A 56871-nucleotide genomic window follows, 5' to 3' on the forward strand; every position below is an offset into this window, starting at 1 on the left:
GAGTTAGGAGTTAGGAGTTAGGAGTTAGGAGTTAGGAGTTAGGAGTTAGGAGTTAGGAGTTAGGAGTTAGGAGTTAGGAGTTAGGAGTTAGGAGTGCTGAGTAATGAAGAAGAGAGAAATTAGAGTTTTTATAGATGGATTGTGAAATGGATGTTACACCTACTTTCATTGAAAATTCAGCAATATTGTGGTGCTTTTGCGAGGACGGCAAATACGAGAATATAGGCTAACCCCAAAGCACCAACACATCTATATTATTAGGATGGTTTAAGGTGATAATCAAATTGAGAATGGTAAGCTGCATTGGTAAAGCCCGCTGAATGTATTGCATCCCAATTGATCACATCTTCTAACAAAGCCTGATAACCTAGTGTATTGGGATGAAGACCATCTTCACTCAAGCGTTTGAGCCGCCAACTTTCACCGCGTTCCATCCATTGCTCAAAAATATCTAAATAGGGAATCTGCCGTTTCGTGCAAGCAATTCGAGTTGCTTCTTTGTAGCGGAACTGGTCGGCATGATTATAGTAAAAGCAATCTAAAAATGGCATCTTGGCTTCATCCACTGGCACCATGCCCACAAATAATACAGGACATAGTTGCTGTGCTAAATCTAAAAGAGTTGCAATTTCCTTTTCAAACACGGTAAAATCTGTGTAACTTCGGCCATCGGGACGCGCTAACCGGGCTGAATCATTCACGCCTACTGATAAAATAATTAAGTCGGGAACACGATTCCGCAGTTCACCCCGGTGGCGAAATTCAACTTCTAGCCTTTGTGCTACTTGTTGCGTGCGATCGCCTCTTACCCCTAAATTATAAAGAATATGACCGGCACTATCCGGCAACATCCACCATCGCCGTAGTTGCTCAATCCAGCCTCCTTTTTCTGGGTCGCCGAATCCATAAATTAAGCTGTCCCCCAGTGCGACAATCTTCATTGGCTGAAAGTGATTTGGTGGTATAGACACCTGCATTGAGGAAGAAGCTAGAAATGTGTGCATTTAACAACTATATTTTATATTTTTACAAGATTCTATACATTTCTATACCATAGATGGCTATCTTTAGTGTGCAAGCATATATGGGGTTTCTACTTGTTGATATGGTTGCAAGATTAATTATTGCTGCATTTGAGCCTTTGAGGTCGAAGGTTGAGCCTCTGAGGGTGAATGTTGAGCCTCTGAGGGTGAAACTTGCGGTTTAAAAGCTCAAGTTTGGGGTTTGGTACTGAAAACGGCTATGCGATGTCTACGACGGGCTACGCCTACGCACCATGTTTCAGGTTATTTTAGGGATAAGGGAATTCCAAAAAATAAATTATCCAAATTTTTGAATTCAACACGACCTTTCTTCCCCCCTACTCCCTGCTCCCTGCTCCCCTGCCCTAAACACAATGGGATATTTTTTTAATTTGGAAGTCCCTTATCGCCCTATCTTCTCTAAATTTACCCATCTGATTTTTCTATAATCTCTAATAATTCCTCTTTGGTTTGCTTTTGGTCTTTTCTGTCAATGCGTAAGTCCTAACAATGCCGAACTTGAGGGTAAAAATCGTGCTGACAAATTTCTCAGAAATATCTGCACGCAACCCATTTATCAATACTCCCTTAATTACGCCTCCCTCCCTGGAAGCAATCGCACAAATCATTGATACTGATGAGTATGAAGTTGAGGAAGTGCTAGAAAATTGGCTAGAGTTCTTACAGCAACAAGGAATAGCTCCAGAAACCCATTACAGTCTCTATCATTCAAACTTTCGAGACTGGCTAGGTAGACAGCAAATAAAACCCTCTGAAAATTTTCCTAACCCTCTCTATTAATGCAGAGGGGGTAAGGTGTGAAGAATGGAGCTAAGCGGATTCGAACCGCTGACCCCCTCAATGCCATTGAGGTGCGCTACCAACTGCGCTATAACCCCTTAAAATCCATTATACATAATGGCTTCATTATTAGTGCTTTGTCAAGCTTTTTCTGGAAACTAAATTTTAAATATCTCCTCTAGCACTCAGCACTCACAACGACACTTGCAACAAATAGGTCATACAGTGCCCCATCAAAAAGTAAACTACTAACATGGCAGCAGCAGCCAGAGCAACCAATGTACCAGCCAACATTAGAGAAAATTCTTTACTCTCGTAAGCTCTTTCCATTAAGTGCAACGACCATGCCACCAAGGCTACATCAAAAAGTAAAATAGGAAGCAACATATTTTTAATATTTGTTAATACTTGTAAAATAATATTAACACCCTTTTAAGGAAGTGTGTCTAACCTAAGATAGATGTCATTAAATGCTAAATAGCTATTCAGCAGAATGTTCTTACTGGCACGTTGCGATCGCGCAAATAATTTTTGATTTCTGCTACACTTAATTGTCCGTAATGTAACAGAGATGCGAGTAATGCTGCTTCAGCTTTGCCTTCAGTTAGGGCTGTGTATATATGTTCACAACTACCTGCACCACCAGAAGCAATGACTGGAATTTCTACAGCATCGGCAATTGCCCGTGTAATCTCAATGTCATACCCGGCTTGGGTTCCATCAGCATCCATACTTGTGACTAGGAGTTCTCCGGCCCCCCGTTTTTCAACTTCTTGTGCCCACAATAGGGCATCTAAGCCTGTATTTTCCCTGCCACCCCGCACATACACATCCCAACCTGGATTCTCCGGGTTATTTCTGCGTCTGGCATCAATAGCAACAACTATGCACTGATTACCAAAGCGATCGCTTGCCCGATTGATCAAGTCTGGATCACGCACCGCCGCAGAATTAATACTAACCTTATCTGCGCCTGCTCGTAACAAAGCTTTAACATTTTCTAAGGATTGAATGCCACCACCCACAGTCAATGGAATAAAGACCTGTTCAGCGGTGCGGTAGACCACATCTAAAATAGTAGCTCGGTCTTCATGAGTAGCTGTAATATCCAGAAATACTAACTCATCAGCACCGGCTTCGTTGTAAACCTTGGCCAGTTCTACCGGATCGCCTGCATCTTGGAGATTGACAAAGTTAACTCCTTTTACAACCCGTCCCGCCTTCACATCTAAGCACGGTAAGATTCTTTTAGATAACATAATAACTTTTGTACTTCTGGGTAATTGACCGGAATTTAAATTTTAAATTGGCGCGGGTATTCTCAAACGAAAATTTTCACGGGAATAGGGAATGGGGCATTAGGCATTGGTTATTCTCCTTGTCCCCTCATCTCCCCACTCCCCACTCCCTAGTCCCTTAAAAGTAGATAGCTGAATTATGGCGATAATCTCCTCGAAAAAACAGCCTCCCGAACCCAACGGAGAACCAAAGCAGCATCGGGAGTCGGCAAAAGCACCATCCACAGACAATATTTTGCAGCCTGAAGCTGCTATTGATGAACAAGATCAGCAGGAAGAAGGTATTCGACCGCACCGATTTGCCGATTACATTGGGCAAAAAGATTTAAAGGATGTGCTAGATATTGCCATCAAAGCAGCCAAGTCTCGTGGTGAAGTGCTAGATCACCTGCTGCTGTATGGGCCGCCGGGATTAGGCAAAACTACAATGGCAATGATTTTAGCATCGGAAATGGGGGTAAATTACAAAATTACCAGTGCGCCAGCCCTAGAACGTCCACGGGATATTGTCGGGCTACTGGTGAACATGAAACCAGGGGATATTTTATTTGTGGATGAGATTCATCGCCTCTCGCGGATGACGGAGGAAATTCTTTATCCGGCGATGGAAGATTATCGCTTAGATATTACTATTGGTAAGGGTTCGAGCGCTCGGATCAGAAGTTTGCCGCTGTCAAAGTTTACCCTAGTGGGAGCTACAACGCGTGTGGGTGCTTTAACTTCACCACTGCGCGATCGCTTCGGTTTGATTCAAAAACTCCGATTTTACGAAGTTGACGAACTGACTAAAATTGTACTGCGAACCGCTCAATTACTCAAAACCCCCGTTACAGAAGATGGTGCCACAGAAATTGCCCGTCGTTCACGCGGAACGCCACGGATTGCTAATAGGTTACTTAAACGAGTCCGTGATTATGCGGAAGTAAAGTTGTCTGGTGAAATTAACGAAATAGTTGCATCGGAAGCATTGCAACTATTCCAAGTAGATCCCTGCGGTTTAGATTGGACAGACCGCCAAATGCTGAGTGTCATAATTGAACAATTTAACGGCGGGCCAGTGGGGTTGGAAACAATGGCAGCAGCGACGGGTGAAGATACTCAAACAATTGAAGAGGTGTATGAACCTTACCTGATGCAGATTGGGTATTTAACTAGAACTCATCGCGGAAGAATGGCGACAAAGGCAGCATACAAGCATTTGGGATTCACGCCGCCTAATGAACAGTTGTCATTATTGTAATTATGGGCATTGGGCAATTCAATTTTGGATTTTGGATTTTAAATTTTGGATTAAATTTCAATCTAAAATCCAAAATCTAAAATCTAAAATTCTTCCTCCCCCACTCCCCACTCGCCATTTTCAAGATAGACACAGGTAAACCTAGATGATTAAGTTGATTGGTATTTTTCTCAGTCTGTTATTTGTGTTTGGCTGGAGTACGCCAGTCATGGCACAATCTCAACCGCCCATTACTCAAGAACAGTTAAAACAAGGTGATGAGTGGGCAAATCAAGCGTTTACAGCAACGAATCAAGGTGATTTTGCCACGGCTGAAACTTACTGGACAAAGATTATTGAGCAATTTCCTACTAATGCTGGGGCGTGGAGTAACCGGGGAAATTCGCGGGTGAGTCAGAATAAATTGCCAGAGGCGCTGGCAGATTATAACAAAGCCATAGAACTAGCACCGAATGTCACCGATCCATATTTGAATCGGGGTGCGGCGTTGGAAGGGTTAGGAAAATGGGATGATGCGATCGCAGATTATAATCATGTCTTAGAACTCGATCCTAATGATGCGATGGCGTATAATAATCGCGGTAATGCGAAAACAGGTTTGGGGAAATGGGATGATGCGATCGCTGACTACAAAAAATCTAATGAGATAGCCCCAAATTTTGCCTTCGCCCGTGCCAATTATGCCCTTGCTCTGTATGAAACTGGTCAAAAAGAGCAAGCAATCCGTGAGATGCGAAATATCGTCCGTAAATATCCCAGGTTTGCTGATGTGCGTGCCGCCCTCACAGCTGCATATTGGGTAAATGGAGAACAAGGTGAAGCTGAAAGTAACTGGGTAGCAGCTTATGGACTAGATAGCCGTTATAAGGACATTAACTGGGTAACAAATATCCGCCGTTGGCCGCCCAGTATGGTAGTGGCTTTAGATAAATTTTTGAAACTCCAATAGGCACTTCTAACTCAGCAAAAATTCCTTTTCTTTGCCTATCTACCTGTTTTCTGGTATACATCATTGTAAATAAGCAGAAGCAAGAAATATGACTCATTTTGGACTGATTTGTCCAGCATCAACTGGTCATCTCAACACTATGCTTCCCTTGGGAAAAGAACTGCAAAATCGCGGTCATCAAGTTACCCTGTTCGGCTTTTCCGATGCTCAACCGCAGACACTAGCCGCAGGACTAGAATTTAGGGCGATTAGCGAATCTCAGTTTCCCCGTGGGGTTACAGCAGAATCTTTGGCTAAGTTAGGGAAATTGAGTGGACTTACTGCATTGCAATATACCATCAATCTCCTTAAAGATGGAGCAGATACTATGCTCAGGGATGCACCACCAGCAATTAAAGAAGCAGGTGTGGAGGCCCTTTTAGTAGACCAAGTTACGCCAGAGGGCGGAACTGTTGCAGAATTTTTAGGACTTCCCTTTATTACCGTTTGCAGTGCTGTAATACTTAATCGAGAAGAGAGTGTTCCCCCAATTATCACAAGCTGGAGCTATAACCGAGCTTGGTGGGCACAACTGCGTAACAGAGTAGGTTATGGGTTGTTGGATCGCATCGCCAAACCAATTAGAGAGGTAATAGCTGACTATCGCCGAGAGTGGAAGTTACCCCCACACTTCAGTGCGAATGAAGATTATTCCCCACTAGCTCAAATTAGTCAACAGCCTGCCCAATTGGAATTTCCCAGGCAGTATTTGCCCCAGTGGTTTCATTTTACAGGCCCTTATCATAGTCCAACTGGTCGGGAAATTCCTGATTTTCCTGATGAAAAATTGACCGGACAACCATTGATTTACGCTTCAATGGGAACTGTGCAAAATCGCCTATTGGGAGTTTTCAAATCTATTGCCGAAGCGTGTAATGATTTGGATGCCCAGCTAGTTATTTCGTTAGGTGGTTCTACAAGTCCAGAGTCTTTGGGAAGTTTGCCGGGAAATCCTCTTGTTGTTGGTTATGCGCCCCAACTTAAATTGCTGCAAAAAGCGACTCTCACCATTACCCATGCAGGCATGAATACCACTTTGGAGTCCTTAAATAATGGTGTGCCAATGGTTGCTATTCCCGTTGCTAATGATCAACCAGGAATAGCAGCGCGTGTAGCTTGGACAGGCGCTGGTGAGGCCATACCACTAAGTCGTGTGAATGTTCCTAAATTGCGATCTGCTATCCAAAAGGTGCTGACGGAAGATTCTTATAAAAAAAATGCAATTAGGTTACAAGAGGCGATTAAAAAAGCAGGGGGTGTGAGTCGAGCCATTGATATTGTGGAACAGGCTGTGTCTACAGGGAAGCCTGTTATCTCTTAGGAAATATCTAAAAGAACTTTTAAGAGATTTTCAGCATTTTGATGAAAAGTTAATCATTTCCCTTTTGACTAGTCGTTCCAATTTCCAGAACGGATTCTTTTGGCATCCTTGTAAAGGGCTGATTTAAATTCGTACCCAAGTAGCTGTTTAAGCTTTGGACTGGCACGATCTAAAACTTCTTGCTGCATATCATGCAACGGGTTTTCTAGCGGACGAACATACTTAGGAGCATAGTTACCAAGGATTGACACTCTTGGCTGGTCAGTAGAATTAACAGAGGTATCATGCCAACAAAGACCGTGGGAGATCACCACAGAACCAGCCTTGCCAGTTACTTTTTGACCCGTTTTTGAAAATTGCACTAAGTCAGGCGGACTGCAAAGCTTCTGACTACCTGGAGCAAAAACAGGGGCACCATTCTGCTGCGTGAAATCCTCAACCATCCAAATTACTTGAATCTCCATCACAGGATAAGCTGGAAATGGTGGCTTCATAGTCCAATAAGGATAGTCTACGTGTACCCCCATATTTGTTGCACCAGGGTTGATGATATGAGCCGAGAAACCACCGAGAGTCACATCTTCGCCCAAAATGGCTTCAATCACTGCGATCACCGTTGGGTGCTGCACCATCAACTCGAAAATTTCGCCCTTATAAACTAAGCCATACACTCGTTCTTTTTGTTCGTGAAGCAAAACTTTTCCTTGCAGTTTCTCTTTCTCGGCTAGTTGGAGAAGAAGCGATCGCGCTTCTTGTGCCTGTGTTGGATTTAACACTTCAGGAATCAGGACATAACCTTTTCCTGCAATAATTTCATCTACTAGACTTGTAACGTTTTTCATGGTAAATGCCTCCCTGGCGATCGCATTCAAAAACTCTTCACAATAAACTAGAACTAGTCTCCCGAACTGCCTGATTTTGCTGGTGTCTCCCTGTCACCACCATCTGCACACCATCTCCTGGGCTAAGGAGGAAACCCTTACGCACTGGCTGCACTGGTTTGCTATCAGCCAGTTCCATTTGCCAGCGAGACAGCACTGTTGCCAAAATCACCTTCATCTCAAACAGCGCAAACGCCATCCCAATACAGCGACGGTTCCCGCCACCAAAGGGCAAATACTCAGAAGGGGTAAACTGCCGTTCCAGAAAACGCTCTGGTTTAAATTGCTTCGACTGGGGATATAAATCTTCCCGATGATGGGTTAGATAAATGCAAGGAATCACCAGAGTTCCAGGATTCAACTGATAGCCCATGATTTCTAGGGGGGATTTTACCAAGCGATTTAATGCCAACATTACCACTGGATAAAGACGCTGAGTTTCCGAACAAACAGCACTCAAATAGGGCAATCGCAAAATAGCATTTGGATCGGGGTTTTCACCCAGGCTATCTAGTTCTTGCAGTAGTTTTTCACGCACCTGTGGCAAATGGTGAATCCAGTAGAAAGCCCATGCTAAGGAAGTCGCCGTAGTTTCGTGACCTGCCGCCAAGAGGGTAATTAACTCATCGCGTAACTCTACATCAGTCATCGACTGCCCCTCTTCATCACGAGCTGCCATCATCAAAGATAGGATATCAGTCCGAGATGGGTCAGGTTGCTCTTTGCGATCGCTAATCTCAGCATAAATAAGTTCGTCAATTTGCTGTCGTAAATTCAGGAATATTCCCCAAGGACTCCAAGAACCTAAATCTTTTTGCAGTGATGGGAAAACAAGCATCATTGCTGTAACGAAAGGTGGCTTTGGATTCAGGATTTTCAGCAGCACTTCCTTGAGTTTTTCATAACGTGGCCCATCTGCTAGACCAAATACAGCCTTTAAAATCACCTCTAAGGAGATTGCTTGCATAGATGGCAACACTGAAAAAGATTCCCCAACTTGCCATTTACTAATAACTTGCTCTGTGATGTCACGGGTTAACTGTCCATAAGCCAGCATTCTTTCTCCATGAAAAGGGGGTGTCAACAACTTTCGTTGGCGTTGGTGAGGCTTACCTTCTAGAGCTAGTAGTGATTGCCGTCCTAATAAAGGTGATTTAATCCCTGCTGACTCACCTGAGTCTAGCTGTTTTGGATCTGTGGTAAAAATCTGCTGAATTGCTTGGGGATTACTAAAGAATACTTGAGGAGTAAAAACTGGGCCAATCTGAAGAGTGAAGACATCACCATAGCGTTTAGCACAGGCTTCCATGTATTCTAAAGGATTAGTAAGCCACTGATACGTTTGTACCCAAGGGTGAGTTTGAGGTCCGTTAGGCTGTTTTAGTGCAGACATTTTTATTAATCTCCCAATTATTCGAGCAAGATTGTTATCAGTCAGTCATTCATGCACGCATAGCTTGATTAATCTTAGAACAAAGATCAGGCAGATGAACTGACCAAATCTTGAATCTGCCTTGGGGTCAATTCCTGGACATTACGCAAAACTACTGATGCTCCTGCTGCTATTAGTGTCTCAGCATAAGCATTACCACGGGCTGCTGTTTCCTGGACATGGGGCGGTAAAACGCCTACACCAAGCCAAGCGTGATCAGAATCTAAACCCCGCGCTTTATTGACGGTATACATATCTGCTACTGTATCTCCTACGTACACGATCGCTGATTTTTGCTCAATTCCATTTTCTAATTGGCGAACTGTGGCAAAAAGTCCAGTGGGGTCTGGTTTCCCTGGTGCATCTTCCATCGCAATCAACACCGGAGATTGTAAGCCCAGGCGTCTTTCTAATACATAGTTAGCGGAAGCACGAGTTGCACCGCTAAAAAATCCCCAAGCAATCCCAGCTTGGGTAAGTTGTTCTAAATAGCTAGGTTGTAACAACAAAGGTTCATTACAGATATACCCAGTAAAATTATTTGGGTCTGGGCCGCGGTAACGCGATTGAAAAAAAGCCACGATCGCACTGTAATCTAATTGCAGTTGCTCACGGCTCTGTCCTTGGGTTTCAAAGTAGCGGTAAATTAATTCCTGTGATGCTTCCCAATCATTATTCCACACGCCTTCAGACTTGAGTTGGTCAATATCTAGTGGGGTTGGTCGATATGCTTGGGTAGTAAAATATTCTACCGTATCTGCGATCGCCCGACGATAGGAACCGCTAACATCGCGGACAACGCCATCAATATCGAAAACAACGATCGCTTTTGCAGAAGTTTGTTGAGTCATAGAGTAGCAAGCAAAAGAGTTTTACATCATCATAAAACGTGAGATCATGACTCAGGTAAAAAATCGGGGTCGAGGGCTTGCTCAGGTGTGAAAGGAGATTGTTCGGGGAAGGTAGCAATCGCTAATCCAGTTTCAATTACAGCCAGTCGTCTAGCTGTTTGATAGCTTTCGTTGAAAACCTGATCAAAGTGAGGCTTTAAACTTGGACTTTCCTTAAGTGCCTTTTGGACTCGCCTACGGTGTTCCAAAATTGTGTACTGCCAACTTTTTGAGCGCCTTTCAGTTTGAATTTGGTATTTGAGCAGATGCATCAGCAACACTTCCAGATTGCTCTCCAATGCCCGCTTTTCACTTCTGCCCATCGTTTCAATTTCTTCAATCAGATTATCTAAGTCCAGTTCTGTGAGCCGACCTTGCTTAAGCAGTTCTGCCGTGGTTTGAATCCACAGGTAAAAATCTTGCTCATACAAATCTGAACTAGATGTTGTTTGAGATTGGGGCAGTTGGGCAGTCACGTCGCTTCGCTCCGAATTCAAATGTGATATATGGCTCAGGTAAAAAATCGGGGTCGAGGGCTTGCTCTGGCGTGAAGGGAGATTGTTCCGGGAAGATAGCCACATCCAATTCAGTTTCATCGGCAGCCAAGAGTCTCGCATCGTCATAACACAGCCCAAAAACCTCATAAAAATAGGGTTTGAGGCTAGGACTCTCTTCTAGAGCTTGTCTGATGCGTTTACGATGCTCCCGAATTGTTGCTCGCCAACTACCAGAGCGCTTCTCGGCTTGATAGTTATACTTCAATAGATGCATCAGCACCATTTCCAAATTGCTTCTTAGTGCTTTCTGTTCACTCCTACCCATTGTTTCAATTTCATCAATCAAATTCTCTAAATCCAGTTCCGTGAGCCGACCTTGCTTGAGAAGTTCTGCTGTGGTTTGAATCCACAGGTAAAAGTCTTGCTCATACAAATCTGAACTAGATGTTGTTTGAGATTGGGGCAGTTGGGCAGTCATAAGCATCTGTAGTTAGCGCCGACTAAACCTTATGCTAGCCCATTCTCAATCACCAAAACAGTGCTGGGTAAGATTCCCCACTCCAAACTCCTAACTCCCCACTCCTAACTCCAAACTCCTAACTCCCCACTCCTAACTCCCCACTCCTAACTCCTAACTCCTAACTCCCCACTCCCCACTCCCCACTCCCCACTCCCCACTCCTGAATGTTTGGTCATTTGATAGAGTATTGCGTTAAAATAAGCGATCGCTATCCTAGTTAAGTAATGCCCGGAAATTCCCGGAGGTGTGATTGACCAAGTTTATTTTGAAAATTCTGTGGTTAGACGAAAACGTTGCTCTAGCAGTCGATCAAATTGTCGGCAAAGGCACCAGTCCTTTGACGAAGTACTTTTTTTGGCCCAGAAATGATGCCTGGGAAGAGTTAAAAAAGGAATTAGAGTCCAAACATTGGATTACTGACCTGGATCGTGTCGAGTTGCTTAATAAAGCGACAGAAGTGATTAACTACTGGCAAGAGGAAGGCAGAAACCGTCCAATGGCAGAAGCTCAGTTGAAATTTCCAGAAGTTGCCTTCACAGGTAGCGCCTGATATTACAATATTAGCGCTCGTGCTGTTCTACAAGCTGCCACAGTTTGATAGTTTTGTCCCTGCTACCACTTGCAATTAATTGTGTAACTTTGCTCACAGCAACAGCAGATACTGAGTCTACATGACCAGAGAGAGTAACAATCTCTTCTGCTGTGCTTACCCTCCAAAGTTTAACTGTTTTGTCGCAACTTGCACTTAGGAGCGTTTCGCCATCGGCAGTAAAAGCCACAGCCACCACAGACCAAGAATGGCCTACAAGTGTGCAAATTAGCTGACCAGTGTTTACCTCCCACAATTTAATAGTGTTATCATCACTACCCGTCGCCAAAATTTTCCCATCGGGACTAAAAGCGACTGTCAAAACCGCCCATGCATGACCCGAAAGGGTGCTTAACAAGCTATAGCATGGGCGGTTTTTAAATTCTCTCTGGAAACTTTCTAATGCAGGTATCTGCCACAGGCGAATTGTTCTGTCATAACTAGCGCTGGCTAAAAGCTGTCCTTGGGGACTAAATGCTACTGAATTTACTTGTAATTGGTGTCCAGTTATGGTGCAAATTTCAGTGCCAGTATTTACATCCCAGAGTTTGATTGTCTTATCCCAGCTACCACTAGCGAGAATCTGCCCATCTGGACTGAAAGCAACTGATTTTACAATATGTGAGTGTCCCAATAGGGTGCAGATTTCCTCTAATGTCTCAACCTGCCACAATTTGATAGTTTTATCATCGCTAGCAGTTGCCAGAATTTGACCATCAGGACTGAAGGCGACTGATTTTACAGCTTGGGAATGTCCTGATAAGCTAGCTAGGACTTTTTTGGTATTTAAATCCCACAATTTGACGATTCTATCATCACTACCACTGGCTAAAGTGTAACCGTCAGGACTGATGGCAAGGGCATTCACACTACTTAATGTCCCAGAATGTCCAGTTAGAGTATGTAAGCACTGCCAAGGAGGATTTTGGATTTTGAGATTTTGGATTTTAGATTCCATACCCATTGCTTGCATAACTTCATCAGCTGATTGAAAGCGACAGTTAACAGCATTTTGCAGTAGCTTGTCGAGGATTTGTGCCAAGCGTAGACGCAAAGCGTCTTGTCGCCAGACATCGCTTACTTTAGTAGTAAGATAATCTCGCCAAACCCAACAATCGTTAGCAATATCAAATAAATCAAAGGGAGGAATCTGAGTAAGTAAGTAAATGCAAGTTACACCCAAGCTATATAAGTCACTAGCAAAAACCGCTTTTCCTCTCGCTTGTTCTGGTGCAGCGTATTCTGGACTGCCAATACTGGTTTCAGATGTTAGCCGATCAATTTCTGTGACGATTTTCGCAGTGCTAAAATCGACTATGACGAAATCCCCCTTCTTGGTAATTGGGGATCTACGGATGATATTGTGGGGTTTAATATCGCGGTGGATGACGTTGCGATCGCTAATAAACTGAAAAACAGGTAATAAATCTTTTAAAAGTTGCCAAATCTGAGTTTCATTAAAAGCACCTTCTTCTTCAACCACCTGAGCTAAATTAGTGCCTGCAATAAACTCCTGCACTAAATAAAAATGCCCGTTCTGCTGAAAATAAGCCAACAAAGCGGGAATTTGCGGATGCTTTCCTAATTCTTCTAGCTTTTGCGCCTTTTGCTGAAAAATATTAAATGTTTCGGATTCCAGCGCTAATTCTTGAACGACGCAAGGAACTGGAGGAAACTGACCCTCATCTACAGCGAGAAAGGTTTTGCAGAATCCCCCTTTACCAATCTGCTTCATTAAACGATAACGTTCTTGTAACAGCAAAATTTCTCCGTCAGAATTACAGCCAGCCAAGGCGAATAGAATTCGCGGCTACACAAACTTAGTCCGCCTCCGCGCAATATGGTTCGGTTAACATGTTTGTCTCTCGAAGATCCCCCAATCCCCCTTAAAAAGGGGGGCTTTTTCTGATCTTTACCCCCTTGTTAAGGGGATCTTATCCGAACCGTATTGCGCCTCTGCCGACTAAGGAAAAATTGAGGATTTGAAACCCACGGAGGTGGGTTTTACCTGTGTAGACGCGGTTTCTAACCGCCCTTTTAACGTTAAGTTGACTTATTATCTACAGGAAAATTCACAACTATAGGTGGAAGACCGTTTTCTGAGGTTGGTTGGACTTTGGTAACTATTGGTTGTGGATGCAAAGGTCTTGGTGTCAATTCACCTTTACCAGTTTGATTCCATAAAATCAGGGATAGTAGCCCATCCACTAAGCCGTTATTGCTGCCGTTACCGCTAACTAAGACATCTGGAATCAAGCGGACATTGCGATCGCCGATAATCTGCATTAGCTGCATTGCTGTATAACCTTGGGAACCCAAAGCTTCCACACCAGCTTGGTATGTCTCCGCTTTGGCGTTACCTGTGGCCCGAATGCCTTCAGCCTCAGCAATTGCCCGGAGTTTTGTTCCCTCAGCTTCACCGTTCGCCTCTTTGATTTGGGCTTGGGCTTTCAAGTCAGCAATATGTACACTCTGCTCCGATTTCACCATTTCTTGCTGGATATTAGCCAGTGCCGTTTCCCTGACAAGCTGCTGCCGTTGGGTTTGCGCCATCTGCTGCACTTCATAAGTCTTGCGTTCTTCTTCGGCAATTTTCCGGTCTGTCTGTGTCTGCATTAGTGATGCTGGTGGCTGAATATCACCAATGAGGGTGTCGATCGCTTGCACGTCATAAGCCCGCAATGCTGTTTTAATATACTCAGCAGCCTCAGTTTGTCGCTCACTCCGAGCAGTCAGAAAGTCTAGTACAGTACAGTTTTGGGCTGAGTTGCGGAAATAATTACCGATAGTCGGTTCTAATACATGGTCTACCAGATTTTGCATTGCACCGACGCGAGAAATTACCTTCGGGGCATCTAAAGCACCCACATGGATAATTTGTGCTACTTCCAAATCAAAGGCAAACCCATCACGCGATCGCACTGTCAAGGAAGCTAGTTGAGCATCATAGCTGTGGCGTTCAGTCCGACCTGACCAGTTTAAAACAATGTTGGTCGTTGGCACCAGTTCCATCTTCATAATTCGGGAATTAATCGGGTGCTTACCAGGATATAGCGGTTCGATCCACACACCCTTATGTCCCTGATTGACCAAGTTACCGTGGGTGAAAGCTGCACCACTGACATCTTGATGGGCCTTACCCACGAAAGAAATCACCACACCCACATACCCAATGGGAATTTCCGTCATCGGCACTTGCTCAACTTGAACAAACCAAGGATTCAAGTTCCAAGAACCAGAAAGCAAGGTTTGCTCTTGTAAGCCTCGCCGCCCACCACCATCAATAAATTTCTGACCATTTTGGAAGTTATTGTGTTCGTCAATTATTGGGCCTGCGAGCTCACCAGCAGAAATTGGTACACCATCTAAGGTGGTGACGATGCCAACTTTGTCAGCTGCCAGACTGTACACCCGCAACTGTTCTGGAGTCATGCCATGAGCGCTGGCATTTGCTGCCATGATGACTTTAAACAGGGCAGTATTCATCCGGTACGTACCAGCCGTGAGAAAACCCATTTGCCGCCCTTTTTCCCCACCTTGGGTAAGGAATTTTCGAGCATCTTGGAAGTTGTCACAAGTCACAATTTTACCCAAAATCCGCTCTGGTGGGTTGGATGCTCCATCTGCTGCCACAATCAAAGCGATTTCCCCTTGGGGAACGACAATTACCGACTCTTTCTTTACAGAATATTGCCAAGGCCAATAGCCCCAGTGCCAACCAGGAGCTAAAGTATCTGCCTGTAAGCCAGCCTCCCCCTTGAGGGCAATCAAACTTCCGGCGGGGAGTCCATGCCCGGAAAGGGTAAATTTCCTCACCACAATGCCGACTTCACGTTCGCCAATTACTACAAGTCCGCCAAAGAATAGGGGGACGAATATAACTAAACCGCCTACAAGTACGATGGGGATTAGTACAAAAGGATCAATTCCAGCAGCTTGATATTGAGTCCGGCTAATTTGTAACTGGGCAATATTTGGTTTGGTCTGATTTAGCTGGACAGTTGAGGCAATTTCTTTTGCAGTAGTTATTTTTACAGAAGTAGCATTGGCAGAGTTGACACTACCAGCGATCGCCAATGTTGCTACGACACATGCTGCAAAACGAGCTACTTTATTTTGTTTACGTGTACCAAGGGAAAATGAAAAGCTTTTCATAATTTGTGCCCATTTGGGCAACTAATTAGCTAAGTTAACACTTCAACAAGGCTTGCCTCGATTTCTTAAACTTGACGTAATTTTTTTTTAAAATTAATAAATATCTTGTAGGTTGGACATTGCCCAACCTACAAAGTTGAAATAGAAAGTTAAATTAGACCAAACCGCCAGCAGCTTGAAACCGAGCGCGGGCCCGTTTGAAGGCTTGATTTACCTGGATTTGGGCTTGGCGATCGTCTGCTGAGACTTGACTTAAACGCGCTTCTGCTTGGTTGTAAGCAGCACGAGCTTCTTCAAGGTTAATTTTGTCGCCACGTTCAGCGCCGTTAACCAGAATTGTCACTTCATTTTCTTCAACTTCGGCAAAGCCACCCAAAAGAGCGATCGCTTGCCAATTCTGATTTTTAGCGGCGCGGACTCGCATCACACCAGTATCCAGAGCGGTCAAAAGTGGTGCGTGTCCAGTTAGGATACCTAGTTGACCAGTAGTGCTAGGTAAAACTACTTCTTCAGCTGGGGCGTCCCAGACTGTTTTATCTGGGGAAATTACACGAACGGTTAATGTCATTTGTCTTTTGTCCTTTGTCCTTCGTCCTTTGTCCTTGGCCACTAGTCATTAGCACTTGAACTAATGACTAATGACTCTTGACTAATGACTAACCTTTGATTTTTTCAGCTTTAGCGATCGCTTCGTTAATATCGCCAACCAAGTAGAAAGCCTGTTCTGGCAGAGCATCCAACTCACCAGACAGAATCTTCTGGAACCCTTTGATGGTATCTTCCAACTTCACATACTTACCAGGAGAACCGGTGAATACTTCTGCCACAAAGAACGGCTGGGACAAGAAACGCTCAACTTTCCTGGCCCGCGCTACGATCAGACGGTCATCTTCAGATAATTCATCTAGACCAAGAATGGCGATAATGTCTTGGAGTTCTTTATAACGTTGCAGAGTTGATTGCACCGCCCGAGCCGTATTGTAGTGTTCATCACCAACAATGTTGGGCTGTAGCATGGTAGAAGTCGAATTAAGCGGGTCAACTGCGGGATAAATTCCCTTCGATGCCAAACCGCGAGACAGCACTGTTGTACCGTCCAAGTGGGCGAAGGTGGTAGCAGGTGCGGGGTCGGTGAGGTCATCCGCAGGTACGTATACTGCTTGAATGGAGGTAATGGAACCCTCTGTAGTCGAGGTAATCCGCTCTTGCAGTTCACCTACGTCGGTTCCCAATGTGGGCTGATATCCTACCGCAGATGGCATCCGACCTAGTAGCGCCGAAACTTCCGAACCCGCTTGTACGAACCGGAAGATGTTGTCAATAAACAACAGCACATCCTGCTTACTCACGTCGCGGAAGTATTCTGCCATTGTCAATCCCGAAAGACCAACCCGCATTCTGGCTCCAGGTGGCTCGTTCATCTGACCATACACAAGAGCAATCTTGGAATCATTGAGGCTCTCGTTATTGATTACCCCAGATTCAATCATTTCGTTGTAAAGGTCATTGCCTTCACGGGTACGCTCACCCACGCCAGCAAAAACGGATACTCCACCGTGCTGGGTAGCGATGTTGTTGATCAACTCCATCATGATCACGGTCTTACCAACACCAGCACCGCCGAATAGACCAATCTTACCGCCGCGTCGATAGGGAGTCAGAAGGTCAACAACTTTAATCCCAGTCTCAAACACCGAAGGTTTGGTTTCGAGGTCGGTGAATTTGGGAGCAGAGCGGTGGATGGGTAAAGTTGTCTCAGCATTTACAGGGCCCCTGTTGTCCACAGGTTCGCCAAGGACGTTGAAAATCCGACCCAAAGTGGCTTTCCCAACTGGTACCCTGATGGAAGCGCCTGTATCGGTGACTTCAAAACCGCGCACTAAGCCTTCGGTGGAACTCATTGCAACAGTCCGCACCTGGTTGTCGCCCAGCAGTTGCTGTACTTCAACGGTGATGTTGATTTCCTGTCCAGCTTCGTTGGTGCCAATGATTTTCAAAGCGTTGTAGATTTGTGGCAATTTCCCGCCGGGAAATTTAACGTCTACAACTGGGCCAATGATTTGGGTAATGTAACCAATGTTTGTTTTTTCTGCGGTTGTGACCATGCTGCGCCTAATGAGTGAAGCTATATTTCAGATAAGGTCGTAGAAGACATAAAATTAAGCAATGTCACCTTTCAGATTAGCACTGAACGCCCCCACCTTCGCCTTAAATTGATCCTTAAGACTGTTGTCTGAGAAGCCAAGGTAGTATTGCTTGTAAAACTGTTCAAGTCAGTCAAGCAATTTTGGATAATGGAATTGCCGATAGGTCGCGTAAAGCCAACTCTTAGAGAGGCTTGTCGTAGAGAGTGTCTTTTGGATTAAAAAAGACCATGAGGATACGGGTCATGAACCAAAAAAATCTAAAATTTAAAATTCTTAGTCAAAATAAAAAACTGCTCTGCCTGTTAATGTCAGGCACAGCAGGTATCAAAAATGAAGTGAGAAAAAATTTAGGCTTTCACGGCAGCTTTTTGTAGCTGTTTGCGCTTGCAAAGGGAAGTAGCGCTGAAAGCACCGAAGGCTAGGACACCGATTATGGAAGTAGGTTCAGGAACAGAGGTGGTCTTAGTCAATTTCACGTCATCCAGCAGTAGTCCAATATTATCTCCACCAAGCCCATCGAAAGCCAATTTGGCGGTTGTAGCTGAGGTGACTGTGATGTTGCGAGTAAAGGTTGTAAAGTTCTGGGTCGATGGCAGCGTAATTGTTTCGTTCAACAGGCTACCTAACGATACGACCACAGAGTTGGAACCGTTATTTCTTTGGTCGCCAGCCAGCTGGAAAGTTAGATTGAGGATATCACCTACATTAAACGCGAATGTTGTTTTAGATTCAAGTTTGCCAGCCAGAGATGATGTGCCATCTGTATCTACGTATAGTCCGTTGCTTGGGGAAAAGTCAGAAAACCCATTACCAATCAGGTCAACTGTTCCGTCTGTAACATTCCAATTGGCAAAATTATTATAGTTGAAATTCCCAGAGCCGCTATTTTCGCTGTCAAAATTGTCTTCTAGAAGAACTATGGATGCAGCCCTAGCAGAAGCCGATGTTGCAATTCCAATTACAGTAAAAGCTGCGATCGCTATGCTGATTTTGCTTAAATGTTTTAAAACGGTTGATGTCGTCATACAAATCACTCTATTTCCTTGCTCTGTACTTATTAAATAGCTTAGTAGTTAATTTATTTGCTTACGATAAACTATGCGTATAAATACGTAAACTTTAAACTATGAATTTAATTAAATAGGAGTAAAAACTGATTTAACGTCGGGCTTACATAAGTATTTTTAGCAAATACAATGTTAAAGTTAGGATGTTTTTTTATATCAGCTTTATACTAGCTCCTGTACCCATACGGTTTAATTCAAGCGAAAAATTAAAAGCTGCGTAAGTTTGGGAACTACTCCAACCAGACTTGGAGCGGCGTTCCTTCCACTACAAAATTGCGGTGTGGTGTCCGCAAATGATCATCAAAATAAAAAATTGCCGTGTCTTGCAGCGAACACGGCAGTTATAAACTTCAATCTTGGTGAATAATTTAGGCGTGAATTTCCTTAAAATAAAGGTTGACCCACTTCCGCTTCATCCTCACACTTCCACCGAGAATAGCTTATGAGTTTCTCCTCAGCGCGACAATATTTTTATCAGGAGATTCAGCAGTCTGACGAGGGCATTGATTTAGCAAAGGCAGCTTTGTATATTGCACAAGAAGAATATCCCAATCTAGACCCAGAGGAATATCTCAATGCTCTCGATACAATGGCATGGGAGCTTCAAGAACGCCTGCCTGATTCACGATATCCTCTGCGGATAGTTCAAAGTATTAATCAGTATCTCTACGATGATTTAAAGTTTTCTGGTAATAAAATTGACTATTACGACCCGCGTAACAGCTTTTTCAATGATGTAATTGAGCGACGCCTGGGGATTCCTATTAGCTTGGCGCTGGTTTACCTGGAGGTTGCTCGACGGATTGATTTTCCGATGGTGGGTGTAGGAATGCCAGGACATTTCCTAATCCGCCCGGATATTCCAGATATAGAGATTTTCGTCGATGCTTTCAATGGTGGTGAAATAATATTTGCTCAAGATTGCGAAGAACGCCTGTCTCAACTTTATCAGCAACCTGTGACGCTACAACCAGAATTTTTAGCCGTAGTCAGTCATCGGCAATTTTTGGCACGGATGCTGACAAATTTAAAATTTATTTACGTCAAACAACAAGAGTTAGAAAAAACGCTGGCAGCAGTTGAACGAATTTTGTTGCTGTTTCCTGGTTTAACTTTAGAATTGCGCGATCGCGGTCTGATTTACTATCAACTCGGTTACTACCCCCAAGCCATAGACGACTTACAAAATTATTTAGTAAAGGTTCCTGATGCCGAGGATGCATCAGTGATTCGGCGGCTACTTGCCGAATTGGGTAAAGAACGGTAGGGATTGGGGACTAACTCCAAACTCCAAACTCCTAACTCCTAACTCCAAACTCCTAACTCCTAACTAATTTCCACTTCTTCTGCAACTCGTTTGAGGCGGCGGAGTTGGGCTTGCATATCTTCTTTTGTCCAAGACGCAGCAAAGGTGTTGAAACCCCAACTCACTAAGGGGTTGGGGATATCGTACTCAAAACGGTTCAGTAGAAGCGTTCCTTTTTCTGTTGGCTGACATTCCCAGCGATCGCGCCCTTGAAAAAATCCCTGAAATTCCCAGACTACTAAACCCGGTTGTCGTTCTACAACTACGCTGTTCAACGTGGGTTTTAGTAGAGGAATTTGAATGATAAAACGACTTTGACTGCCGACATCGGTACTCCAAGCCTCGCCCACAGGTTCGCAACGCAGAAGGGGGTTGAGCCAACGGTGCATCAGAGCTAAATCGCTAATACAGCGCTCTACCACCGTAGCTGTAGCATTAATTTGAATCGATTGTGACAAAACTTGCGACATTCCACATCTTTGATGCTGTTGCTGCAATTAGAGTAACGCAAAATTCAGCACTGACAGTAGATTAAATCAAATATGAGTAACAAAGTCAAAAATTACTCTTGATATCAATGCGATAGATGTATGTTTTTACTGGTAAATTGATAGGCAAAACACTGACTCAGTGTTTGCGGCGAATACTTAAGCATAATTCCCGAAAACCATGAACACAACTTGGCAAGCAATAACCCAGGTGATGTCTACGACGGGCTACGCCTACGGAGTTGGTTTCTCCACGAGGGTGCAGCAATTTTTGGCACAATCGCCCAGCCTGCAACCGATACAACCAGCAGTGAATCAAGGAATCGCTGATGTACAAGGTGTTGTTCAACAGTTGATTCTGTTTATACCCCGTCTGCTGGGGGCAGTGGCAATTTTGGTAGTAGGTTGGCTAATTGCGTTGGGCGCAGCGGCGCTGACGCGAGGAATCCTCAATCGCACAAACATAGATAACCGCATAGCCGCAGGGATAACGGGTCGTCAAGATGTTCCCCAAGTGGAGAAATTAATCTCCCGCTTAGTCTTTTGGAGCATTATTCTGTTGACGGCAGTAGCTGTTTTACAGACATTGGATCTGGAGGTAGCGTCTCGACCCCTGAATAATTTTCTGAATCAACTTATTGGCTTTTTGCCAAAGTTGGTTGGTGCGGGAATCCTTTTGGTAACTGCCTGGTTTTTGGCGACCATTGTGAAGATTATCACTGTGCGTTCATTACAGGCATTTAACCTGGATGAGCGTTTGAATCCAGAACCAGAAGACAGGGCACCCAGCCTGAATCAGCTGTCTCTGAGTGAGACGATTGGCAACGCTCTGTATTGGTTTATATTTTTACTGTTTCTCGCCCCAGTTTTAGATACTCTCGAACTAAGGCAGGCTCTACAACCAGTACAAGCTCTCATTACAGAAGTTCTGCTAATTCTGCCGAATATTTTAGCAGCGATATTAATTGCTGTAGTTGGCTGGTTCATTGCTAATGTGGTGCGCCGAATTGTGACGAACTTGCTGGCGACAACTGGGATCGACCATTTAGGTAGTCGCTTAGGATTATCTTCGGCTGCGGGGGTGCAACCTCTATCGAGTATTATCGGCACAATTGTCTATGTTCTGATTTTGATTCCTGTAGCGATCGCAGCGCTGAATGCCTTGCGAATTGATGCGATATCAGTGCCGGCGATCGCCATGCTGCAACTGGTTCTCAACGCCCTACCTGCCATCTTTACAGCTGTAGCAATTTTGATTGTTGCCTATCTCGTCGGGCGGTTTATCGCGGATTTGGTTACAAGTATCCTCACTAATTTAGGCTTTAATAACATTTTCACTATTTTGGGTCTGACATCACCCAGCAGACGAATCGTAATTTCAACAGAATCAACAACCCCCCCGATTCCAACCCGCACGCCATCGGAAATTGTCGGCATTGTTGCCTTAGTAGGGATCATGCTGTTTGCAACGGTGGCGGCGGTAAATATCTTGAATATTCCAGCCCTGACAGCATTAGTGTCTGGGATTGTGATCATATTCGGGCGAATTTTGGCAGGATTGGTAATATTTGCAATTGGCTTATTCCTGGCAAATCTGGCTTTTAACATCATTACCAGTTCCGGCGAACGCCAAGCCCAGATTTTGGGTCAGGTGGCGCGGATTGCCATCATTGCCTTAGTCTCTGCAATGGCACTGCAACAGATTGGAGTTGCCAGTGATATTGTGAATTTAGCCTTTGGACTTTTACTAGGTGCGATCGCAGTTGCTATTGCCCTAGCTTTTGGTCTTGGGGGGCGCGATATTGCCCGCGAGCAAGTTCAAGAATGGCTAAACTCTTTCAAAGGTAGAAACTAAAAGTTGATGAAGGCGCAATTTCGTCTGTAAATCTGAGAAAGTGCAGCCGCAAGCATCAATAGTGGAGAAAATCTATCGGCAATTTTACCTAAAAGATTGAAAGTTAGAAGCTCAGAAGCTCGGAGTTTGAGTGTAGAACTTGACATTTCGAGTTCTGAAGCTCAAGTTCCGAGTTCTGAAGCTCAATTTAATCGTATTTTCCGAGTCACCTTTTTTAGTAGCGTAAGTGAGAAATCCCTTAGTTTGATCACAACAAGGCGGAGCGTAGCCCATCGCAACAACAATCGATTCTCCCAAAATTACCGAAAGCCTTGCTGATGTTGGTTATTTAAGTGATGAGTGCCGTGTTGGTGGGAAATCTTGTGTCAAGATTCGATTTGGCAGCTTTCGTGTTAGAAAAACCACTATTATGGGCAAACTTAAAACAACACTCTTTGTTGAAGACATTGGCTGTAATTCGTCAGCCAAACCCTACAAATTACAAGATTACACAACAGGAGTGGCAACGTGTGCATCAGTTGAGAGAATAGCTTGACATTCTAAATAACAATTATTATATAATAACACTTATGGATTTACTTATCAACATTATTAAACGTTTTTGGATAATTAATTGTTTCGGGATATTTGTTTTATCGGCTTGCACACCTGCATCATCCCAAGAAAAACTTTTAACATCCAAAGAAGGAAATTTTAGTATCTTAATGCCAGGGACTATTTTAGAAGAAGTTAATTCTCCAGCAAAAGGCATTAATAAGCGGAATTGGACAACTCTTAAGAGTGAATCTATATATTCAGTGACCCATTCAACTTTTCCGAAACAAATAGCCACGCAGAGAATTCCAAAAGTTTTACAGCTTCTAATTAAAACTGCTAATAAAACAAATTTTATTCAGGGGAAACAAGTATCTCAGTCTTCCGTTAATCAAAGTGGATATAACTGTCAAGACTTTACTTTAATGGGCAAACCTAGTACTTACTTGCAAGAAGAAATTAAGAAAAAAGGATTAAATATCAAGAATAAATTATTATATCAGAGAAGTCTGCTTTGTATGAAAAATAATTATGCTGTTGAGGCTGTAATAATAACCCCATCATCTGAAGAACTAAAAACGAATGGAGCATCTTTTATTAAATCGTTAAACCTCAAACCATGAGACTGTTTTTTAGTACTTGGTATTACCATTGCTGTTAGTATTTTTGCAACTTTCTGGCTTGGACTGCATAGACTTTATCGAGTGAATCTTTTTCTTGATGCGATCGCTCCCGTTGCCTCTGCGATGGGGTCAGACTAACTGATGCTGCCGTCTGCTAGCCAATGTCACAACTGATTTAGTAGGATTGCTATAGTCGGATAGTTCAGTTTTTTAAAGTAATATACACAACCAATATAAATTGATTACTATCTCTTTAACAATTTTGGAAGTAAATTCATCATTAATGCTGAGGTGGTTCTCCCTTTTAGAAAGAGAAACTGGAGCAAACACTCCACAGCAGAAATAAAAGGTTACTAAAACATGGATTTTATCAACCAAGCACAGAAATTGGCAGATACGGTTAGAGATAAAGCTCAAGAAGTAGCCAACAATGTCGTAAACGGGATGGATGAGGTAGTTGATGGAATCAAGAACGCTACTGCCGAGATGACTACTTCAAGTGTCCATGCAGTTAATGATTTACAAAGTTTGTCAACCATAGCAGCACAGTCAGGTTTTCAAACTGTTCAAAATGTTAGTAAAACATTTGAACAAACTGCTGTTGGAGTTGCCACATCTAGTATGGTTATGGCTGATGCTCTGCAAAATTTACCAAAGACAGCTGCCGAATTAGCCCTAGAGATGCCAAAGATTGCAAAGAGGCTGAGATATCGTGCTGGTGTTCGGGTGGGAGACTTACCTCGCTCTGATGCAGATGTCATGAAGCTTTTTGAGAAAATTCCTGGCACATCAAAGCTTGGAGGCAAAGAATATACAATTCGTCAATTTCTTAGGGATAAGCACGGTAGCCACATCAATCCCCGTTCCCAAGGAGGATCGAATGCTGCTGATAATATCCTTTGGGAAGTAGGTGTTGACAATCTCCGTCGAGGTGCCAAAGTAATGACCGTTGGCGAGCAGTTTTATATTCGGGTTTATAATGCGGTAGATTCTATTGTCAGCAATTCTGGAACAATCGCTAGACTTGGCATTACTGCAACAGGAACAGCTATTCTCACCCAAGTTGTAGTAACAGCGATTTCCTACTCTTTGGATCTTTATCGAGGCGAGATTACTGTTGAAGAGTATAAAAATCTAATTTTTGAAGCAGCAAAGGCAGCAGGTATTGCTACACCAATTGTTTTTTTAGTCTTAGTGGCTGTGTTAGCTTTATTTCCAGAATTTACAGTCATTTTGTCGGCACCAGTGGTTGTCGCAGGCTTCAATTCTTTATTTGGTATTAGTATTGCTATACCCATCATTCAATCGCTAGTTCGTCATGTCCAAGCTGGAGGTTTTGGGATAGAAGCTGCTGATGCTTATAAGACTGCATTTGATGGGTCTGCGCTCTGAAATAGTATTTTGATTAATGGGAGCGATCGCACTTAATACAGTTTTGTGTAAAATCGTAGCAAAGAAGCTTTTCGCTTCTTAAATCGTCAGTTAAATCGGCGATTTGGAGAAATTGATTCATTAATAGTTGAGAGAATTCGCGTCTTATCTACTGAACAATTGGAACAATTAGGAGAAGAATTTTTAGATTTTTCAAATGTATCTGATTTAGTCGCTTGGCTTGAGCAAAATACAAGCAGTTAAAATAATTCGTAATGACGCTCTCTACGAGACGCCGCGCGTAGCTTGCTTCTGCGTAGGAGTACGCGGACTCCTTCGCGCTACGCTAAGGTAATTACGAATTAGTTAAAGCAAGCTTACCCGCAGCGTCTCTGAACAGGAGAAGCAAGTGGCGTGGATTGGAGGGATCTTCTAGGGATGAACATGGCTAACCGAAGCGGATTAACTCCACATTTATGCATCACTTTCTGAGTTTTACCTTGTAGAGCAATTCATCTTTAATGCGGTTGAGAATTGAAGTTTCATCCAGGTTTGCCAAAATCCGATTAATTACAGCTTTCGGCCCATCAGGCCCCCAAGTCGCGCCATTGGCTAAATAAACTTTGGTAACTTGTCCAATACCGTAAGAAGAAACACCAGCTACCCCCGCTTGGGTGATTGCCACCGATATATAAGGGCCTAGCGCAATGCCAGCCGTAGCTGTTGCAGAGATACCAAGTAAAGTTTTTAATCCACTCAAGCCCAAATTTGCCAATAGTTCACTCGCACCGATACCGCCCATACTCAGGGCGATTTTTTGTAGCAATTGTACAGCCCCGGCTTCAGTCATGGAGAAGCCATAGAGTTTAGATAAACCCAAAATCAGAGCAATATCAATAACCACACTACTCAGAATATCTACCACAGTTATAGGATTAAGTGCGATCGCTAATGCCTTAGTCATCACAGCCTTCCAAATCAACTGATTGGCATTCTGTTCCCGAATCATCAGTTTTCGCTCTATCAATTGCTCATTTACAATATCTGCATAAAGCATGGTATTAAGAGCAACCAAAGCTTTGCCCTCACGATGCAGAATCTCCAAGATTTTCAGCTTCAGTTCCTCGACTTGGGCATTACCTATACGCAACTGTATACCCCTAGTACCATCAGGGCGACGAATCGCCGTCTTCACCAATGGCGATGCCGCAGCCATGACAATTTCTAAAGGTGTGAGTAATTCCCGCACCCTTTCATCCCGGATTTTGTGATAAATTGCCATCCGGTCTGCTTCTGGATACTGGTCTACTTTGTTAAACACCAAGATGATCGGTTTACCTGCTTCTCGCAACTGAGAAAGGGCCATGTATTCTAGCTTTGTCATGTCGCCAGATATCACAAACAGAATCAAATCCGCAAGTTTTGCAATCTGTTCAGCTAAAGCGGCCCGGGTTGCACCATCTACTTCGTCTAACCCAGGAGTATCAATTAATTCCACCCGCGATTGACCTACACCAGGGAGGGTGACTCGCAGAGCCAGTTCGGTTTCCCCAATTGCTTCCTCACTAATACTCCAATTAACTGTTTGTGCAGCACGGGTGACACCGTGCAGCGGCCCAGTTTCAAATACTGTTTGTCCAACCAAAGCATTGAGTAGCGAAGACTTACCACGTCCCACCATGCCAAAAGCCGCAATCTGCACCACCATGTGGTCTAACTTCCCCAGCATGGTTTCCAAATCAGCAATTTCCGCCTCCAATCCGGTTTTTTCTTGGGGAGTTAGGTCGAGATTGGCTACCAAGTTTCGCAGCGCCGTTTGTGCTTGTTTATAATTCAGTTCCGTCTGAATGTCTTCAAAACTGAAAATAGCACTATCCAGTTCTTCCTCCCAGCTGAGAGAATTTGCGTCAGTGTTAGCGGAATCGCTTTGATGAGGTTCAGGCAAGGGCAATGTCGAAGTCATATCAATTTGAGATTTGAAATTTGGGATTTTAAATTAGCCCTGTCTCTTATCCTAGTTATTTTTAACAGAGGTTTAGCGAGATGGGGGAGTAGAGGAAGCAAGAATTCAAAATTCCTAACTCCCAACTCCTAACTCCTAACTCCTAACTCCTAACTCCTAACTCCTAACTCCCAACTCCTAACTCCTAACTCCCAACTCCCAACTCCTAACTCCCAACTCCCAACTCCTAATTAGTGGACTAATGGCTAACAAAAAGTCATAAACTGAAAAATGCATCTAGTAGCGTTAGGATCTTGACTAAATTACCTGTGCGGAAAATCGTTATTGCCGGTAACTGGAAAATGTTCAAAACCCAGGCAGAAACCCAAGACTTTTTACGAGGATTTCTGCCCCACTTAGAGGAAACCCCCGAAGGGCGAGAAGTGATATTGTGCCCTCCTTTCACTGATTTAAGCCTTTTGTCCCAGAGTTTGCACGGTAGCCTCATCCACCTGGGGGCACAAAATGTCCATTGGGAAGAATATGCAGCCTATACAGGCGAGATTTCTGGCCCAATGCTGACAGAAATTGGTGTGCGCTTTGTAATTGTCGGTCATAGTGAACGAAGGCAATACTTTGGCGAAACTGACGCAACCGTTAATCTGCGCCTCCGAGCTGCTCAAAGGTTTGGTTTGACCCCAATTCTCTGTGTTGGCGAAACTAAACAACAACGAGATGCAGGAGAAACTGAATCAGTGATTACTCTCCAACTCGACAAAGGTTTGGTAGATATTGATCAGGAAAATTTGGTGATTGCCTACGAACCAATTTGGGCGATTGGTACTGGTGACACTTGTGAAGTAACGGAGGCGAATCGGATAATTGGCTTAATTCGGAGTAAGTTGAGTAATCCGAATGTATCAATTCAATACGGTGGCTCAGTCAAGCCAAATAATATTGATGAGATCATGGCTCAACCAGAAATTGATGGTGTTTTAGTGGGAGGAGCAAGTCTAGAACCTGAGAGTTTCGCTCAGATTGTGAATTTTCAGTCAGTGTGATGTGCCTTCTTCTCGTTCCCATGCTCTGCATGGGAATGCCTAATGTAGATTTATGCCAAGCAACTTGATAATTCGAGGACGCTGTTTCGAGTGGGGACAGCGGACTTATTTGATGGGCATTTTGAATGTGACGCCTGATAGCTTTAGTGATGGGGGTGAGTTTAACACTACCTCTGCCGCTTTAGTACAGGCGCAAGCACTGGTAGCTGCTGGTGTTGACATGATCGATGTGGGCGGTCAATCAACTCGACCAGGGGCAAAGCAAATAACTCTGGCGGAGGAACTTGACCGGGTACTATCAGTGTTACAGGTGCTAAGACCAGAAATTTCAGTCCCGATTTCTGTAGATACTACCCGTGCTGCTGTAGCCAGGGCATCTGTAGAAGCTGGAGCGGATATTATTAACGATATTTCTGGCGGCACTTTTGACTCAGAAATGTTGCCAACAGTGGCAGAGTTAAGTGTGCCGATTATTTTAATGCACATCCGGGGAACACCACAGACAATGCAACAACAGACTGATTATCAAGATTTGCTCAAAGAGATTTATAGTTTTTTGGCTCGGCAAATTGGGATAGCAACTACTGCGGGCATTGACCTGGATAAAATTATTATTGATCCTGGTATTGGCTTTGCTAAGAACTATGAGCAAAATTTAGAAATTTTTCGCCGCTTGCGATCGCTAACAACACTCAACTGTCCTATCTTGGTAGGAGCATCCCGTAAAAGTTTCATTGGTCGGATTTTAAATCAACCAGATCCCAAAGCACGAGTTTGGGGAACGGCAGCAGCTTGTTGTGCTGCTATTTTTAATGGCGCTGATATCCTCCGAGTTCACGATGTTCAAGAAATGCGCGATGTTTCATTAGTAGCCGATGCAATATTAAGACAAGCAACGCAGTTTGATTCTTAAGTATTGCCGTTTTCGGATTTTTTGCTGTGACCTTCTGTAATTGCTGATTCGGCAATCAACTCCTGAAACATTTCAGTTGAGTTGGCTGGGTCTACAAAGACAATTTTAGCATTATTGCTCTCACCAAGTTTTTGGCTGGCATCTACGTAATCTTGAGCTACAAGATACCGCAGAATGTCCCTACTATCTGGATTGGAACGTAGAGCTTGAGAAATGATTTGCACTGAAGCCATAGTTCCTTCTGCTTTTTTAATGGCAGCTTCCTTTTCCCCTTCTGCTTCGGTAATCAGCGCCCGTTTTTTGATTACAGCGGCTTGCTCCTCTTCCCTCGACTTTCGTACACTCTCAGGTAGTGTAATACTCTGAAGGTCTAACCGGAGAATATCAACTCCCCAATCTGTCGTTATATTATTCAACTGGTCTAAAAGAGCTACGTCCATCTCCGATCTGGAGACATTAGTCTGCTCTAGGGTGTTTTGGGCAATGATTTCCCGGAGCGTGGTTGTAGTTACCTGTGTCAATGCTCCTTGCAGATCCTCAATCGCATAAAAGCTTTTCTCAATATCTCTAATGCGCCAGTAAACAATAGCGTCCACTTCCACGTAAATATTATCTTGGGTGATCACATTCTGAGGTTTGATGTCTAAAAACTGCTCTCGTGTAGTATCTTCCATCACAACCTGATCTATCAAGGGAACAATAAAGTTCAGCCCTGGCTTAAGTTTCCGATGATATCGCCCCAGGCGTTCGACTAGGGCTTCATTACCTTGATTAATCAGTTTTGCAGAACCTAAGGCATAACCTATAAGGGCTAAAACTATAGCAATAATTGGCTCCATGTATACTCCTATTCAGCTTTTGGGAGAATTTAGTGTCAAGGATATGCTACTAGCTTGTCATATCTTTGAGTTTAATGTTTTGAGTCTGTAATTTTATGAACACCAGCAGCGATGTCTGATGTCCAGTCGCTGCGAGTCTTGTACATATTCTGTAAGTAAGACCGTTTTGCGGAATGCGATCGCTATTAAAGCACCTTGATAAAACGCTGGCAAGGACTACTTTATGTAATCAACATTACTTTTACTGATCTCTTCAGACAGCCAGGAGTCTTATTCAGTATATTTACTTAATATAATCTAAATTGATGTAAAAGTTATGATAATTTTCCAAACTCCACTATAATCGGATTTAAATTGGCTTCAGCCATTAAAAATGTAAAAATATTATGGGCAGGTTGTTAATCAAACTTATAGGTTTAATCCTACTTTTGATAGGCTTATACTTTTTTGGTCAAAACATCATATTTGTTAGCGGTTACTATTCATATTTTTACCGTAAATTACCTGCTACAGCTTCCGTTATCGCAACTATGATAGGTGTATTTGCATTAGTCTTCTTTCGTAGAGAAACTGGTAACTTGGGATGGATTTTTCTAGGCATTGGCATAGTGCTAGTTTTCTTAAGTGGTGGAGTTATTTTAAAGCCAACTAGCTTATGGGATTTCATAATTGCTTTTGCAGCATTAGCATCTGGATATAAATTATTAAATGAGGGCAGAATCAGCTTTTAAATAAATCTATTTGGTTTGGTATTGGCGTTGTTTGAGGTTATGATCTAAAACAGGCAACAGCGCGACACCGAATAGCCCGTCGTAGACATCGCTATTCTTTTTACAAAAATTACAGCAGAATTCAAGTATTTGAACCACGTCTGTCGTAGGGACACAGCAATACTGTGCCCTTACTGCGTGGTCTATTTACCTGAAAATAGCTGTAAGCAAATTATGCCGCACCCGTAATTAGCGCTCTTTTATGACTCTGATGAAAGAAAAAATGTAGGTTGGGTTGAACAAAGTGAAACCCAACAAAACCAAGGATAATTGTAGGTTGGGTTTCGTCCCTCAACCCAACCTACAATTATCCTTAAACCAAGCGTATTGGGCTTTATCTTGGTTGGATAGAGCAAGCTAAAATCGCTACCCATCAACCAAAATTAACGCCTTTAAACATCGGTTAGCTTCCTTCCTTCTAGCTGATAAGGTAGTATTCATCCAACCCTAAGACTCAGAATTATTAATGGTGCGGCTATTACAAAGATTCATCGCCTTTTCTACTCCCTGCTTAAGGCTTCGTTCAATACACTCAACCACGAACTGAAGTACAAGAGACATCTGCTGATTTTCGGCAGCGGAAAATCGCCCTAGTACATGGGAGATAGCATCGGAATCATCATTATTAGCTGCATCTTTGGGTTTACCAATACCGATTCGCAAACGGGGAAAGTTTTGGGTATTAAGATGTGCGATCGCACTTTTCATACCGTTATGTCCCCCAGCCGAACCAGATAAGCGCAAACGAGTTTTTCCCAAGGGCAAATCCATATCGTCATAAATCACCAGCACTGACTCAGGCGGCAATTTATACCAACTTGTCACCGCTTGTATTGCTTGTCCTGAGCGATTCATATAAGTTAATGGCTTTAGCAAGCGAATCTTACCTCCACCTGGGGCCATACCCTCGCCATACTCACCCTGAAACTTGCGGTTTTCTGCTAAGGGAATGCGCCAAGAACGGGAGAGAGTTTCCACAGCAGCAAAGCCGATATTATGGCGTGTTTGGTCGTACTTGCTTTCTGGATTCCCCAACCCGACAATTAGCTGGGGAATCACCAAAGCTGGTTGTGTAACAGCTTCTGTCATTTTGCCTACAGTCAATCAATTTTAGATTTTAGATTTGCAATTTTGGATTGAAAGAGACCGCAAGGGTATAGGGCTTGGTGATTTTAGATTGACGATTTTGATTTGTTCCGTCCACCAGAGACGTTGCTTTGAACTGCAAAACAATCTAAAATCCAAAATCGTTCGACTGAGCGACTTGCCTTGAGCGTTCGCGCAGCGTCTCGTAGAGAAGCCGAAAGGAGCCGAAGTCCAAAATCCAAAATTGGTATAGTGCACTCTCCTAACTAGGTTGGGAAGAACTAGCGGTATCTTGCTCAGATTTAGCAGGATGGATTTGCTTAGGTTCTAATTCAGCAGTAGTCTTTACAGCTTCTTCTAACTGTTCTGCTTCTTTTTGAAACTCGTTTTGAAAATCCTTGGAGGCTTCTTGAAAACTACGAATTGTTTTGCCCACGCTGCGACCAATCTCTGGCAGCTTCTTTGGGCCAAAGATTAACAGCGCCACCACCATAATTACAGCCATTTCCGGCAGACCGATACCAAATATATTCATTTTTTGTCTCCTGTAAATTATGGAACTACTACAGAAACTCACATATTATGTAGTCTACTCAATAGTTAGTATGCACTGACCATTCACAAAAAAACCCGGAAGAACCGGGTGTAACTTAACTTGTTATCCAAACGTTGATAGCTGTGTATCCGTTAGCGTCCTAAACTCCGCCAATCGACTAGTACATCCTGAACCAACAGTGATTTATTGTAAAGTTGCAGAATAATCAGTAGAAACACGAAAAATAGCAAAATAAAAACAGCCATCACAGGCGTAGTACCCCAACCTGGAGCCACTTTTCCATACTCAGAGTTCAGGGGTTTCAGGATATCTCCCAACCAAGTCCTTTGTGCCATAGTTCACCTAATATTACTTGCCAAAGCTTTTTTTAATCTTCTGTAATATTCTATAAGAATAGCACTCATCATCTATCCCTCAATTATGGAACCCGCAATAGTTCTTAGCATTTCTGTGGCTGCCGTGGTGGTTGTCATCACTGGACTGTCGATTTATACCTCCTTTGGCCCTCCTAGCAAGCAATTGAACGATCCGTTTGATGACCACGAAGATTAAAAGAGTTAGGAGTTAGGAGTTAGGAGTTAGGAGTTAGGAGTTAAGAGTTAGGAGTTAGGAGTTAGGAGTTAGGAGTTAAGAGTTAAGAGTTAAAAGTCAATGCTAGTAAAGCTTGGCAAAAATCCAGCTTCAGACAAGGGGCTTAAGCCCTTTGTTAAAGGTAGGCAAACTGACGCCAAACTTTACTAGTAAAATTTGGCGTCAGTTTACTACCGTTTTAAATGTCTAAAACCCTTACGTGACGCTAATTACGAATTATGCGATCGCGTAGTGTCTCGTAGACAAGCAGTAGTAGTGACTCATTCAAGCGTGGAATTAATTGCTGATCTTACCTTGAAACTGGCGATTTTCCAAGGCTGTATCGTCAAGATTTGTTGCCCAGATGAGAATTCAGTAGTAGAGGAACGCTCTAACAAATCTACTGTATCTCCTATATTCAACCCTAAATCACTTTGCAAAGATAACTCGGCTGTTTCTCCGTGACATTCATAACACCGCAGAATTAACTGCTGTGAGTCATCTTCAGATGGCTTCAACGCCATCAAGATTAAATTTTCAGCTGATAAATCTAGGAAACTCACCCCTTTAATAGTGCTGAGTTGTGTTAGCGGGGCGTTTAGCCCGTGCTGAGTCCTGAGTGGATTCAATATCACTTGTAATGGGATATTCAATTCATAGCCACGCCGTACTGTATGGGCTGATTCCCAGCTATCAGCATGAGGATACAAGGTATATGTAAACTCGTGAAAACCTCGGTCAGCCTGTGAGTCTGGCCAATTAGAACTGCGTAGTAGTGTCAGGCGGAGTTGATTTGGTTTGCTGTCGTAACCGTATTTACAATCATTCAGCAAGCTGACACCATAACAATTTTGGATTGCGGTATTTCTCTGTGTATCTTCTGCTGTTAAATCAGCCCAACGCAAAGCGGGGACTTCCCATTTTGCTTGTTCTGCGGGGGTTTTTGGTTTAGTAGGGCGGCGAATCGCGCCACAGGGAATTTCATAGGTAGCAAAATCTGCTTCGATATTCAGAGGAAAAGCAGCTTTCACCAATACATGATTTTCTTGCCAATTAACAGTAGTAGCTATCTTCAGCAGAGGTGAACCAGCTTGCAGAATATAGTCTTGGCAAAATTCCGATTCACCCAACTGACGCACCACGCGCACACGACTTTGCACTGGGCCTTGTTCTAACCACTGAAGAGATTGAAGATTTGTTGAGGGTAAGGGATGTTGGGCATAATTGGGGTCTATATTCCAAGCATCCCAATATTGACCACTGTCTTTAAAAGCTTGCAGTTGATTCCCCGCCGCACTCAAAACTTCTCGTTGATAAGTTTTGTCAAAAACACTTGATAAATCTCCAGTATCAGGATCTATAACAACTCGCAAAAATTCATTTTCTAAAATCAAGTCTGGAAGGAGTGAGGGGGATGAGGGAAATGAGGGAGATGAGGGGGAAAGCCAAAATATGCGGTAGCCAACGGGTGGAATTTCGGTGGCGAGAAATAGTAGCGTTGATGGTTCAGATAATTGGGAGACAAGCTGCTTTCCAGAAGCATCGTAAATCTGCCATTCCTCTGGTGTCGGTAAGGCTACAGAGACAACCTCAGAGCGTTGCCAATTGAGAGAATTGAAAACGAAAATAGGCAAACTATCGGGTTTTGGTGGTTCTGATAGGGTAATGTGAGATGCGATCGCTAAAAGTGATGACTGTAATATCTTCGTTCCCACTTGTTCCACTTGCTGCCACTGGGGCAACGCATCCGTGTAAACTTGGGTAATTGAAGAACCAGGTAAAAGATCATGAAACTGTTGAAATAACACCAGCTTCCAAGCTGCTTCAATTTCTGCTTTGGGATATGTCACACCACAGCTTACAGTTGCCAAGGTAGCAAATAGTTCAGCTTCATACAATAAATTTTCACAACGACGATTCCAGCGTTTTTGATCTGCGTGGGTAGTGTAGCAACCGCGATGGAATTCTAGGTATAGTTCATCATCCCAAGTAGGGAATGAAGGGGAAGCAGGGGAGGATGGGGGAGAATCATAACTACTGACAGACGCGATGAATCGCGTCTCTACGATTTGCTGTAAATACTTTTCAGCCGTGGTGAATTCTAAGTCTGGGAAGAAAGGTGACTTTTGCCAGCGTTGGGCGGTTTCTAACATATCACGGGTGGGGCCGCCGCCGTGGTCGCCGACACCGGGAAGCCAGAGAGATTCTGATAAACCAGTTTGCGATTGCCATTCAAGAGCCGAAGATGCCATTTTAACTGGGTCAATGCTTTCACCGATAGGTGCAGACATCAAACTAAAGACTTCACTACCGTCAGGCGATCGCCACCAAAAAGCCCCATAATCAAATTTAGTAGTATCATTCCACCGCAATTTCTGCGTGACAAAATACTCAATTCCGGCATTAGCGAAAAACTGCGGTAAAGTTGCACAGAAACCAAAAGAATCTGGAACCCAAACTATAGTTGAAAGCTGGCCAAATTTTTCCTGGATGTAGCGCTGACCATACAATAGCTGACGGACTATTGATTCACCAGCAATTAAGTTGAGTTCTGGTTCCACCCACATTCCGCCAACAACTTCCCAACGTCCAGCGGCCACCTGTGCTTGAATCGCCCTAAACAAATCCGGGCGATGTTCCTCAATCCAAGCATAAAGTGCGGGAGTCGAATGACAGAAAATTAACTCAGGAAAATCTTCTTGCAACTTCAGAACCGACTCAAAAGTTTTTTGCGCCGCATTCCAAGTTTCACTCACAGGCCATAACCATGCTAAATCTAAATGAGCATGACCCAACAGGAAAATTTTAGATTTTTGATCCCCCCAACCCCCGATCAATTGGGGGGCTAAGATGTCGGATTGAATTAGGTTTTGGCGTAGAGATAAAAACGACTTTACCAACTCTCCCTTCTCTTCCTCCGTGTCCTCTACGCCTCTGCGGTTCGTAACCTCCCCCACCATCGCCGCCAAAACATCCAGCTTCTCCGGTGCAAACCTTTCCAAATAAAGTTGCACCACAGCTAACTCATCAGCCACAAAACCCGGATCGGGATTATTATCAATAGTAGATTCATAAACTAGGAGCGATCGCACTAAAGCACCATCACAATGTCCCGGACTCACTAACCGCAAAGCCACAATAAACTCTTCCCCTGGCGTCACCCCCTGACCCAGAAGCACTCTAGGCGAAGAATCAAATAAATCACCCTCCAGCACTAACTCCCCATTCACATAAATCTCAGCAGAATCTGCCCACCAAACCAGCGCCAACCGCAAAGATAACCCAGCTAAAGGATAGCCCTGTAAATCTTGGGGAACCACCAATCTTTGCACTAGCCATAGCACTTTTTTCCCGCCTGTCCAAGCGATATGTTCTTTAGCATTCAACTGGACAGGTTGCCAATGAGACAAATCAGCAGTTACAACATCTGTAATAATCAGGTCAGATTCCTGGTATAGCCAGCTAGACTGAAGATTAACTTGACAAAAAGAGCGCAGTTGCTCAATTGCTTGTGAGATGAATTTGGTCTGGGATTGAGAGACAGTCGGGGTCATATATTCGCTAAAATGAGGTGTTGGTTGTTTTTATTGTTTGGCGGGAGTCTCACAACTTAACAAGACTTGAACTAAAAAATTACTACTATGTCTTCTGGTTCCTCTGGTCGTTATCAAAGCAGACTATTTAACTTTGTCCACCAGCAATCTCGGCGGGTGACACAACAGTGGGAACACACCTTTCGGCATTTGCAAGTTGCCACTAAGTGGGGTGTGGAGGTACTACTTTACCCAGTGTATCTACTGTTTCAGTCATCTGAATCATCTGGGAAAACGCTACAGACCAAAGAACCACAAACTAGACTAAAGTTACAACCAAATGATACCGATTTCCAGCCCGAAACTCTGCCAAATGTTGATAGCCCTATTCAACATGTACTAGAAACTGTCCATTATCTGTCAGATGATGAACCCGCCTCTCCTCTTGCAAAAACAGTTGAACTTTTCAATCCCTTGGCTTTCTTGGGAGTTTTTCGGCTGAAATTCGTTGATAATAACTCGACAAATAACGCTAATCTTACTCAATTATTAAATATTACAGAGAATGAAGCTGGAAGTCTCAACCCTTCACAGTTCGAGAATGCTCTCAAGCAGCATCTTCCAGTAGTACGGGGAATTGCCACAAATTTGATGAATCGGAATTTAGTACTTGTTACTGCCGATAATGAAATTCTAGATATTTTGACACCCCAACAGCAGGCAAAATTAGAAGATCGAATTATTAACGAAGTTGCTAATTACTGGCAGTATTGGCGGTTGATAGAAGCTAAGAAAGAAACGGAGTTACTACCACAAATTGACCGTTTATTAGCAAAACTCACTGACGGAAATACAGCCAATATTCCAGTTTTAGCTGAGGGGATACCAAAAGAGTTACTCAATACAGATAGATTATTAGCATTTTTAGATATAGCCGTTGCTAAATTAGAGTCAAATGCTTTAGTACCTGTGCAAGAACGTAGCCAGGAAATTGTCCAAGTTGCCCAAACTCAGTTAAACATATTTCTTTATGGTAAAGAGCAATTAGCTGGTAGGGGAGAAATTGCACCCAATGCTGATGATTTGGAGACTCATACACTAAATGTTCAGGCTTTGATTGAGGCGGCGCTTAATTACTTTTTTGGTGTTGGTACTAGAAAAACACTTGAATCAACAACTAGTGATGAGAGATTGCCAGGTAAAATATTAACATCACGCTTTAGAAAGGCCTTGTCTAAAAGCAGTCAGTTGGAGAACCAGGATTTAACAGATGATCCTTGGCTAAGATGGAATGATTTATTTGGGGACACCGAAACCGTTACTGAAAACACAGTTACACTTTCTCAAAGAAAAAATCCTGCTTTAGCCGCAAGTTTATCAGTAGGACATTTTCCACAAAAGAATTTAACTGTAAAACAACCTAAAATCGGATCTGGTTTGGTGCTAAGAAAACAACCAACTAGTAATCTTGCCTCAAGTCAAAAAACATCTGGAAAAATTGCCTCTGCAAAACAAACGCAAGCCCACATTTCCCAAACTAAAAGCAAGAGTCGTAAAGGGGAAATTTTGCAACAGCAATTTCATCAAAGCAGTAAAGTTGAGGCACAGCCAGACTGGATAGAAACCAAAGCAACTTCAACAGGCTATGAGAAGCACCCCTTAGAGCAACTTCTGGAATGGGTTGATTATGTTATGCTCTGGCTAGAAGAGAGATTTGTAAAGATTTTTCAGTCGTTACGGCAGATGTGGCAGGGGAAATAATACTAATTCGTAATGACGCTCGTGACGCTCGCGGACTCGCTACCGCCTTTGGCGTCTCCCCTTCTCCCAAAGGGAGGGGCTAGCGTCACCTTTAGGAGAAGGGCTGTAGGCAGAAGACTCGCTATCGCTACGCTAACGTAATTCGCCAAATCTTATTTTGGTTTACAACTTTACATCTGTAGCCTGATTTTGGAGAATTAGTATAAGTTGGTAGATATTTTTTAAGAACCTATTATATTTACAATTTTTCAATTCAAGGATAATTTTGATTATCTATAATGTTATTGGTGGTTATCTAAGTGAAAATTATTGTTTACTGTAAATACTTCAATTTCAAAAATCCACTAGATAAACCGAAAATTGAGACATTTGTGGTGAATGTGCCTCAAATACCTAAAATAGGTGAAACAATTGTAGTCGAAAGAATTTCACCCCAAAAGCAGTTTGTAATTATCTTTGAGTACATTGTGACAGCAGTGCAATTTAACGCTTCTAGGGAATCGGCTGATTCAGCAGATGCTCAGGTAAACGCATTTTTGAACCACTGTTGGGAGGGAACATCAAATTTCAAAGTTACAAACTTTTTAGGGCAATAATCTCTCACCACAACATGTGATTGAGAAAATAACGTAACAGCTTTAATCCTGTTGGTTCTTGATAGTCAGTTTGCAACAGAGCCAGCATCGCATCACAAAGCGACGCAGCCCAGAGTTGCCTCTAGGTTCGGGATGCTCTTACTAACTTATGGCGAATCTGAGGGAAACAGAAACAATTCTGGCTACAAATTAGCTCGTAATCTACTGGGTACATCTAATTTACTCACTAGACACCGAATCGCTTATCATCCCGAACCACGCCAACTATTTGACCGATATTGCGATCGCTGTACACCTACACTTGAATCAACTGAGGCAGATACAATTTGGCACAGTGCAAATAAAACAACAGCCTTTGCCAGTCGGGACTTTGGCTCAATTGTCATGAGCATTCGTAAATGGAAGTCACACTGCAAATCAAAAAAACAATGTGTAAGAAAACCAAAAAGATTAGTTAATGCGAGGTTGACAAAATCGATGTAATACCCTCCTAATTATTTACCCATAATCTACCGTGTACACATATCTTTGTACAGGATTAAAACGGTGTGGGACAACTCTAAAATACTTGTGTGTACACGGTATCCCTATTCTGGGGAGACTATATGACTATTAAAGATGAGTATTGAAAGTACTATCTCTAGTTTTACTTTGCCATTTTTGGTAAATAAGACTGACGATAATTGTTCTTAGCCATCAGCCTAGCCTCACGCTTTGTCCACTGTTTCTGCAAAGGAACATCAGCCAATGTTTGCAATAATATGAATACACTATCATCTCCAGTCAACCGAGCGATGATTTGAGCGATCGTCTTACAACAACTCCAAGGATGATGTACCACCTGAACTTCTGCAAATCTCACTACACCCCAATTGCGCTCTAACAAAAAACGGTTACGGATTTTATCGTCATCAACATCAATGCAGTGGTGAGGTTTACCTGTATCTCCAGCATAAGGTTCATCAATCTCAATATCGAGAGCTAACCCAGAAGATTGATGGTAAAGGATAAAATCAGCCGAGTAACGTCGAGACGAACCAGGAATTTCAAATTCCACCGCTTGACAGATAAGATTCTCTAGAAACGTACACAGTAAATGGCGAAAAAATTGCTTTTCACTGACACCTTGCTTGGCCGTACCATTTACACTTGGTAATTGAACGCATCCTTGAAACGAAGCTTTCAAATGCTCCCGTCCTTGATAAGCATTAAACCGTCTTGCTAGTGGTGGATAAAGGATAACCGGATAGTAGCTAGTAGACATTAGTAGTTATCGGGCTGATCGCGTTTAACACTTTTTATTCGCAAGTATCAACCTTAAGTGTAATCAAAAAAAATATTTAAGGCACTGACCAAGTACATAATAATATCATTCATCGTCACCTAAAACCCGCTAATCTCATCCGCCGTCAGCAATATGGTAAGCTGGGTTTGATTGATTTTGGTACGGTTAAGGAAATCAACACTCTTCTCATTCAGCAAACCAAACTCTTTAGTGGTACTTGGATTATTGGTAGACCAGAATATATGCCTGATGAACAAGCAAAAGGTCATGTCGCTGCGCTCCGAATTGAAAATTCAAACTTCTCGCATTAATAATACCCATAAATCAATAATGGGGCTTGTAATACTGACGTAGTATTTCTCACAATCTGCCTCTTAAAATACATTTTTTATGTTATCCATAAATTTAGTGGTTTGTTTACCTTTCGTTTTCGGTCATACAAAATTATCTTTTGATGTCTATCTTGTAGGAATGATTAGTATCCAATAACTGACAGTAATATACCTATATGATCTGCACTATTACACCAATATTATTGAAGTTATTTGTTATACTTTAGTACAAGTGAGTGATGGTTTAGTAACAGTTTTAGAGACAATGGTGCGTGTTCATTTTAACAAGCTTTATAATTTAGCTAAAGAAGCATGAGAGTCCGTGAAAAGTTTGATTAATCCTGTTCAAGTAACAATTAATCAATTTCATATTCAAACACTGTTTAAATTTATACCTTTACGACAAAAATCAATGAACCTTCCTTACTAAATTGCCGAATATTCCAGCATCTAACCCCAATCAACCTAACGATCAAAATCCTCTATTAATGGAGATACCCATGAAAGAATTAATGAAACAGCCTTCATCTTGGCTACCAAATGGAATAAAACTTAATCTTTCTGATCAGTTTCGTCCTTTTTCTTTTACTGAAGAATTACAAATACGTTTAGAGGAACTATTAAAAAAAAATAAAGAAAGCTTACTCAATCCAGATGAACAAGCAGAATTAGCTGGGTTATTAGAATTAGAAAAAATCTTCAGTTTTATCAACGCTAAACTTGCTTCTTAATTGTGGTTATCAACAATTTTGTTCGCTTAAACGTCCGTAAAAGGGCAAAATACTTGTGTGAATATTGTCACTCTCCAGAACGCTCAAATGCAACACCCTTTACCATTGATCACATTATTCCTCAATCTTTAAGAGGATCAGACGATCTCAATAATTTGGCTTTAGCTTGTCATCGTTGTAATCAAAGGCGGTATAATTTTACAACTGGGATTGATCCAGAAACACAAATAGAAGTTCCATTATTTAATCCGAGAAATCAAAATTGGTCAGAGCATTTTATCTGGACAAAAAATGGGTTAAATATCATTGGAACAACTCCTATAGGTCGTGCAACTTGCAGTCGCTTTGATTTTAATGATCAAGATCATGATGATGGGTTTATTCTAAATTCCCGTCAACTTTGGTTAACAGCAGGTTGGCATCCACCTATTGATGATCTACGTCAATAATAATAAAAGAATATCCATCTTAATAAACACTAATAAATTAAACTTTTTAGAGGATTTGTATGACAGTTTGGAATCCTAGCCATTGACAGATAAAGTCGCTGCGGTTGCTCTCCAGACGCGCTATCGCGCCACTGTTTCTGGCGTTAAGCAAGCAACATTTATGCAAACACTGACAACTTCACTTGACTCAACTAGTGCTGCTCATCAAAATCTTCAACCTAAACAAGAAATTGCTTCCAATTTATCTTTCAATACTAATTTAGATTCAGGCACTATAGCTATCTTAGAACAGATTGAAGCTGAATATGAATATTACCAAGCTTGTGAGGAGTGGTAATCATGAATTTAGCACTCGCTCAACAATCTTTAGCTGGACTTTCCCAAACTGCTGCTCATCTCTGGGAACAACTAACCAATTGCCAGACTCCTGAAGAAGAAGCTGAGATCATCACCGCTATTTGGGAAACTCAGGAAGTTCAGGAAGAAGTTGTTGATATCCAAGCAGAATTAGCATTGCAACTGGATGCTGAAATAGTGGCTATTAAGCAACGACTAGAACATCTAAAAGCTGTACATCAATCAGCACTGTTAAGACTAGAACGCTGGCGACAAAAATTAGATGAAACTATTTTAGAACAAACCGCCGCCGGAATTCTACCTGAGCAAATGATTGGTAATGCACTTTGCATCACAATTCAAGAAAATCCGCCAAGTTGTGAGGTGCTGATAGATGCAGAACAATTGTCTCCAAAATACCGCAGAGAAAAAACTGTTTATTCAGCAGACAAGAAAGCTATTATTGCTGCTTGGAAGAAAGGTATTCCTGTAGATGGCACTCACATCCAGCGTAAGCGCTGAGTTATTTATGCTTTGACAGCAACGGCAATTCACGACTTCAAAGACTCACTTTTAACTTAACAATAGTTTTAACTAATTTCTCAGCCAACAGCAGGAATCTTACTGTTTTGTTGGCTGCTACTTATACGTCAACCAAAAAATTTTTTATAAGTCAAGACAGCGGACATTTCAGGTAAATATAGAGAGGGAGCAAAACAACCTATTAGTTAGTATTTAAGGCGATACCCCAAGCTCAGAAGCAAGCGATGTTTGGCGACAAGCCTTATAAGCATCTACGCTCTTAAACCAATGGTGAATATTCCTGATTCACGATGGCTGAAACTCCTGTTTTTACGTTATCAAAAATTTTTGGAGAACTTGTTTTAGCTGTTTCTCTAACTGTTCATTTTTAGCCAATCAAACACAGTCGCAACAGTTAACTCCAAGTTTATCCCGGCTAACACTGGCAAACGCTCATTACCCTGCAAAAGTTCTGGTTGTTGATTTGGACGGAAGACCAAAATGGAACGATCTTCTGGGTCTATCAACCAACCTAATTGGCAACCATGATCTAAGCAATAGAGAATATTGCCTGTGACTCGATTTGAACTTTGTTCGGGAGAAAGAATTTCAATTGTCCAGTCTGGAGAAAGTAGAAAATCGTTGGGTGCTTCGCCATCAGCAGCAAAGGGAATACGCGACCAGTTGAAAACCGCTACATCAGGTACTATTGAGCGGATACCAAAACTACAGCGCAGTTCTGGAAAGGCATAAGCAATATGCAGGCTTTCGGCAACATCATTGATACTGTTGCACAGCCTTAACTGTAATCGGCTATGCTTCCCTTTTGGCATTGGCTTGGTGATAATTTCACCATTAATATAAACGCTTGCAGGCTTGGTTTCTGGTAGCTTGAGAAACTCCTCCAAGGTCAAAGATTGGGTAATGACCGTAGACATGGCTCAGTCGAGTAAAGCAAAGGGGATATGTTTTAGTCTAGCAGTACCCTACTCTCAAAAACAGTTTTTGCTTCTGGCTACCGCCACAACTGCTTGCACACCAGTTAACAAGGCCAAAAAAGCTATGACTACAAAATGGCTAACACCAGAACAGGCCATTGTCAAAGCCAATCTCACTGTTACATCTGAAACCTTAAAATCTTACATTTCAGAACCACAGAGAAAAACCACTGCTGAAGAACAATTCCAAGCTTTAGGATTGCTATTTGACAGGGAACGCTTGCGTGCAGGTAAAGCTAACTTCTTGCAACTTTTAGAACCCGTAAGTGATGAAAATAGCTACGCCGAAGATGAAATCGACTCTCATGAGTTAGACGACGATGAGATACAAACAAATGTTAGCATTTCTCCGTCAAGTTGTTGAACGCAAATATCGAGTTGTTGAAAGTATTTATATTCCATCGGGTTAGCACAAAAATATGCCTTGCTATAAGTAAACCTAATTAATCATCACCTCCGGTTTCACATAGTTCAGCAAAAAATGTATCTCTGTTTACAAAATCTTGGCGTTCATTCTCTTGGAAAAAACTTTGCGATTTACTGACTGTAATTACTCCATAGCTAGAAGCTATTTTTACTAGAATAGATGTTGACATTATTAGTAGCTTGCTGGGAAAATATCTAAAAAATTAACCTTATGATTGACCACAGCGATCGCGTAGTGTCTCGTAGAGAAGGCAGATTTCAGGGTGTTGGAGGACTAGACCTGTATTACCAAAGCTGGCATCCAGAGGGTAAAGTACGGGCAATATTAGCCATTGTGCATGGACTTGGAGGACACAGCGATCGCTACAATAATGTAATTCAGCATTTGATACCCAAACAATATGCTGTCTACAGCTTAGACTTGCGTGGTCATGGACGCTCACCAGGTCAGCAAGGCTACATCAACGCTTGGAGTGAGTTTCGCGAAGACTTGGGAGCTTTTTTAGAGTTAATTCAGACTCAGCAGCCAGGATGCCCAGTTTTTCTCTTGGGTCATAGTTTAGGCGCGGTGATTGTCTTAGATTACATTCTGCGCTATCCCCAACAAGCATCAGTATTGCAGGGTGCGATCGCTCTTGCGCCAACCTTGGGGAAAGTTGGGGTTTCACCGATTCGCGTACTTTTAGGAAAAATGCTCTCACGGGTGTGGCCGCGTTTTACCCTGAATACAGGCATTGACATCAGTGCTGCTTCACGAGATGAGCAGGTTTTAGCCGCCTATGCTCAGGATACGCTGCGACATACCCGTGGTACTGCCCGTCTGGCTACAGAATTCTTTGCAACAGTTGATTGGATTAATGCTCACGCAGCCGATTGGCAATTACCATTATTGATTCTTCACGGTAGCGCAGACCGAGTTGCTTTACCTGCGGGAAGCGACATCTTTTATCAACGGATAAACTGCACAGATAAATTGAGAATTGAGTATCCGGGAGCCTATCACGAAATTCAGAGTGACCTCAATTATCGCGAGGTAATGACTGATTTGGAGGATTGGTTGGAGCAACACCTACCACCTGAGGTGGTGCAGTTAGGACGGGGAAGTGGTGAGTTAGAGTTTCCTAATTCTTAGTATTCTGACTACAACCTTCTTTCTATCAACCGTCGAGTTAAATCTTCGATCGCATCTATACTCAGTTGATATCCATTAAAAATCGTAAACAAAGGGCTAACAGCCTGATTAACGTACTGTGCTAACGCCGAGCGAGGTGTTTCAAGCGGGAGATTAACGAACGCCAAAACTTCATCTTGATATGCTGAACCTTGTGAATAAATAGAACGCTCTTCATTTGCCCAAGAACTAAGTCTACGTCCCCGCAAGCCAGTCCATTTAAATGCAAAAGCTAATTGCGTTTTTTCTGGCTCACAACCCATTGCCTTTGCAAACTCAATACCAACTGCTATAGCTTCAGCTGTTCTAATTACAGGTAAAGCAAAATCAAGAACTGTCATGGGTGTGGGTGCGTAATTTTTGACTGACATATCATCTTCTAATGCTCGCCTCAAATAGAATTTACCCTTTAGATCGAACCGCATGAAGTCAATGTCCCTGCTCAAACCTGAATCCAGACTAACAACAAGCGCTTCCCAAGCTCCGTTATAAACATAAGGTCGGTTTTGGTCAACGAAACCTCGACTATCTAGCCACACAGGCCAACCAGTATAGTTAGGATTGCTAAAACTCAAGAGATTAAAGAATTGCTCATTTGCAGAGTGTAGAGGTACTTCTCCAATAATTATTAATGCTACCTGCCAAGTACCATGCTCCGGTAAAGTAATACTACGTTCTCTAATTACGGAATTAAATCTTTCTTCACTTTCTTGAAGATAACCTCGCAGTATATCTTCATTTGATTCCTCTTGTTGTACTCCTTGTGCAATTGTGGAGGCAAATTCACGAAGCAGAGAAGGCGTGACACTACCAAGATGGCGGCGTAAAAAACGACCAATATCTGCTTCACGATTCTCAAAGCATAAATTGATGATGCGTTCCCAGTCATTACAGCGAGGTTCTGAACTGCTAACAGTATTATTTGAATTCAGACTTCGCACGTAAACAGTATGAGCTTTAATTAGATCCTTACCTTGTTCATCCTTTAAGCCAGCCTTTGCTGCTACAGGTGTTATAAATCCAGAAGGAATCTCTAATGCTGGATACTCTTGACAATCTTTTTTAAGGTAGTGAATTTTTACTTCAAAAGATTGACTGCAAAATTTACTGGCAATAGACTGAATAACATCATGATGAAAACTTTCTCTTGGATTTTGATGCGCTCCCTGAATATCAGGAGAACCATCATTGTTGAAACCAATCAAAAATATACCTCCATCATTATTTCTGAGGGCAATGCAAGCCTTGGCTATCTTCGCCATACCCTCTTTAGATTCAGGATCTATCCATCTTTTAATTTCTACAGATAAACTTTCAGATGGATTCAAAACTAAATTATTAAAGAAATCTTGATTATAGATACTTCCCATTTTTAGCTTTAATTTCCTATCAACCAAGGTACATTAGCACCAGAGTAACGCACCTTTATCTATTTAAGTATTTTTGTACTATAAAATTTATTACGAAAGTCGATCTACAAAACGCAATAAAATGTTAGTGTCTATCAGGTATACCACTGCTAAGGATAATCCTCATAAATACTCTCACGAGTCACAGCATAATCTGACAGCACTGGTAAATTTGACCCAACACATAGCGCAAATTCGTCAGCTAACTTATCTGCAACTACTTCAAACTCTCTATCGTTTAGTTGACTCTGTGTCTGAAGCTTCGCCATCAACTGAGCGCGTTTTTCTTCTTGACCTTTGCGCTGTTGGTCTTGAAAGATTAGCTCTTGAAGATATTCACTGGCTGAACTATAACCGCCTTTAGCTACTTGTTCCTCGACAAAGACTTTCATCGACTCAGGTAAGGAAATCTGAATGTTAGTCATACCTTGAGATATCTGGTGGGCGATTTTATCTACTACGTTACCAGAGCGATCGCATCTATTTCTATCAAACAGGCGATCGCATATTAAGCAGAGTCAGTTATTTACATTAGAAAAATACGTTACTGAGGATTGAAAGTTTTTTCCAACCAAGATAGGTTCTCCCTTTACTCCTCCACGGCTGAGAGTACAAATCTTATAAAGGTTTTCGCATTCAAAGATTGCTAGGACTAGCTCTTTCCCCGTTTGATAAAAGGATGGTAAAGGTTTACCTACCTCGCATTCCATATCAATTTCGCGATCGCGCCACTGTAACTTCCAAATACGCTTTTCGGTTATTGGTGCTTTGAGAGACTGAGCAAGAGCATTATATACCTGCTCTGCTTTGATATCATCCTTGGCTGCTGGCACAAAAAACTTCATAGGCTGAGGTTACAAGTAATGTAGGTTTCATTAGCACCAGCGTAACTCAGTTACCAAGGCAATCTGCTTCCATCCCATGAGAAAAACTGTCCACTATCGCCTTCTTGAAGCTGTTCAATCACAGCCAATAATTGGGTAACGGTACGTTCCACTGAAAATAATTTTTCCGCAGGTACATTTTTCTGGAAAGGACGGGAAAGGCGCGTATCAGTTGTACCAGGATGCAATGTTACTATTAATGCTTTAGGACAACTTCTTTTATACTCAATTGCCGCAGTTCGCATCAACATATTGAGTGCTGCTTTAGAAGCCCGATAGCCATACCATCCACCAAGTTGGTTATCGCCAATACTGCCCAATTTAGCAGAAATAGTGGCGAACACACTGCGTTCTCCATGACGAAACAGAGGCAATAGATGTTTAGCCAGCAAGACAGCACCAATACTATTTATTTGAAAGTAGCGCAGCAAATTTTCTGAATTGATCTGTCTTAAGCTTTTTTCAGGTTGCAAAGTATCTTCATGCAACAGTCCTACACAGTTGACTACTAAATGCAGTTTGTCAACTTGGGTATGTATTTTTTTAACAGCTTCAACAATCTGTAACTCGTCAGTAATATCCATCTCCAGACAAATTAATCGCTCAGAATGTTCGCCTGCAAGAGCTATTAAATCGGAGGCTGATTCCGGTTGACGAGAAGTCACATAAACTTTGGCTATTCTGTTATCTTGTAGCAATTTTTTTACAAAACCTAAACCAATACCTTGGCTGGCTCCCACAATCAATGCGTTGACAGGATTAATTCCATCGATAAAAGACATATCAATTTATGTTACTTGTGGAGGTATTTTATATTCGTAGCGAGAGACAAAATAAGCACCAACTTGTCTGTCGCTGTGATGACGGAAACCAAAACCTTCATATACTGCTCTTAGGCGCGGACGCGAAGCATCACAATCTAGACGTAAATAACGTTTACCATGTGTTTGTGTATGCTTGACTGCCCAAGTAAGCAGTGCGGAAGAGACTTTACCGCCAGAGTAGCGTCGTCGAACTGCAAGGCGATGTACAAATGCTGACTCCTCCTGAGAAATGTCGGGCCAGAAAAGTAAATCTTCAAGCTGAAACTTGATTGTACCAACAGGTTCACCAGCCCACTCGGCAATGAAAAACAAGCCTTTAGCAACATCTTCTGAGATACTTTCTGGCGAAACCTCGCTCTCACGCCACAGAGGCATACCACGCTCCTGGAGCCACAAAGCTGCTTCTAACAACACATCCGAAACTATCGCCGTATCTTGTATGGTTGCTTGGCGAATTGAGATGTACATTTAGTTATCAATTGCAGGTTGATTTGAGTAATAGTGGAACTTCATAAACATTAGTATAAATGTTGGGTTGCATTTTAATTTTGCCAATGTAGTCTTTACTTCCCAATACAAAACTTACTAAAAATTCTATCTAAAACTGATTCTGTAACTTCTTCACCAGTAATTTCTCCTAATGCCTGGATTGCACCGCGTAAATCAATTGTCCAAAAATCAAGGGGAAGTTGCTGGGCAATTGTTGCTTGTACTTGTTCCAAAGAAATTTTAGCTTGAGTTAAAGCTGCTGCTTGCCTTTGGTTAATGGCTAAATCCATATCGGCAGCTTGAACTTTTCCGGTGTTAACTATCTCTAAAATTGCTGTTTCTAAAGCATCAATACCTTGATTTTGGGCTGCTGCTGTGACAATTTTGGATTTTGGATTTTGGATTTTGGATTGAAGAGTTTTTCTTTCGCTTTCTTCTACTAAGTCGATTTTGTTAATCACTAGAATTAACGGACGGTGTTGTACTTGTTCGTAAATTTCTCGATCGCCTTCCGTCCAACCGACTGAAGCGTCGATGGTAAGCAAAACTAAATCAGCTGCATTGGCGGCACGGCGCGATCGCTCGACGCCAATTTTTTCCACTTGGTCTGTTGTTTCCCGAATCCCCGCAGTATCTAACACTTGTACGGGAATTCCCCCGACAACTAACTGAGATTCCACAACATCGCGGGTTGTACCGGGTAAGTCAGTCACAATGGCGCGATCGCTCTGGCTCCAAGCATTCAATAAGCTCGATTTCCCCACATTCGGACGCCCAACAATTGCCACTTTTAAACCAGTGCGTAGCAACTCACCTTTGTCTTTGGTTTCTATTAACCTAGTAATTTCTGCGGCAATTTTCTCGATTTCTGATATGATTGCTTTATCATCCAGCGGGGGCAGGTCTTCCTCAAAATCGATTCGAGCTTCGATTTCTGCCAAAATATCCAAACAGTTAGCGCGTAACTGCCGGATGGGATGAGCTAATTTTCCCTGTAAACCAGCTAAAGCAGTTTGGGCAGCTTGGGGCGATTTAGCTCCCACTAAATCAGCAATACCTTCGGCTTGAGTCAAATCCAATCGTCCATTCAAAAAGGCGCGGAGGGTAAATTCTCCTGGTTGGGCTAGTCTCGCACCATTTTCTAGACACAGTTGCAATACCTGTTGCACTGCCATAATTCCCCCGTGGCAATGGAATTCCACTACATCTTCACGGGTGTAAGAACGGGGTGCTTTCATGAGCAGCAACAGGGCTTCATCTACCAGTTGTCGCGTCTGGGGATGACGAATGTAACCGTAGAGAATCCTGTGAGTTTCCCAAACTTGTCGTCCTGGTGCGTGAAAAAGAGTTTGAGCTAGAGCCATTGCTTGGGAACCCGACACCCGCACAATACCAACACTACCCTGTTGGGGGACAACAGCAGTGGCGATCGCAGCGATGGTTCCAGTCGTGGCAAAAACTTCTGACATGAGCGCCCTTCATAAGAGTGAGAAGTTAGGAGTAAAAATCATAACTCATAACCGATAACTTTCTAAATGGTAGGTATTGAAACTAATGAGATGGCAACTGGCAAGGTAAAATTTACGTTGGAGGGTAATGCCTGATAGTAAAGAGTTAACAGTCAGTAGTTGGGGGTAAAAATAATAACTCACAACTTATAACTTATAACTCATAACTTTTAGAGAGAGGAATTTACTGTGGAGCAAAAAATTAACTGCGCTGTAGCCTGTGTTAACGGTTGTGTTTTAGGGAATAAATGCCCCAATATCGAGTTTAGAGAGGCCACTACAAAATTTATTGAAGAGACTCCCTTAGACAAAATGTTGGAGTTGGCACAAGAACGTCTGCGGAAAAAAATGACGGAACCACCAAAATGGGTTTTTCCTGAAGATCCATAGCATTCGGGTTAACAAGCACAAGCAAGACAGCGACTAGCTTAAATAGTATCTGGATCTATATTTAATTCTCGCAGTTTTGCCGCCAAGCGATCGCTGCGTTGCTTCTCTTGTTCAGCGCGTTGCTTTTCTTGCTCGGCGCGTTGTTTTTCTTGTTGTGCAACTTCTTGTGGTGTCGAAATTAGTTCTCCATCAGGAGTAAAAAAGCGCAACTTTTCTTGATAAACACCTAAATATAAACCTAGCTGTTGACTCCACAACCAGCCTTGGGGATTTGCTTCCAGCGATTGATATTCACCATCAAGTAAATGGAACCCTGCAAATTCTAACGTTTCTGGGTCAAACCAGAAATAATCTGGTGTGCGAAAAATATCTTGGTAAATTTGTTTTTTTAGTCCCTTGTCAGTATCGCCTGTGCTATCTGAGAGAATTTCTATAATTAGATTGGGATATTTGCCATCTTCTTCCCAGACAACCCAACTTTTACGGGGTTTGCGTTCAGTCCCCAATACTACAAAAAAATCTGGCCCCCGGAAGTTTTCTGATTTGCGCTGGCGTGGACTGTAGTAGATAGTGAGATTACCCGATGCATAAAAGTCGTTGCGATTTCGCCACAACCACTCTAAGCATTGGATGAGCAATGTCATTTGCAACCGATGCAAGTCAGTTTCCAAAGGCGGTTCGTCACTATATAAATCCCCTGGGGGAAATATAACATCTTTTGGGGTTGCTAAATTTGGGGTGACAGACATGGCGGCGAGTGTCTAGGTACTTTAGGTGTGGAGGCTAAATAGCATCTGGATTTATATTTAATTCTCCCAGTTTTGCCACTAAGCGATCGCTGCTTTGATGAGAACCTCACAACCAAGTCTCAATTAACGATTTACGCCAAGGCGATCGCTTCTGACCGATATTCTGCGAACTAGGCTTCACAGATAGGTTTTGCAACTTATCTGACACATTGACTGATAATTGCGGTGCAGTTGTTGGCTATGCCACGCTAACACATTTAGTATTTTGCCTGAACTGCAAGGTCATCCATTTGCTTGATTGCATTCCAATCAATCGCAGCAACCCACAACTTTTCTTCAGTAGAATACTGTACCACTCCTTCTACTTCTAAATCCTCACTGTACAATGTGAGCAATTTTCCGTCTTGCAATTCAATATTCTGACGAGCTAGATCTTCAACTGTGCCAATACAGTTTAGACGTAGGCGACCATGATTATCAGCATTATGAAAATCAGCAAAGATTCTAGGCGTATTCATAAGCTTTCTCTAATGACTATTGTTCTCGTGCTGGATTTGGATATGTGGGCATAAGAAGATTGCTAATTTGTTCAGGAGTTAAGCCACTTAGGGTAGCATGATGTGGGCTTCTTCCTGATGTTCGGATTACATCTCCTTCTGTTTTGCGAACCTCACCTACTGTTGTAACACCAACCTGCCTATGAGGAATATTTATTGCCAGTTCTTTTACAGACAATCCTAAAGCACATTCTACAGAAATCCCAGTAACTCCGCAGGGGTGAGTGCCCGTTCCACGCCTAATATCTTCTGGAAGATTGCGACCCCCTCGAACCACAAACGCTTCGTCTGGAATTCTCTGTATTGACTCATTGTGAGGTGAATCGCCAGACTCTTCAACTAAGCGCTGAAGGTCATTATAGTATTTCTGTAGTTCTTCTTCCTTACAACGTTGCTTGATGGCTTCTAATATTTTATCTCTTTTCTCACTACTACTTAGTTCAGAAGCAGAGATTTTTATGAACAGAAGATATGCTTTAATCTCATTCTTTAGATTCTCCCAATTCTCGATCATGCTTGTTAATATTTAATTTTTTAGATAAAAATCCTTGAATTCACAATAACTAACAATAACGCACCCGTCAATTTCTGCGTCAGCTAAAAAATATGTGCCTATTAAACATTGCACATTGCAGAGGCTTAAAGCAAAGACAGAGAAAACAGCAAGTATAGATTTATATTTATCACGTTAAGGTTACTATACTCTGTTAAATTAAAATCCTTATTAGTGATGTTGTTTAAATATCTAATCCAACAACCATTAAGTCAGGCGAATGTTCAACATTAAACTGGTAATATATCTCTCGTCGCTCTTGGGCTGGAAGAGTTAACAGCCATTCTAAAATCCCCATTTCACCAAGTTGAATTTGCGGATTGCTGCGACTGAGGCGCACTTTAATTTGCTCGTTGTGGCTAACTGGCAATTGTTCAGTTAGTTTCAGATTTACTTCTTTGTCTAGTAAGTTAGTAATTATCAACCGATAACTATAAGTAATCCGGCGCTGGTTGCTAATTAATTTTTTATCTACCTGACGCTCAACTAAGTCGCGCTCAATTTTTAAACCTTCGTCAATTCCTAAGTTCAGTTTGAACTCTTCCCCTGGTGCAATATTTTCTAACTGAGTTGTCCCAACAAAAACGTTGTCGCGGAAAATATTCGCTTTACCTGGTAACAAAGTCGCACCGTTGGGACTATTTTTCACATTCGCTTGTAGATAAGCAAAGCTTACCAAGCGCGGCATTGCTACATAATCGAAGCTACAAGGATAATCATCATTGAAAATCGTAGTTTTATGGGGTGCGCCATCACTAGGAATATTACTACCACCATTCAGTTTAAAGGTAACTACACTCCCTTTTTTGGATACTTCTGCTGTCACAGTTTCTGCTGGGATAAGACTATCTTCTGTAACTTCGTCTTCTCCTTCCCAATCCGCTCTGGCAGCAGAAGCAGGCGGTTCTGCTATGCTAGGCAGCAGTGGTGGCTGGGCAGCAAATCGTCGTTGTCTTACGAGTTGGGGACGTGGGGCATCAATATACCAGGGTTCAAGTTTGGGTGGGAGTGTACCTAATCCTGGTTTAGCGGTAGAAAGGGTGAGATTTGCACCAATCCAATCTTCGCCAGTGCTTTGAGTGATTTCTGCAAGGTAGCTCAGATGCACAATATCGCTGGTAGTGCTAAAGCGCAAGTCATAAAGCGGAGTCCAACTAGCGCGATTCACTAAGTATGATAGCTCTAATTCAAATTCGCCTTCACCTGCAACTTCAACTGCTACAACTAAGTTAAAACTCTCTTTAGGATGGGGTGTTTGGATTTTTTGCAATGAAGTGGAGAGTGCTTGCAGTTGTTTGTCTAATTCCTGCTGTTGGGTTTTGCACTCTCCAGATGCGATCGCATATTCACTATACTGGCTTCCGAGAAAGTTCAAAAAATCCAAAGTTTCGCTAAGGCTGAGATTTTTCCGAGACAAACTCTGTGCAAAGGGTTCTTCTGTTTTTTCCCGTAAGCCTTCGATAAAAGTAGATTGCAATGCTAAAGCATCCACTTGGGCTTGCAAATGGCGTTTCTCTGCTTCTAATTGCTGAATTTGCCTTGTCAAATGTGCTACTCGCTCCGCTACAGGTTCAGTAGTGTAGATGCGATCGCTACTCACTCCCACCAAGCGCACGCCTACTGTTCCTGTACCGCTAACCCTGACAGACTCAGTTTCTAGAGTCACGGGCACTGGTGTAATTACTAATTCCTGTTCAATTCCTGTTAAATAAACTACACCTCGCCGTGTAACTAATGCTCTGTCAGAATACACGGTAACAGCTACAATCTCGCTTTGTACTGTTTTGCGCCAAGATGGTATTTCCGGGTTAACCATTGCCAGTTTTGCCCCATTTCTAATGATTTTGCTGGTTAATTGTCAATGCTTCCCGGTCTAACCGTCAACCCCTTTAGGTAATTCGTAATTCGTAATTATGAATTATTTTAACCGTGAATTGGTTCAAGCGTACCAGAAGAAGTATTCGCGTTTTGCTTGACAACATTTTTTGCCGCAGTCAGGAGATACTCATAATAGGCACGAGCAACGATAGATAGCTGTTTGCCAGATGGGTAAACCATATACCAATTCCGCTGAATCGGGAAGTGTTGTACATCTAAAATGCTAAACTCTGAAGCATCTAATAGTAAAGTATGACGGGATAAAACAGAAATTCCTAAACCACCTGCGATCGCTTGTTTAATTGCTTCGTTACTTCCCAATTCTAGCTTGACTTTTACCGTCACCCCTTGTTCTTCAAATAGTCTTTGGACGGCGCGACGAGTTCCTGAACCTGGTTCCCGCATAATAAAAGGTTCGTTAGACAGGCGTTGTATCGGAATATTTTTTTCCTTGGATAACGGATGATTATTTGGTGCAAAAACTATCAAAGGGTTTTCTAAAAATGGTTCACAAGTCACATCTATATTGTCTGGAATTTGACTCATAATATATAAGTCATCCAGATTCTGACTCATCCGTTCCAAAATTTGTTCATGATTTGTTACTTGCAGCGAGATATCAATCCCTGGATAAAGTTCGCAAAACGGCCCTAACAAACGTGGAATAAAGTATTTTGCTGTTGTAATCACTGCCAAGCGTAATTGTCCCTGTTTTAGCCCTTTTAAATCTGCCACCTTCATTTCATACTGGGCTATATTGTCAAAAATCTGCCGACAGGTGGCAAATAATTCCCGTCCTGCCTCCGTCAGATACAACCGCTTTCCTACTTGCTCAAATAATGGCAACCCTACCGATTTTGTGAGTTGCTTGATCTGCATAGAAACGGTAGGTTGCGTGAGAAACAATTCCTCCGCAGCACGAGTAAAGCTACTGTGCCGTGCCGCCGCCTCGAACACCTTTAACTGGTGCAGCGTCGCTTGGTTCAAGGGTGATTCTCCTGTATATAGCGATTAATAGATATAAGACTAGTATTACTGAACACTGGCAAATGATATAGTCATGCTCACAGAAAGTTACGAGTTTTATCATAGATAAAACTCTACTATTTATATTAAAATAAAGGTATTTTACTTATGGATTGAAGAAGCTATTATCAGAACAGCTAAAGCGTAAGATGCCTTCCATCTACCGATGAATGATGAATGAGGATTTTCCAAAATTTATCTATCATCATTCATCATTCCATAATTCTTCTGCAATTTTTGTAGGTAGCTTGGTTAAGTCTGGTAATCTTAGTATCTCAATTTCGGCAACTTGTTCTTTAATATTCACTGGTAAGTTTAACGGTTGGTGTTTTTCTATCCAGCAGCTTGCTAATGGCAAGGTTTGCTCCATTTCGTCCAAAGGTCGGGGAATTACCATCACTGCATTCAATTCCCCAATGCGTTCTGCCTCAAACATTCCCGCTTCCACTGCTACCGCCACATTTGCTACGGAACCACGAATAATGGCTGTACACAAACCCGCACCAATTTTTTCATAGGCTGCTAAATGAACATCAGCAGCTTTGAGCATGGCATCACACGCGCCCACCATCGCTGGAAATCCTCGCGTTTCTACCAAACCAATTGCTTGATTACTCAGACGGCTGTAATTGCCCTCCTCCATCAATTTAGTGAAACGGGTTGTGATGGGAAGCACTATATCTAGGTTGGGATAAGGTCGGGGAATCACCAAACTAGAAATTAACTGGCCAAACTGTTCAGCCGTTTGCACACCTGATTCTACCGCCAGACGCACATCAGCAATTCCACCCCGGACGATCGCAGTACAATGGCCACTACCAATTTTTTCATATCCAATTAGGTGAACTCCCGCTGACTTCAGCATCATATCCGCCGTACCAACTATCGCCGGAAAGCTGCGGGTAGAAACTAAACCCAAGGCAGTATCCTGATAGGTCTCTTGACTACTCGCTCCCTGGATGGTACGAATAGACCGTTGATTATATGTTTCCATGTGAATTATCCAAGATACGGAAAAAGCCGACAACTTACAATTAACACTTACTCGGACTAATCGTCAGAGTTTGGGTCGCTCAAGGATTGTCTATGAGGAAACAATGTAGTCAACAGTCTGTGTATGCTCCCTTGCCCATAAATTTGAGTCCCGAAACCGTTAGGGGGTTCTGTGGCTAGCTGACTGGGGTCTGAATGATGTTCTGTAGACGCTTGGGCGGCTGACTCAAAGGTGGAGTCAGCATCATTAGCCGGTTCCTCCACAGGAGGAGACTGACTTTCTGGAGTGGCGGGAGATTTAAAGTAAGAAATCGACTTGTTTTGTTTGAAATCCACAAAAGCCGAAGCTGAGAAGTTAGTTGAGGAAATTACCTTTTCCTTAACTCCACCTAAGCCATTTTCCTCTTCCTTCTGCGGTGGTGCATTTGTAGAAGTTGGGTCATTTGTAGATGGTTCCAGCTGCTTTGTTTGAGCAATTTGCCGACTGGTGTCTCCTAGAATTGAACCCGATGGTACTACTTGTCCAGGTTCAACCGAATAGTTAAAAACTGTTGTTGCTGAACCAATGCAAGCATTTGCTCCAATTTTGCCCTTGCCAACCATCAAAAAACCGGCTCCCAGGTTTGCGCCTGCTTCTACCTCTAGGGTGCCTTCATGGACTTGGAGAATTGCTCCCATACCAATACAGACCCCTGGCCCAATGATGATC

Annotated in this window: 61 protein-coding genes, 1 tRNA gene and 1 pseudogene (1 of these 63 only partly in view); 26 read left to right on the forward strand and 37 right to left on the reverse strand. The window is 42.6% G+C overall.

Annotated elements, in window-relative coordinates; translation table 11 throughout:
- Window positions 1–257 precede the first annotated feature (257 nt).
- Window positions 258–1004: a GDSL-type esterase/lipase family protein gene (locus V7K30_RS09190; RefSeq protein WP_334998783.1), complete on the reverse strand. Its 747-nt coding sequence runs from the start codon at window positions 1002–1004 to the stop codon at window positions 258–260.
- 552 nt (window positions 1005–1556) lie between these two features.
- Between V7K30_RS09190 and V7K30_RS09195 the strand changes: the two genes are divergently transcribed.
- Window positions 1557–1823, forward strand: a complete 267-nt coding sequence (locus V7K30_RS09195) for a hypothetical protein (RefSeq protein WP_334998784.1) — start codon at window positions 1557–1559, stop codon at window positions 1821–1823.
- 25 nt (window positions 1824–1848) lie between these two features.
- On the opposite strand, the gene V7K30_RS09200 is transcribed toward V7K30_RS09195, so the two are convergent.
- The 3 genes from V7K30_RS09200 to hisF form a co-directional block, all read right to left on the reverse strand.
- Window positions 1849–1921, reverse strand: a tRNA-Ala gene (locus V7K30_RS09200).
- A gap of 94 nt (window positions 1922–2015) precedes the next feature.
- A complete protein-coding gene (locus V7K30_RS09205) occupies window positions 2016–2210 on the reverse strand; it encodes a hypothetical protein (protein WP_100901219.1) in 195 nt (64 codons plus the stop codon).
- Window positions 2211–2308: 98 nt separating this feature from the next.
- Complete coding sequence (gene hisF, locus V7K30_RS09210; protein ID WP_334998785.1) at window positions 2309–3082, reverse strand: imidazole glycerol phosphate synthase subunit HisF; 774 nt, start codon at window positions 3080–3082, stop codon at window positions 2309–2311.
- A 178-nt stretch (window positions 3083–3260) separates the two neighbouring features.
- Here hisF and ruvB point away from each other — a divergent pair, with 178 nt between their 5' ends.
- From ruvB to V7K30_RS09225, 3 genes are all read left to right on the forward strand, one after another.
- On the forward strand, window positions 3261–4361 hold the full coding sequence (ruvB, locus tag V7K30_RS09215) for a Holliday junction branch migration DNA helicase RuvB (protein ID WP_334998786.1): 1101 nt from the start codon (window positions 3261–3263) through the stop codon (window positions 4359–4361).
- A gap of 145 nt (window positions 4362–4506) precedes the next feature.
- Window positions 4507–5310 carry a tetratricopeptide repeat protein gene (locus V7K30_RS09220; protein WP_334998787.1) on the forward strand — a complete coding sequence of 268 codons (804 nt, stop codon included), beginning with the start codon at window positions 4507–4509 and terminating at the stop codon, window positions 5308–5310.
- Between the two features lie 88 nt (window positions 5311–5398).
- Window positions 5399–6670 carry a glycosyltransferase gene (locus V7K30_RS09225; RefSeq protein ID WP_334998788.1) on the forward strand — a complete coding sequence of 424 codons (1272 nt, stop codon included), beginning with the start codon at window positions 5399–5401 and terminating at the stop codon, window positions 6668–6670.
- A 68-nt stretch (window positions 6671–6738) separates the two neighbouring features.
- On the opposite strand, the gene V7K30_RS09230 is transcribed toward V7K30_RS09225, so the two are convergent.
- The 5 genes from V7K30_RS09230 to V7K30_RS09250 form a co-directional block, all read right to left on the reverse strand.
- Window positions 6739–7512: a phytanoyl-CoA dioxygenase family protein gene (locus V7K30_RS09230; protein WP_334998789.1), complete on the reverse strand. Its 774-nt coding sequence runs from the start codon at window positions 7510–7512 to the stop codon at window positions 6739–6741.
- Window positions 7513–7549: 37 nt separating this feature from the next.
- Window positions 7550–8944 (reverse strand): cytochrome P450, encoded by a 1395-nt coding sequence (locus V7K30_RS09235; protein ID WP_334998790.1) that lies wholly within the window; start codon window positions 8942–8944, stop codon window positions 7550–7552.
- 86 nt (window positions 8945–9030) lie between these two features.
- Window positions 9031–9834: a TIGR01548 family HAD-type hydrolase gene (locus V7K30_RS09240; RefSeq protein ID WP_334998791.1), complete on the reverse strand. Its 804-nt coding sequence runs from the start codon at window positions 9832–9834 to the stop codon at window positions 9031–9033.
- A 44-nt stretch (window positions 9835–9878) separates the two neighbouring features.
- Entirely contained in the window at window positions 9879–10349 is a 471-nt protein-coding gene (locus V7K30_RS09245) for a DUF29 domain-containing protein (protein ID WP_334998792.1), read from the reverse strand.
- A complete protein-coding gene (locus tag V7K30_RS09250; RefSeq protein WP_334998793.1) occupies window positions 10312–10848 on the reverse strand; it encodes a DUF29 domain-containing protein in 537 nt (178 codons plus the stop codon). The genes V7K30_RS09245 and V7K30_RS09250 overlap by 38 nt, the downstream gene beginning before the upstream one ends.
- 292 nt (window positions 10849–11140) lie before the next feature.
- Between V7K30_RS09250 and V7K30_RS09255 the strand changes: the two genes are divergently transcribed.
- Window positions 11141–11440: a 30S ribosomal protein PSRP-3 gene (locus tag V7K30_RS09255; protein WP_012410744.1), complete on the forward strand. Its 300-nt coding sequence runs from the start codon at window positions 11141–11143 to the stop codon at window positions 11438–11440.
- Between the two features lie 10 nt (window positions 11441–11450).
- Here V7K30_RS09255 and V7K30_RS09260 read toward each other — a convergent pair whose 3' ends face one another.
- The 5 genes from V7K30_RS09260 to V7K30_RS09280 all read right to left on the reverse strand — a co-directional run bounded on the left by V7K30_RS09260 (window position 11451) and on the right by V7K30_RS09280 (window position 18806).
- Window positions 11451–13214: a serine/threonine-protein kinase gene (locus V7K30_RS09260; protein ID WP_334998883.1), complete on the reverse strand. Its 1764-nt coding sequence runs from the start codon at window positions 13212–13214 to the stop codon at window positions 11451–11453.
- A 308-nt stretch (window positions 13215–13522) separates the two neighbouring features.
- Window positions 13523–15634 (reverse strand): SPFH domain-containing protein, encoded by a 2112-nt coding sequence (locus V7K30_RS09265; RefSeq protein ID WP_334998794.1) that lies wholly within the window; start codon window positions 15632–15634, stop codon window positions 13523–13525.
- A gap of 154 nt (window positions 15635–15788) precedes the next feature.
- The gene (gene atpC / locus V7K30_RS09270) at window positions 15789–16202 is read right to left on the reverse strand and encodes an ATP synthase F1 subunit epsilon (RefSeq protein ID WP_334998795.1); all 414 of its coding nucleotides are present in this window, start codon (window positions 16200–16202) and stop codon (window positions 15789–15791) included.
- Window positions 16203–16290: 88 nt separating this feature from the next.
- A complete protein-coding gene (atpD, locus tag V7K30_RS09275) occupies window positions 16291–17739 on the reverse strand; it encodes a F0F1 ATP synthase subunit beta (protein ID WP_334998796.1) in 1449 nt (482 codons plus the stop codon).
- 389 nt (window positions 17740–18128) lie between these two features.
- Complete coding sequence (locus V7K30_RS09280) at window positions 18129–18806, reverse strand: PEP-CTERM sorting domain-containing protein (protein ID WP_334998797.1); 678 nt, start codon at window positions 18804–18806, stop codon at window positions 18129–18131.
- Window positions 18807–19290: 484 nt separating this feature from the next.
- On the opposite strand from V7K30_RS09280, the gene V7K30_RS09285 reads away from it, so the two are divergent.
- A complete protein-coding gene (locus V7K30_RS09285) occupies window positions 19291–20115 on the forward strand; it encodes a SirB1 family protein (protein ID WP_334998798.1) in 825 nt (274 codons plus the stop codon).
- Between the two features lie 59 nt (window positions 20116–20174).
- Here the strand turns inward: V7K30_RS09285 and V7K30_RS09290 are convergent, their stop codons facing one another.
- Window positions 20175–20624: an SRPBCC family protein gene (locus V7K30_RS09290; protein ID WP_334998799.1), complete on the reverse strand. Its 450-nt coding sequence runs from the start codon at window positions 20622–20624 to the stop codon at window positions 20175–20177.
- A 199-nt stretch (window positions 20625–20823) separates the two neighbouring features.
- Between V7K30_RS09290 and V7K30_RS09295 the strand changes: the two genes are divergently transcribed.
- The 5 genes and pseudogenes from V7K30_RS09295 to V7K30_RS09315 all read left to right on the forward strand — a co-directional run.
- A complete protein-coding gene (locus tag V7K30_RS09295) occupies window positions 20824–22497 on the forward strand; it encodes a mechanosensitive ion channel (RefSeq protein ID WP_334998800.1) in 1674 nt (557 codons plus the stop codon).
- 362 nt (window positions 22498–22859) lie between these two features.
- The gene (locus V7K30_RS09300) at window positions 22860–23027 is read left to right on the forward strand and encodes a hypothetical protein (RefSeq protein WP_334998801.1); all 168 of its coding nucleotides are present in this window, start codon (window positions 22860–22862) and stop codon (window positions 23025–23027) included.
- Between the two features lie 39 nt (window positions 23028–23066).
- On the forward strand, window positions 23067–23654 hold the full coding sequence (locus V7K30_RS09305) for a hypothetical protein (protein WP_334998802.1): 588 nt from the start codon (window positions 23067–23069) through the stop codon (window positions 23652–23654).
- 360 nt (window positions 23655–24014) lie between these two features.
- A complete protein-coding gene (locus V7K30_RS09310) occupies window positions 24015–25046 on the forward strand; it encodes an HNH endonuclease (RefSeq protein WP_334998803.1) in 1032 nt (343 codons plus the stop codon).
- 60 nt (window positions 25047–25106) lie between these two features.
- A pseudogene (locus tag V7K30_RS09315) lies at window positions 25107–25289 on the forward strand (DUF4351 domain-containing protein); the annotation flags it as partial.
- Between the two features lie 217 nt (window positions 25290–25506).
- On the opposite strand, the gene V7K30_RS09320 reads toward V7K30_RS09315, so the two are convergent.
- The gene (locus V7K30_RS09320; RefSeq protein ID WP_334998804.1) at window positions 25507–26988 is read right to left on the reverse strand and encodes a GTP-binding protein; all 1482 of its coding nucleotides are present in this window, start codon (window positions 26986–26988) and stop codon (window positions 25507–25509) included.
- 308 nt (window positions 26989–27296) lie between these two features.
- Here V7K30_RS09320 and tpiA point away from each other — a divergent pair, with 308 nt between their 5' ends.
- Window positions 27297–28028, forward strand: coding sequence for a triose-phosphate isomerase (gene tpiA, locus V7K30_RS09325; protein WP_334998805.1), 732 nt, complete (start codon window positions 27297–27299; stop codon window positions 28026–28028).
- Between the two features lie 52 nt (window positions 28029–28080).
- A complete protein-coding gene (folP, locus tag V7K30_RS09330; protein WP_334998806.1) occupies window positions 28081–28941 on the forward strand; it encodes a dihydropteroate synthase in 861 nt (286 codons plus the stop codon).
- Here the strand turns inward: folP and V7K30_RS09335 are convergent.
- A complete protein-coding gene (locus V7K30_RS09335; RefSeq protein ID WP_334998807.1) occupies window positions 28938–29780 on the reverse strand; it encodes an SPFH domain-containing protein in 843 nt (280 codons plus the stop codon). The genes folP and V7K30_RS09335 overlap by 4 nt on opposite strands.
- 386 nt (window positions 29781–30166) lie before the next feature.
- On the opposite strand from V7K30_RS09335, the gene V7K30_RS09340 reads away from it, so the two are divergent.
- Entirely contained in the window at window positions 30167–30511 is a 345-nt protein-coding gene (locus V7K30_RS09340; protein ID WP_334998808.1) for a hypothetical protein, read from the forward strand.
- A 486-nt stretch (window positions 30512–30997) separates the two neighbouring features.
- Here the strand turns inward: V7K30_RS09340 and pth are convergent, their stop codons facing one another.
- The 3 genes from pth to psbH form a co-directional block, all read right to left on the reverse strand.
- The gene (gene pth, locus V7K30_RS09345) at window positions 30998–31639 is read right to left on the reverse strand and encodes an aminoacyl-tRNA hydrolase (RefSeq protein WP_334998809.1); all 642 of its coding nucleotides are present in this window, start codon (window positions 31637–31639) and stop codon (window positions 30998–31000) included.
- Between the two features lie 259 nt (window positions 31640–31898).
- Window positions 31899–32171, reverse strand: a complete 273-nt coding sequence (locus V7K30_RS09350) for a TatA/E family twin arginine-targeting protein translocase (protein ID WP_298917780.1) — start codon at window positions 32169–32171, stop codon at window positions 31899–31901.
- A 152-nt stretch (window positions 32172–32323) separates the two neighbouring features.
- Window positions 32324–32527 carry a photosystem II reaction center phosphoprotein PsbH gene (psbH, locus tag V7K30_RS09355; RefSeq protein ID WP_334998810.1) on the reverse strand — a complete coding sequence of 68 codons (204 nt, stop codon included), beginning with the start codon at window positions 32525–32527 and terminating at the stop codon, window positions 32324–32326.
- 85 nt (window positions 32528–32612) lie between these two features.
- Here psbH and psbN point away from each other — a divergent pair, with 85 nt between their 5' ends.
- The gene (gene psbN / locus V7K30_RS09360) at window positions 32613–32744 is read left to right on the forward strand and encodes a photosystem II reaction center protein PsbN (protein WP_273765903.1); all 132 of its coding nucleotides are present in this window, start codon (window positions 32613–32615) and stop codon (window positions 32742–32744) included.
- Between the two features lie 299 nt (window positions 32745–33043).
- Here the strand turns inward: psbN and V7K30_RS09365 are convergent, their stop codons facing one another.
- The gene (locus V7K30_RS09365) at window positions 33044–36316 is read right to left on the reverse strand and encodes an alpha-mannosidase (RefSeq protein WP_334998811.1); all 3273 of its coding nucleotides are present in this window, start codon (window positions 36314–36316) and stop codon (window positions 33044–33046) included.
- Window positions 36317–36403: 87 nt separating this feature from the next.
- Here V7K30_RS09365 and V7K30_RS09370 point away from each other — a divergent pair, with 87 nt between their 5' ends.
- The 3 genes from V7K30_RS09370 to V7K30_RS09385 all read left to right on the forward strand — a co-directional run bounded on the left by V7K30_RS09370 (window position 36404) and on the right by V7K30_RS09385 (window position 39135).
- Complete coding sequence (locus V7K30_RS09370) at window positions 36404–38056, forward strand: hypothetical protein (protein WP_334998812.1); 1653 nt, start codon at window positions 36404–36406, stop codon at window positions 38054–38056.
- Window positions 38057–38355: 299 nt separating this feature from the next.
- Window positions 38356–38652, forward strand: a complete 297-nt coding sequence (locus tag V7K30_RS09375) for a hypothetical protein (RefSeq protein ID WP_334998813.1) — start codon at window positions 38356–38358, stop codon at window positions 38650–38652.
- Window positions 38653–38784: 132 nt separating this feature from the next.
- Window positions 38785–39135, forward strand: a complete 351-nt coding sequence (locus V7K30_RS09385) for a hypothetical protein (protein WP_334998814.1) — start codon at window positions 38785–38787, stop codon at window positions 39133–39135.
- Between the two features lie 163 nt (window positions 39136–39298).
- On the opposite strand, the gene V7K30_RS09390 is transcribed toward V7K30_RS09385, so the two are convergent.
- Window positions 39299–39916 (reverse strand): hypothetical protein, encoded by a 618-nt coding sequence (locus V7K30_RS09390; protein WP_334998815.1) that lies wholly within the window; start codon window positions 39914–39916, stop codon window positions 39299–39301.
- A 167-nt stretch (window positions 39917–40083) separates the two neighbouring features.
- On the opposite strand from V7K30_RS09390, the gene V7K30_RS09395 reads away from it, so the two are divergent.
- From V7K30_RS09395 to V7K30_RS09415, 5 genes are all read left to right on the forward strand, one after another.
- Window positions 40084–40248, forward strand: coding sequence for a hypothetical protein (locus V7K30_RS09395; protein ID WP_334998816.1), 165 nt, complete (start codon window positions 40084–40086; stop codon window positions 40246–40248).
- A gap of 521 nt (window positions 40249–40769) precedes the next feature.
- Entirely contained in the window at window positions 40770–41000 is a 231-nt protein-coding gene (locus tag V7K30_RS09400; protein ID WP_334998817.1) for a hypothetical protein, read from the forward strand.
- Window positions 41001–41002: 2 nt separating this feature from the next.
- A complete protein-coding gene (locus tag V7K30_RS09405) occupies window positions 41003–41449 on the forward strand; it encodes an HNH endonuclease (RefSeq protein WP_334998818.1) in 447 nt (148 codons plus the stop codon).
- Window positions 41450–41531: 82 nt separating this feature from the next.
- Window positions 41532–41786, forward strand: coding sequence for a hypothetical protein (locus V7K30_RS09410; protein WP_334998819.1), 255 nt, complete (start codon window positions 41532–41534; stop codon window positions 41784–41786).
- 2 nt (window positions 41787–41788) lie between these two features.
- Window positions 41789–42307: a siphovirus Gp157 family protein gene (locus V7K30_RS09415; RefSeq protein WP_334998820.1), complete on the forward strand. Its 519-nt coding sequence runs from the start codon at window positions 41789–41791 to the stop codon at window positions 42305–42307.
- Between the two features lie 374 nt (window positions 42308–42681).
- Here V7K30_RS09415 and V7K30_RS09420 read toward each other — a convergent pair whose 3' ends face one another.
- Entirely contained in the window at window positions 42682–43245 is a 564-nt protein-coding gene (locus V7K30_RS09420; protein WP_334998821.1) for a Uma2 family endonuclease, read from the reverse strand.
- On the opposite strand from V7K30_RS09420, the gene V7K30_RS09425 reads away from it, so the two are divergent.
- Window positions 43232–43669: a hypothetical protein gene (locus V7K30_RS09425; protein ID WP_334998822.1), complete on the forward strand. Its 438-nt coding sequence runs from the start codon at window positions 43232–43234 to the stop codon at window positions 43667–43669. The genes V7K30_RS09420 and V7K30_RS09425 overlap by 14 nt on opposite strands.
- 79 nt (window positions 43670–43748) lie before the next feature.
- On the opposite strand, the gene V7K30_RS09430 is transcribed toward V7K30_RS09425, so the two are convergent.
- The gene (locus tag V7K30_RS09430; RefSeq protein ID WP_334998823.1) at window positions 43749–43901 is read right to left on the reverse strand and encodes a hypothetical protein; all 153 of its coding nucleotides are present in this window, start codon (window positions 43899–43901) and stop codon (window positions 43749–43751) included.
- A 41-nt stretch (window positions 43902–43942) separates the two neighbouring features.
- Between V7K30_RS09430 and V7K30_RS09435 the strand changes: the two genes are divergently transcribed.
- Complete coding sequence (locus tag V7K30_RS09435) at window positions 43943–44863, forward strand: alpha/beta hydrolase (RefSeq protein WP_334998824.1); 921 nt, start codon at window positions 43943–43945, stop codon at window positions 44861–44863.
- A gap of 8 nt (window positions 44864–44871) precedes the next feature.
- On the opposite strand, the gene V7K30_RS09440 is transcribed toward V7K30_RS09435, so the two are convergent.
- From V7K30_RS09440 to mnmE, 6 genes are all read right to left on the reverse strand, one after another.
- The gene (locus V7K30_RS09440) at window positions 44872–46272 is read right to left on the reverse strand and encodes an AlbA family DNA-binding domain-containing protein (protein WP_334998825.1); all 1401 of its coding nucleotides are present in this window, start codon (window positions 46270–46272) and stop codon (window positions 44872–44874) included.
- 149 nt (window positions 46273–46421) lie between these two features.
- On the reverse strand, window positions 46422–46736 hold the full coding sequence (locus tag V7K30_RS09445; RefSeq protein ID WP_334998826.1) for a ribbon-helix-helix domain-containing protein: 315 nt from the start codon (window positions 46734–46736) through the stop codon (window positions 46422–46424).
- 93 nt (window positions 46737–46829) lie between these two features.
- A complete protein-coding gene (locus V7K30_RS09450; RefSeq protein ID WP_334998827.1) occupies window positions 46830–47156 on the reverse strand; it encodes a hypothetical protein in 327 nt (108 codons plus the stop codon).
- Between the two features lie 50 nt (window positions 47157–47206).
- A complete protein-coding gene (locus V7K30_RS09455; protein ID WP_334998828.1) occupies window positions 47207–47977 on the reverse strand; it encodes an SDR family NAD(P)-dependent oxidoreductase in 771 nt (256 codons plus the stop codon).
- Window positions 47978–47983: 6 nt separating this feature from the next.
- A complete protein-coding gene (locus V7K30_RS09460; protein WP_334998829.1) occupies window positions 47984–48487 on the reverse strand; it encodes a GNAT family N-acetyltransferase in 504 nt (167 codons plus the stop codon).
- 95 nt (window positions 48488–48582) lie between these two features.
- Entirely contained in the window at window positions 48583–49977 is a 1395-nt protein-coding gene (gene mnmE, locus V7K30_RS09465; protein ID WP_334998830.1) for a tRNA uridine-5-carboxymethylaminomethyl(34) synthesis GTPase MnmE, read from the reverse strand.
- Window positions 49978–50205: 228 nt separating this feature from the next.
- Between mnmE and V7K30_RS09470 the strand changes: the two genes are divergently transcribed.
- Window positions 50206–50406, forward strand: a complete 201-nt coding sequence (locus V7K30_RS09470) for a hypothetical protein (RefSeq protein WP_334998831.1) — start codon at window positions 50206–50208, stop codon at window positions 50404–50406.
- Window positions 50407–50444: 38 nt separating this feature from the next.
- Here the strand turns inward: V7K30_RS09470 and V7K30_RS09475 are convergent, their stop codons facing one another.
- The 7 genes from V7K30_RS09475 to V7K30_RS09505 form a co-directional block, all read right to left on the reverse strand.
- Window positions 50445–51155 (reverse strand): Uma2 family endonuclease, encoded by a 711-nt coding sequence (locus V7K30_RS09475; protein ID WP_334998832.1) that lies wholly within the window; start codon window positions 51153–51155, stop codon window positions 50445–50447.
- Window positions 51156–51412: 257 nt separating this feature from the next.
- Window positions 51413–51673 carry a hypothetical protein gene (locus tag V7K30_RS09480; RefSeq protein ID WP_334998833.1) on the reverse strand — a complete coding sequence of 87 codons (261 nt, stop codon included), beginning with the start codon at window positions 51671–51673 and terminating at the stop codon, window positions 51413–51415.
- Window positions 51674–51689: 16 nt separating this feature from the next.
- Window positions 51690–52226 carry a hypothetical protein gene (locus V7K30_RS09485; protein WP_334998834.1) on the reverse strand — a complete coding sequence of 179 codons (537 nt, stop codon included), beginning with the start codon at window positions 52224–52226 and terminating at the stop codon, window positions 51690–51692.
- A 223-nt stretch (window positions 52227–52449) separates the two neighbouring features.
- On the reverse strand, window positions 52450–54081 hold the full coding sequence (locus V7K30_RS09490) for a mucoidy inhibitor MuiA family protein (protein ID WP_334998835.1): 1632 nt from the start codon (window positions 54079–54081) through the stop codon (window positions 52450–52452).
- Between the two features lie 107 nt (window positions 54082–54188).
- On the reverse strand, window positions 54189–55130 hold the full coding sequence (locus V7K30_RS09495; RefSeq protein WP_334998836.1) for a LysR family transcriptional regulator: 942 nt from the start codon (window positions 55128–55130) through the stop codon (window positions 54189–54191).
- Window positions 55131–55374: 244 nt separating this feature from the next.
- Window positions 55375–56163, reverse strand: a complete 789-nt coding sequence (locus V7K30_RS09500) for a BMC domain-containing protein (protein WP_334998837.1) — start codon at window positions 56161–56163, stop codon at window positions 55375–55377.
- 56 nt (window positions 56164–56219) lie between these two features.
- Window positions 56220–56871, reverse strand: partial view of a transferase gene (locus V7K30_RS09505; protein ID WP_334998838.1) — the 3' portion only. The gene runs 122 nt beyond the window's last position; only the last 652 of its 774 coding nucleotides appear in the window; its start codon lies off the right edge, out of view; it ends in the stop codon at window positions 56220–56222.

The sequence above is a fragment of the Nostoc sp. genome (assembly GCF_036917655.1).
Lineage (GTDB): Bacteria > Cyanobacteriota > Cyanobacteriia > Cyanobacteriales > Nostocaceae > Nostoc.

Bases quoted from the DNA above. Each gene is read 5' to 3' on its own strand.
- V7K30_RS09280 (WP_334998797.1), bottom strand. From the start codon at position 18,806: ATGACGACATCAACCGTTTTAAAACATTTAAGCAAAATCAGCATAGCG.
- V7K30_RS09480 (WP_334998833.1), bottom strand. From the start codon at position 51,673: ATGAATACGCCTAGAATCTTTGCTGATTTTCATAATGCTGATAATCAT.
- V7K30_RS09475 (WP_334998832.1), bottom strand. From the start codon at position 51,155: ATGTCTGTCACCCCAAATTTAGCAACCCCAAAAGATGTTATATTTCCC.
- V7K30_RS09285 (WP_334998798.1), top strand. From the start codon at position 19,291: ATGAGTTTCTCCTCAGCGCGACAATATTTTTATCAGGAGATTCAGCAG.
- V7K30_RS09340 (WP_334998808.1), top strand. From the start codon at position 30,167: ATGGGCAGGTTGTTAATCAAACTTATAGGTTTAATCCTACTTTTGATA.
- V7K30_RS09225 (WP_334998788.1), top strand. From the start codon at position 5,399: ATGACTCATTTTGGACTGATTTGTCCAGCATCAACTGGTCATCTCAAC.
- V7K30_RS09440 (WP_334998825.1), bottom strand. From the start codon at position 46,272: ATGGGAAGTATCTATAATCAAGATTTCTTTAATAATTTAGTTTTGAAT.
- V7K30_RS09350 (WP_298917780.1), bottom strand. From the start codon at position 32,171: ATGAATATATTTGGTATCGGTCTGCCGGAAATGGCTGTAATTATGGTG.
- V7K30_RS09310 (WP_334998803.1), top strand. From the start codon at position 24,015: ATGGATTTTATCAACCAAGCACAGAAATTGGCAGATACGGTTAGAGAT.
- V7K30_RS09485 (WP_334998834.1), bottom strand. From the start codon at position 52,226: ATGATCGAGAATTGGGAGAATCTAAAGAATGAGATTAAAGCATATCTT.
- V7K30_RS09305 (WP_334998802.1), top strand. From the start codon at position 23,067: ATGGATTTACTTATCAACATTATTAAACGTTTTTGGATAATTAATTGT.
- V7K30_RS09190 (WP_334998783.1), bottom strand. From the start codon at position 1,004: ATGCACACATTTCTAGCTTCTTCCTCAATGCAGGTGTCTATACCACCA.
- mnmE (WP_334998830.1), bottom strand. From the start codon at position 49,977: ATGTCAGAAGTTTTTGCCACGACTGGAACCATCGCTGCGATCGCCACT.
- atpC (WP_334998795.1), bottom strand. From the start codon at position 16,202: ATGACATTAACCGTTCGTGTAATTTCCCCAGATAAAACAGTCTGGGAC.
- V7K30_RS09435 (WP_334998824.1), top strand. From the start codon at position 43,943: ATGATTGACCACAGCGATCGCGTAGTGTCTCGTAGAGAAGGCAGATTT.
- V7K30_RS09400 (WP_334998817.1), top strand. From the start codon at position 40,770: ATGAAAGAATTAATGAAACAGCCTTCATCTTGGCTACCAAATGGAATA.
- V7K30_RS09365 (WP_334998811.1), bottom strand. From the start codon at position 36,316: ATGACCCCGACTGTCTCTCAATCCCAGACCAAATTCATCTCACAAGCA.
- V7K30_RS09500 (WP_334998837.1), bottom strand. From the start codon at position 56,163: ATGGAAACATATAATCAACGGTCTATTCGTACCATCCAGGGAGCGAGT.
- V7K30_RS09445 (WP_334998826.1), bottom strand. From the start codon at position 46,736: ATGACTAACATTCAGATTTCCTTACCTGAGTCGATGAAAGTCTTTGTC.
- V7K30_RS09235 (WP_334998790.1), bottom strand. From the start codon at position 8,944: ATGTCTGCACTAAAACAGCCTAACGGACCTCAAACTCACCCTTGGGTA.
- V7K30_RS09390 (WP_334998815.1), bottom strand. From the start codon at position 39,916: ATGTCTACTAGCTACTATCCGGTTATCCTTTATCCACCACTAGCAAGA.
- V7K30_RS09370 (WP_334998812.1), top strand. From the start codon at position 36,404: ATGTCTTCTGGTTCCTCTGGTCGTTATCAAAGCAGACTATTTAACTTT.
- V7K30_RS09455 (WP_334998828.1), bottom strand. From the start codon at position 47,977: ATGTCTTTTATCGATGGAATTAATCCTGTCAACGCATTGATTGTGGGA.
- pth (WP_334998809.1), bottom strand. From the start codon at position 31,639: ATGACAGAAGCTGTTACACAACCAGCTTTGGTGATTCCCCAGCTAATT.
- V7K30_RS09450 (WP_334998827.1), bottom strand. From the start codon at position 47,156: ATGAAGTTTTTTGTGCCAGCAGCCAAGGATGATATCAAAGCAGAGCAG.
- V7K30_RS09260 (WP_334998883.1), bottom strand. From the start codon at position 13,214: ATGAAGCAGATTGGTAAAGGGGGATTCTGCAAAACCTTTCTCGCTGTA.
- V7K30_RS09250 (WP_334998793.1), bottom strand. From the start codon at position 10,848: ATGACTGCCCAACTGCCCCAATCTCAAACAACATCTAGTTCAGATTTG.
- V7K30_RS09290 (WP_334998799.1), bottom strand. From the start codon at position 20,624: ATGTCGCAAGTTTTGTCACAATCGATTCAAATTAATGCTACAGCTACG.
- V7K30_RS09230 (WP_334998789.1), bottom strand. From the start codon at position 7,512: ATGAAAAACGTTACAAGTCTAGTAGATGAAATTATTGCAGGAAAAGGT.
- V7K30_RS09425 (WP_334998822.1), top strand. From the start codon at position 43,232: ATGACCGTAGACATGGCTCAGTCGAGTAAAGCAAAGGGGATATGTTTT.
- V7K30_RS09415 (WP_334998820.1), top strand. From the start codon at position 41,789: ATGAATTTAGCACTCGCTCAACAATCTTTAGCTGGACTTTCCCAAACT.
- ruvB (WP_334998786.1), top strand. From the start codon at position 3,261: ATGGCGATAATCTCCTCGAAAAAACAGCCTCCCGAACCCAACGGAGAA.
- V7K30_RS09460 (WP_334998829.1), bottom strand. From the start codon at position 48,487: ATGTACATCTCAATTCGCCAAGCAACCATACAAGATACGGCGATAGTT.
- V7K30_RS09430 (WP_334998823.1), bottom strand. From the start codon at position 43,901: ATGTCAACATCTATTCTAGTAAAAATAGCTTCTAGCTATGGAGTAATT.
- psbN (WP_273765903.1), top strand. From the start codon at position 32,613: ATGGAACCCGCAATAGTTCTTAGCATTTCTGTGGCTGCCGTGGTGGTT.
- V7K30_RS09220 (WP_334998787.1), top strand. From the start codon at position 4,507: ATGATTAAGTTGATTGGTATTTTTCTCAGTCTGTTATTTGTGTTTGGC.
- V7K30_RS09335 (WP_334998807.1), bottom strand. From the start codon at position 29,780: ATGGAGCCAATTATTGCTATAGTTTTAGCCCTTATAGGTTATGCCTTA.
- V7K30_RS09205 (WP_100901219.1), bottom strand. From the start codon at position 2,210: ATGTTGCTTCCTATTTTACTTTTTGATGTAGCCTTGGTGGCATGGTCG.
- V7K30_RS09265 (WP_334998794.1), bottom strand. From the start codon at position 15,634: ATGAAAAGCTTTTCATTTTCCCTTGGTACACGTAAACAAAATAAAGTA.
- V7K30_RS09385 (WP_334998814.1), top strand. From the start codon at position 38,785: ATGCTCTTACTAACTTATGGCGAATCTGAGGGAAACAGAAACAATTCT.
- atpD (WP_334998796.1), bottom strand. From the start codon at position 17,739: ATGGTCACAACCGCAGAAAAAACAAACATTGGTTACATTACCCAAATC.
- V7K30_RS09420 (WP_334998821.1), bottom strand. From the start codon at position 43,245: ATGTCTACGGTCATTACCCAATCTTTGACCTTGGAGGAGTTTCTCAAG.
- V7K30_RS09320 (WP_334998804.1), bottom strand. From the start codon at position 26,988: ATGACTTCGACATTGCCCTTGCCTGAACCTCATCAAAGCGATTCCGCT.
- folP (WP_334998806.1), top strand. From the start codon at position 28,081: ATGCCAAGCAACTTGATAATTCGAGGACGCTGTTTCGAGTGGGGACAG.
- V7K30_RS09295 (WP_334998800.1), top strand. From the start codon at position 20,824: ATGAACACAACTTGGCAAGCAATAACCCAGGTGATGTCTACGACGGGC.
- hisF (WP_334998785.1), bottom strand. From the start codon at position 3,082: ATGTTATCTAAAAGAATCTTACCGTGCTTAGATGTGAAGGCGGGACGG.
- V7K30_RS09490 (WP_334998835.1), bottom strand. From the start codon at position 54,081: ATGGTTAACCCGGAAATACCATCTTGGCGCAAAACAGTACAAAGCGAG.
- psbH (WP_334998810.1), bottom strand. From the start codon at position 32,527: ATGGCACAAAGGACTTGGTTGGGAGATATCCTGAAACCCCTGAACTCT.
- V7K30_RS09240 (WP_334998791.1), bottom strand. From the start codon at position 9,834: ATGACTCAACAAACTTCTGCAAAAGCGATCGTTGTTTTCGATATTGAT.